Origin of the sequence: Nocardioides sp. OK12 (genome assembly GCF_024341885.1) — a bacterium.
In the GTDB taxonomy this organism is placed as follows: Bacteria; Actinomycetota; Actinomycetes; order Propionibacteriales; family Nocardioidaceae; genus Nocardioides; species Nocardioides marinisabuli.
In genome coordinates, this window is record NZ_BNET01000006.1 from 24,519 (window position 1) to 80,222 (window position 55,704).

52 protein-coding genes (1 of these 52 cut by a window edge) are annotated in these 55,704 nt (G+C 73.5%); 14 read left to right on the plus strand and 38 right to left on the minus strand.

Annotation, left to right across the window (positions count from 1 at the left end; translation table 11 throughout):
* Nucleotides 1-447 precede the first annotated feature (447 nt).
* Entirely contained in the window at nucleotides 448-1,218 is a 771-nt protein-coding gene (locus tag OCU29_RS15510) for an enoyl-CoA hydratase family protein (RefSeq protein ID WP_261820626.1), read from the minus strand.
* A 62-nt stretch (nucleotides 1,219-1,280) separates the two neighbouring features.
* Here OCU29_RS15510 and OCU29_RS15515 point away from each other — a divergent pair, with 62 nt between their 5' ends.
* From OCU29_RS15515 to OCU29_RS15550, 8 genes are all read left to right on the plus strand, one after another.
* Complete coding sequence (locus OCU29_RS15515; protein WP_261820627.1) at nucleotides 1,281-2,870, plus strand: molybdopterin-dependent oxidoreductase; 1,590 nt, start codon at nucleotides 1,281-1,283, stop codon at nucleotides 2,868-2,870.
* Between the two features lie 138 nt (nucleotides 2,871-3,008).
* The gene (locus OCU29_RS15520) at nucleotides 3,009-3,659 is read left to right on the plus strand and encodes a fasciclin domain-containing protein (protein ID WP_261820628.1); all 651 of its coding nucleotides are present in this window, start codon (nucleotides 3,009-3,011) and stop codon (nucleotides 3,657-3,659) included.
* A 26-nt stretch (nucleotides 3,660-3,685) separates the two neighbouring features.
* Nucleotides 3,686-4,294 (plus strand): ECF RNA polymerase sigma factor SigK, encoded by a 609-nt coding sequence (gene sigK / locus OCU29_RS15525; protein WP_261820629.1) that lies wholly within the window; start codon nucleotides 3,686-3,688, stop codon nucleotides 4,292-4,294.
* Nucleotides 4,291-5,028: an anti-sigma factor gene (locus tag OCU29_RS15530; RefSeq protein WP_261820630.1), complete on the plus strand. Its 738-nt coding sequence runs from the start codon at nucleotides 4,291-4,293 to the stop codon at nucleotides 5,026-5,028. The genes sigK and OCU29_RS15530 overlap by 4 nt, the downstream gene beginning before the upstream one ends.
* 1 nt (nucleotide 5,029) lies before the next feature.
* The gene (locus OCU29_RS15535; RefSeq protein WP_261820631.1) at nucleotides 5,030-7,075 is read left to right on the plus strand and encodes an FAD-dependent oxidoreductase; all 2,046 of its coding nucleotides are present in this window, start codon (nucleotides 5,030-5,032) and stop codon (nucleotides 7,073-7,075) included.
* Nucleotides 7,072-8,346 (plus strand): class I SAM-dependent methyltransferase, encoded by a 1,275-nt coding sequence (locus OCU29_RS15540; RefSeq protein WP_261820632.1) that lies wholly within the window; start codon nucleotides 7,072-7,074, stop codon nucleotides 8,344-8,346. The genes OCU29_RS15535 and OCU29_RS15540 overlap by 4 nt, the downstream gene beginning before the upstream one ends.
* A complete protein-coding gene (locus OCU29_RS15545) occupies nucleotides 8,343-9,665 on the plus strand; it encodes a cyclopropane-fatty-acyl-phospholipid synthase family protein (protein WP_179614704.1) in 1,323 nt (440 codons plus the stop codon). Before OCU29_RS15540 ends, OCU29_RS15545 begins: the two co-directional genes overlap by 4 nt.
* 1 nt (nucleotide 9,666) lies before the next feature.
* Entirely contained in the window at nucleotides 9,667-10,485 is an 819-nt protein-coding gene (locus tag OCU29_RS15550; protein WP_261820633.1) for a DUF1295 domain-containing protein, read from the plus strand.
* Nucleotides 10,486-10,503: 18 nt separating this feature from the next.
* Here the strand turns inward: OCU29_RS15550 and OCU29_RS15555 are convergent, their stop codons facing one another.
* Nucleotides 10,504-10,899, minus strand: a complete 396-nt coding sequence (locus tag OCU29_RS15555) for a hypothetical protein (protein WP_179614706.1) — start codon at nucleotides 10,897-10,899, stop codon at nucleotides 10,504-10,506.
* Nucleotides 10,900-11,038: 139 nt separating this feature from the next.
* Here OCU29_RS15555 and OCU29_RS15560 point away from each other — a divergent pair, with 139 nt between their 5' ends.
* Nucleotides 11,039-11,611 (plus strand): protein-L-isoaspartate O-methyltransferase, encoded by a 573-nt coding sequence (locus tag OCU29_RS15560; protein ID WP_261820634.1) that lies wholly within the window; start codon nucleotides 11,039-11,041, stop codon nucleotides 11,609-11,611.
* Between the two features lie 18 nt (nucleotides 11,612-11,629).
* On the opposite strand, the gene OCU29_RS15565 is transcribed toward OCU29_RS15560, so the two are convergent.
* On the minus strand, nucleotides 11,630-12,472 hold the full coding sequence (locus OCU29_RS15565; protein ID WP_261820635.1) for an SDR family NAD(P)-dependent oxidoreductase: 843 nt from the start codon (nucleotides 12,470-12,472) through the stop codon (nucleotides 11,630-11,632).
* 320 nt (nucleotides 12,473-12,792) lie between these two features.
* On the opposite strand from OCU29_RS15565, the gene OCU29_RS15570 reads away from it, so the two are divergent.
* A complete protein-coding gene (locus OCU29_RS15570) occupies nucleotides 12,793-13,563 on the plus strand; it encodes a tyrosine-protein phosphatase (protein WP_246305372.1) in 771 nt (256 codons plus the stop codon).
* Here the strand turns inward: OCU29_RS15570 and OCU29_RS15575 are convergent.
* The 12 genes from OCU29_RS15575 to OCU29_RS15630 form a co-directional block, all read right to left on the minus strand.
* Nucleotides 13,520-14,623 carry a YihY/virulence factor BrkB family protein gene (locus OCU29_RS15575; RefSeq protein ID WP_261820636.1) on the minus strand — a complete coding sequence of 368 codons (1,104 nt, stop codon included), beginning with the start codon at nucleotides 14,621-14,623 and terminating at the stop codon, nucleotides 13,520-13,522. The two genes, OCU29_RS15570 and OCU29_RS15575, sit on opposite strands and share 44 nt — an antisense overlap.
* A 22-nt stretch (nucleotides 14,624-14,645) precedes the next feature.
* Complete coding sequence (locus OCU29_RS15580; protein WP_261820637.1) at nucleotides 14,646-15,812, minus strand: acyl-CoA dehydrogenase family protein; 1,167 nt, start codon at nucleotides 15,810-15,812, stop codon at nucleotides 14,646-14,648.
* Nucleotides 15,809-17,746, minus strand: a complete 1,938-nt coding sequence (locus OCU29_RS15585; RefSeq protein ID WP_261820638.1) for a biotin carboxylase N-terminal domain-containing protein — start codon at nucleotides 17,744-17,746, stop codon at nucleotides 15,809-15,811. Before OCU29_RS15585 ends, OCU29_RS15580 begins: the two co-directional genes overlap by 4 nt.
* 8 nt (nucleotides 17,747-17,754) lie before the next feature.
* On the minus strand, nucleotides 17,755-19,302 hold the full coding sequence (locus OCU29_RS15590) for an acyl-CoA carboxylase subunit beta (RefSeq protein ID WP_261820866.1): 1,548 nt from the start codon (nucleotides 19,300-19,302) through the stop codon (nucleotides 17,755-17,757).
* A gap of 14 nt (nucleotides 19,303-19,316) precedes the next feature.
* The gene (locus OCU29_RS15595) at nucleotides 19,317-19,799 is read right to left on the minus strand and encodes an SRPBCC family protein (protein WP_218876243.1); all 483 of its coding nucleotides are present in this window, start codon (nucleotides 19,797-19,799) and stop codon (nucleotides 19,317-19,319) included.
* On the minus strand, nucleotides 19,796-20,941 hold the full coding sequence (locus OCU29_RS15600) for an acyl-CoA dehydrogenase family protein (RefSeq protein ID WP_179614712.1): 1,146 nt from the start codon (nucleotides 20,939-20,941) through the stop codon (nucleotides 19,796-19,798). The genes OCU29_RS15595 and OCU29_RS15600 overlap by 4 nt, the downstream gene beginning before the upstream one ends.
* Nucleotides 20,938-22,707, minus strand: coding sequence for an acyclic terpene utilization AtuA family protein (locus OCU29_RS15605; protein ID WP_261820639.1), 1,770 nt, complete (start codon nucleotides 22,705-22,707; stop codon nucleotides 20,938-20,940). Before OCU29_RS15605 ends, OCU29_RS15600 begins: the two co-directional genes overlap by 4 nt.
* Entirely contained in the window at nucleotides 22,704-23,504 is an 801-nt protein-coding gene (locus OCU29_RS15610; RefSeq protein WP_261820640.1) for a TIGR03084 family metal-binding protein, read from the minus strand. The genes OCU29_RS15605 and OCU29_RS15610 overlap by 4 nt, the downstream gene beginning before the upstream one ends.
* Entirely contained in the window at nucleotides 23,501-24,136 is a 636-nt protein-coding gene (locus tag OCU29_RS15615; protein WP_261820641.1) for a TetR/AcrR family transcriptional regulator, read from the minus strand. Before OCU29_RS15615 ends, OCU29_RS15610 begins: the two co-directional genes overlap by 4 nt.
* Before the next feature lie 137 nt (nucleotides 24,137-24,273).
* Entirely contained in the window at nucleotides 24,274-24,720 is a 447-nt protein-coding gene (locus OCU29_RS15620) for a YdeI/OmpD-associated family protein (RefSeq protein ID WP_179614716.1), read from the minus strand.
* A gap of 145 nt (nucleotides 24,721-24,865) precedes the next feature.
* On the minus strand, nucleotides 24,866-25,354 hold the full coding sequence (locus tag OCU29_RS15625) for an SRPBCC domain-containing protein (protein ID WP_179614717.1): 489 nt from the start codon (nucleotides 25,352-25,354) through the stop codon (nucleotides 24,866-24,868).
* A gap of 5 nt (nucleotides 25,355-25,359) precedes the next feature.
* Nucleotides 25,360-25,737: a helix-turn-helix transcriptional regulator gene (locus OCU29_RS15630; protein WP_179614718.1), complete on the minus strand. Its 378-nt coding sequence runs from the start codon at nucleotides 25,735-25,737 to the stop codon at nucleotides 25,360-25,362.
* 112 nt (nucleotides 25,738-25,849) lie between these two features.
* On the opposite strand from OCU29_RS15630, the gene OCU29_RS15635 reads away from it, so the two are divergent.
* Complete coding sequence (locus OCU29_RS15635; protein WP_179614719.1) at nucleotides 25,850-26,278, plus strand: hypothetical protein; 429 nt, start codon at nucleotides 25,850-25,852, stop codon at nucleotides 26,276-26,278.
* Nucleotides 26,279-26,337: 59 nt separating this feature from the next.
* On the opposite strand, the gene OCU29_RS15640 is transcribed toward OCU29_RS15635, so the two are convergent.
* From OCU29_RS15640 to OCU29_RS15660, 5 genes are all read right to left on the minus strand, one after another.
* Nucleotides 26,338-28,950 (minus strand): ABC transporter permease, encoded by a 2,613-nt coding sequence (locus tag OCU29_RS15640; protein WP_261820642.1) that lies wholly within the window; start codon nucleotides 28,948-28,950, stop codon nucleotides 26,338-26,340.
* On the minus strand, nucleotides 28,947-29,669 hold the full coding sequence (locus tag OCU29_RS15645; RefSeq protein WP_179614721.1) for an ABC transporter ATP-binding protein: 723 nt from the start codon (nucleotides 29,667-29,669) through the stop codon (nucleotides 28,947-28,949). Before OCU29_RS15645 ends, OCU29_RS15640 begins: the two co-directional genes overlap by 4 nt.
* Nucleotides 29,666-29,809 (minus strand): hypothetical protein, encoded by a 144-nt coding sequence (locus OCU29_RS15650; RefSeq protein WP_179614722.1) that lies wholly within the window; start codon nucleotides 29,807-29,809, stop codon nucleotides 29,666-29,668. The genes OCU29_RS15645 and OCU29_RS15650 overlap by 4 nt, the downstream gene beginning before the upstream one ends.
* Nucleotides 29,806-30,411, minus strand: a complete 606-nt coding sequence (locus OCU29_RS15655) for a PadR family transcriptional regulator (RefSeq protein WP_261820643.1) — start codon at nucleotides 30,409-30,411, stop codon at nucleotides 29,806-29,808. The genes OCU29_RS15650 and OCU29_RS15655 overlap by 4 nt, the downstream gene beginning before the upstream one ends.
* Before the next feature lie 170 nt (nucleotides 30,412-30,581).
* Nucleotides 30,582-33,614: a S8 family serine peptidase gene (locus OCU29_RS15660; protein WP_261820644.1), complete on the minus strand. Its 3,033-nt coding sequence runs from the start codon at nucleotides 33,612-33,614 to the stop codon at nucleotides 30,582-30,584.
* 210 nt (nucleotides 33,615-33,824) lie between these two features.
* Here OCU29_RS15660 and OCU29_RS15665 point away from each other — a divergent pair, with 210 nt between their 5' ends.
* Nucleotides 33,825-34,583, plus strand: a complete 759-nt coding sequence (locus OCU29_RS15665) for an SDR family oxidoreductase (RefSeq protein WP_179614725.1) — start codon at nucleotides 33,825-33,827, stop codon at nucleotides 34,581-34,583.
* Here the strand turns inward: OCU29_RS15665 and OCU29_RS15670 are convergent.
* The 8 genes from OCU29_RS15670 to OCU29_RS15705 all read right to left on the minus strand — a co-directional run bounded on the left by OCU29_RS15670 (nucleotide 34,567) and on the right by OCU29_RS15705 (nucleotide 43,855).
* Nucleotides 34,567-35,625: a VanZ family protein gene (locus OCU29_RS15670; RefSeq protein ID WP_261820645.1), complete on the minus strand. Its 1,059-nt coding sequence runs from the start codon at nucleotides 35,623-35,625 to the stop codon at nucleotides 34,567-34,569. The genes OCU29_RS15665 and OCU29_RS15670 overlap by 17 nt on opposite strands.
* Nucleotides 35,626-35,637: 12 nt before the next feature.
* The gene (locus OCU29_RS15675) at nucleotides 35,638-36,315 is read right to left on the minus strand and encodes a histidine phosphatase family protein (protein ID WP_261820646.1); all 678 of its coding nucleotides are present in this window, start codon (nucleotides 36,313-36,315) and stop codon (nucleotides 35,638-35,640) included.
* A 10-nt stretch (nucleotides 36,316-36,325) separates the two neighbouring features.
* The gene (locus OCU29_RS15680) at nucleotides 36,326-37,420 is read right to left on the minus strand and encodes a phosphotransferase family protein (RefSeq protein WP_261820647.1); all 1,095 of its coding nucleotides are present in this window, start codon (nucleotides 37,418-37,420) and stop codon (nucleotides 36,326-36,328) included.
* Nucleotides 37,421-37,438: 18 nt separating this feature from the next.
* Nucleotides 37,439-37,951, minus strand: a complete 513-nt coding sequence (locus OCU29_RS15685) for a thioesterase family protein (protein ID WP_261820648.1) — start codon at nucleotides 37,949-37,951, stop codon at nucleotides 37,439-37,441.
* A 98-nt stretch (nucleotides 37,952-38,049) separates the two neighbouring features.
* Nucleotides 38,050-39,564, minus strand: a complete 1,515-nt coding sequence (locus tag OCU29_RS15690; protein ID WP_261820649.1) for a hypothetical protein — start codon at nucleotides 39,562-39,564, stop codon at nucleotides 38,050-38,052.
* The gene (locus OCU29_RS15695) at nucleotides 39,539-40,249 is read right to left on the minus strand and encodes an ABC transporter ATP-binding protein (protein WP_261820650.1); all 711 of its coding nucleotides are present in this window, start codon (nucleotides 40,247-40,249) and stop codon (nucleotides 39,539-39,541) included. The genes OCU29_RS15690 and OCU29_RS15695 overlap by 26 nt, the downstream gene beginning before the upstream one ends.
* Nucleotides 40,250-40,369: 120 nt before the next feature.
* Nucleotides 40,370-42,577, minus strand: a complete 2,208-nt coding sequence (locus OCU29_RS15700; protein ID WP_261820651.1) for a 3-hydroxyacyl-CoA dehydrogenase NAD-binding domain-containing protein — start codon at nucleotides 42,575-42,577, stop codon at nucleotides 40,370-40,372.
* A gap of 66 nt (nucleotides 42,578-42,643) precedes the next feature.
* The gene (locus OCU29_RS15705) at nucleotides 42,644-43,855 is read right to left on the minus strand and encodes an acetyl-CoA C-acetyltransferase (protein ID WP_261820652.1); all 1,212 of its coding nucleotides are present in this window, start codon (nucleotides 43,853-43,855) and stop codon (nucleotides 42,644-42,646) included.
* A gap of 131 nt (nucleotides 43,856-43,986) precedes the next feature.
* On the opposite strand from OCU29_RS15705, the gene OCU29_RS15710 reads away from it, so the two are divergent.
* Together OCU29_RS15710 and OCU29_RS15715 are read left to right on the plus strand one after the other, a co-directional pair.
* Nucleotides 43,987-44,742 carry a MerR family transcriptional regulator gene (locus tag OCU29_RS15710; protein WP_261820653.1) on the plus strand — a complete coding sequence of 252 codons (756 nt, stop codon included), beginning with the start codon at nucleotides 43,987-43,989 and terminating at the stop codon, nucleotides 44,740-44,742.
* A 36-nt stretch (nucleotides 44,743-44,778) separates the two neighbouring features.
* Nucleotides 44,779-45,669, plus strand: a complete 891-nt coding sequence (locus OCU29_RS15715) for an NAD(P)H-binding protein (protein WP_261820654.1) — start codon at nucleotides 44,779-44,781, stop codon at nucleotides 45,667-45,669.
* A 37-nt stretch (nucleotides 45,670-45,706) separates the two neighbouring features.
* Here OCU29_RS15715 and OCU29_RS15720 read toward each other — a convergent pair whose 3' ends face one another.
* The 10 genes from OCU29_RS15720 to OCU29_RS15765 form a co-directional block, all read right to left on the minus strand.
* The gene (locus tag OCU29_RS15720; RefSeq protein WP_261820655.1) at nucleotides 45,707-46,732 is read right to left on the minus strand and encodes a cytochrome d ubiquinol oxidase subunit II; all 1,026 of its coding nucleotides are present in this window, start codon (nucleotides 46,730-46,732) and stop codon (nucleotides 45,707-45,709) included.
* Nucleotides 46,729-48,147 (minus strand): cytochrome ubiquinol oxidase subunit I, encoded by a 1,419-nt coding sequence (locus OCU29_RS15725; RefSeq protein ID WP_261820656.1) that lies wholly within the window; start codon nucleotides 48,145-48,147, stop codon nucleotides 46,729-46,731. The genes OCU29_RS15720 and OCU29_RS15725 overlap by 4 nt, the downstream gene beginning before the upstream one ends.
* Nucleotides 48,148-48,279: 132 nt before the next feature.
* Nucleotides 48,280-48,987, minus strand: a complete 708-nt coding sequence (locus OCU29_RS15730; RefSeq protein WP_179614737.1) for a CPBP family intramembrane glutamic endopeptidase — start codon at nucleotides 48,985-48,987, stop codon at nucleotides 48,280-48,282.
* A gap of 16 nt (nucleotides 48,988-49,003) precedes the next feature.
* On the minus strand, nucleotides 49,004-50,476 hold the full coding sequence (locus tag OCU29_RS15735) for a DEAD/DEAH box helicase (protein WP_179614738.1): 1,473 nt from the start codon (nucleotides 50,474-50,476) through the stop codon (nucleotides 49,004-49,006).
* A gap of 233 nt (nucleotides 50,477-50,709) precedes the next feature.
* Entirely contained in the window at nucleotides 50,710-50,904 is a 195-nt protein-coding gene (locus tag OCU29_RS15740) for a CsbD family protein (RefSeq protein ID WP_179614739.1), read from the minus strand.
* 87 nt (nucleotides 50,905-50,991) lie between these two features.
* Entirely contained in the window at nucleotides 50,992-52,464 is a 1,473-nt protein-coding gene (locus OCU29_RS15745; RefSeq protein WP_261820657.1) for an NAD(P)/FAD-dependent oxidoreductase, read from the minus strand.
* 65 nt (nucleotides 52,465-52,529) lie between these two features.
* Complete coding sequence (locus tag OCU29_RS15750; protein WP_261820658.1) at nucleotides 52,530-53,276, minus strand: glutamine amidotransferase; 747 nt, start codon at nucleotides 53,274-53,276, stop codon at nucleotides 52,530-52,532.
* Nucleotides 53,277-53,286: 10 nt separating this feature from the next.
* The gene (locus OCU29_RS15755; RefSeq protein WP_261820659.1) at nucleotides 53,287-54,447 is read right to left on the minus strand and encodes a CaiB/BaiF CoA-transferase family protein; all 1,161 of its coding nucleotides are present in this window, start codon (nucleotides 54,445-54,447) and stop codon (nucleotides 53,287-53,289) included.
* 142 nt (nucleotides 54,448-54,589) lie between these two features.
* The gene (locus tag OCU29_RS15760; protein WP_261820660.1) at nucleotides 54,590-55,405 is read right to left on the minus strand and encodes a glycerophosphodiester phosphodiesterase family protein; all 816 of its coding nucleotides are present in this window, start codon (nucleotides 55,403-55,405) and stop codon (nucleotides 54,590-54,592) included.
* Nucleotides 55,406-55,489: 84 nt separating this feature from the next.
* Nucleotides 55,490-55,704: the 3' end of an amino acid ABC transporter ATP-binding protein gene (locus OCU29_RS15765; protein ID WP_306799031.1), read on the minus strand. It continues 556 nt past the right edge of the window; the window shows 215 of its 771 coding nt (coding positions 557-771); its start codon lies off the right edge, out of view; it ends in the stop codon at nucleotides 55,490-55,492.

A 55,704-nucleotide genomic window follows, 5' to 3' on the forward strand; every position in this document is an offset into this window, starting at 1 on the left:
CGTACGGCGAGGTCCGCGCGGTCCTCACGGGGTCTCGGCGACGCGCGTCGCTGGCGCTCCTTGCTGCTCGACCAACGGAGCGGCGTACGGCCCCCGTGTTGAGCAGCGAGGGCCGGAGCCCCATGGCGTACGGCGAGGTCCGCGCGGTCCTCACGGGGTCTCGGCGACGCGCGTCGCTGGCGCTCCTTGCTGCTCGACCAACGGATCGTCGTACGGCACCGTGGGTCGAGCAGCGAGGGCCGGAGGCCCCACGGCGTACGGCGAGGTCTGCGCGGTCCTCACCGGGTCTCGGCGACGCGCGTCGCTGGCGCTCCTTGCTGCTCGACCAACGGATCGTCGTACGGCGAGGTCCGCGCGGTCCTTGCGGGGTCTCGGCGACGCGGGTCGCTGGCGCTCCTTGCTGCTCGACCAACGGGGCGGCGTACGGCGTGAGCTGGCGCCGGCGGGTCAGGCCTTGGGGCGGGAGAGGAAGGCGGTCATCGCGGACTTGGCCTCCTCGGAGCCGAAGAGGCGGGCGGAGAGGCGGGCCAGGTCGGGGCCGCGCTCGTCGATGCTGGCCAGGAGGTCGCGGTTGAGGAGGGCCTTGGTCTCGCGCAGGCCCTGGGGGGAGCCGGTGGCGAGGCTGGCGCACACCTCGGCGACGGCGTCGTCGAGGCCGTCGGCGGGGACCACGCGGGTGACCAGGCCCCACTCGAGCGCCTCGGCGGCGCCGAAGACCTCGCCGCCGAGCGCGGCGAGCGAGGCGGCGCGGCTGGTCATCCGGGGCAGCACGGTCAGCGAGATGGCGGCGGGGGCGAGGCCGAGCTTGACCTCGGTCAGCGCGAAGGTGGCGCCCTCGGCGCACACGACGACGTCGGAGGCGGCCACCAGGCCGGTGCCGCCGGCGCGGACCGGCCCCTGGAGCCGGGTCACGACGGGCTTGGGGTGGGCCACGACGGCGCGCTGGAGCGCCACGATGGTGCGCGCCCCCTCCTCCATCGACCCGGCGGCCGCCTCGGAGAGGTCGGCGCCGGAGCAGAAGACCTTCCCGGTGGCGGCCAGCACCACGACCCGGGCCGCGTCGTCGGCGCCCGCGCGGTCGAGGGCCTCCTGCAGCCCGGTGACCAGGCGCCGCGACAGCGCGTTGCGGTTGTGGGGGGAGTCGAGGGTGATCGTGGCGACGCCGTCGGCCACCTCGTAGCGGACCAGGGGCTCGGCGGACTCGTTCTCGTGCGACATGCGCCACATACTGCCGCGCCGCCCCAGGCATCCGTCGAGGGGCTCCGCTACGAACAACCGCCATGTCCACACTCACGCCCGACCCCTCGTCCGACAGCACCGCCGACCGCGGCTCCCGGTCCCACCGACTCGGTGTCACCGCGCTGTGGGCAGGCCTGGGCGTGGTCTCCACGCTCCTCGGCATGGCCGCGGCCCACCTGGTCGCCTCCCTGCTGACCCCGTCGTCGTCGCCCGTGCTGGCGGTCGGCTCGCAGGTCATCGACCTGACCCCCACCCCGATGAAGGAGTGGGCGATCCGCCAGTTCGGCACCGCCGACAAGGTGATCCTGGTCGGCTCGGTCATCGTCGTCGTGCTGATCCTGGCCGGCGTCGCGGGCGTGCTCGCGCGTCGCCGCCTGGCGTACGGCGCCGGCCTGCTGGTCCTGCTCGTCGCGCTCGCCGCGGCCGCTGCGCTGAACCAGGGCAGCGTCTCGGAGCTGCTGCCCAGCCTGGTCGCCGCCGTCGTCGGCGTCGCGTCGCTGTGGTGGCTGCACCGCAAGGCCTCGGCCACCAAGGCCGCCGACCCCGGGCAGCCCCGCGAGGCGGGCACCGGCGCGAGCCGTCGCGGCGTGCTCATCGCCGCCGGCGCCCTCGCCGCCGCGGCCGCCGTCCTGGGTGGCGCCGGTCGCTACATCACCAGCCTGCGCAGCGGCAACGTCGACATCGCGCTGCCCGAGCCGGCCTCGCCGGCCGGCGCCTTCCCCGAGGGCCTCGACGGCCAGGTCAAGGGCATCACCCCGCTGCGCGTGGCCAACGAGGACTTCTACCGCGTCGACACCCGCCTCGACACCCCCGTGATCGACCAGGACACCTGGACGCTGACCATCGACGGTGACGTCGAGCGCGAGATCACCCTGACCTTCGACGACCTGCTCGAGATGGACCTGATCGAGCGCGACATCACCCTGACCTGCGTCTCCAACAGCGTCGGCGGCGAGTTCGTCGGCGGCGCCCGCTGGCTCGGGGTGCGCCTGACCGACCTGCTCGACATGGCCGGCGTCGGTGACACGGCCGACCAGATCTACACCACCGACTTCGACGGGATGACGATCAGCACCCCGCTCGACCTGGCCACCGACGGCCGCGACTCCATGATCGCGATCGGCATGAACGGCGAGGCGCTGCCCCGCGCCCACGGCTTCCCGGCCCGGATGATCGTGCCCGGCCTCTACGGCTTCATCAGCGCGACCAAGTGGATCACCCGCATCACGCTGACGACGTACGCCGAGAAGTCGGCGTACTGGACCGACCGCGACTGGGCCACCGACGCCCCGATCAAGGTCTCGACGCGCATCGACACGCCCAACGCCCTCGAGCAGCTGCCCGTCGGCGAGAACATCATCGGCGGCGTCGCCTGGGCCCAGCAGAAGGGCGGCGTCGACAAGGTGCAGGTGCGCATCGACGGCGGCCCGTGGCAGGACGCCGAGATGGGCCCGAGCGTCAACAACGACTACTGGCGCCAGTGGTTCTACCGCTGGGACGCCACCGAGGGCGGCCACGCGGTCGCCGCCCGAGCCATCAGCGGCGACGGCACCACCCAGACGCCCGCGCGCGCCCTGCCCTTCCCGGAGGGCGCCAGCGGCATCCAGGAGCTGCGTGTCACTGCGGGCTGACCCCGCCGTGAGCCCGCAGTGACCCAGGCCACACGAAAAACCCGCAGTTCGTTCCATCCGGCCCAATCCGGGCCCCCCGCAGTACCGAACAACCAGTGTTCAGCCACCAAGTTCAGCCAACGAAAGGCACGATTCCCCATGAAGAACACCACCTTCAAGCGCACCGGCGCCCTGGCCGCCACGGCCCTCACCCTCTCGCTCGGCCTCGCGGCCTGCGGCGACGACGCGGACGAGACCAGCACCGCTTCCGAGGACACCAGCTCGGAGACCACGGACGCCCCCGAGGAGGAGACCGCCGAGGCCTCCGCCAGCGACCAGGTCTTCGGCCCGGCGTGCTCGGCCGTGCCGCAGGACGGCAAGGGCTCCTTCGACGGCATGGTCCAGGACCCGGTCGCCACCGCCGCCAGCAACAACCCGCTGCTCGGCACCCTGGTCACCGCCGTGGGCGAGGCCGGCCTCGTCGACACCCTGAACGACGCCGAGGCCCTGACGGTCTTCGCGCCCACCGACGACGCGTTCGGCGCCATCCCGGAGGAGGACCTCAACGCGGTCCTCGCCGACAAGGAGACCCTCACCGCGATCCTGACCCACCACGTCATCGGTGAGCAGCTCGACCCCGACGCCGTCGTGGGCGAGCAGGACACCCTGAACGGTGACACCCTCACCGTCAACGGTGACACCGACGGCATGACCGTCGAGAACGGTGACACCCCGGCCAACGTGCTGTGCGGCAACATCCCCACGGCCAACGCCACGGTGTACGTCGTCGACGCCGTGCTGATGCCCTGATCCTCTCCACCTGAGAAGATCAGCACGTGACTGAGCCAAGGCTGACCGTCGCCGGGGACCCCGAGGGGTCCCCGGCCGGCGGGGCCGCGCCCCCGGACCTGGCAGAACTCCTCCGCTCCTCCGCCAAGGGGGACCAGCAGGCGTTCGCCCGGCTCTACGACGCGGTCGCCTCCCGGGCCTACGGCCTGGTGCTCCGGGTCGTCCGCGACCCGGCCCAGAGCGAGGAGGTCCTCCAGGAGGCCATGCTCGACGTCTGGCGCCAGTCGGCACGGTTCGACGCCGACCGGGGCAGCCCGCTGTCCTGGATGCTCACGATCGTGCACCGCAAGGCCGTCGACCGGGTCCGCTCGGCCGAGGCGTCCACGCGGCGCGACACCACGTACCACCAGCACAACCAGCCGGTCGAGCACGACTCGACCGCCGAGGCGGCCCACGCCTCGATGGAGGCCCGCAGGGTCCGCGACGCGCTCACCACGCTCACGCAGGTGCAGCGCGAGGCCCTCGAGCTGGCCTACTTCGGCGGCTACACGCACACCGAGGTGGCCACCATGCTCGACCTACCGGTCGGCACAGCCAAGACACGAATACGCGACGGACTCATCCGCTTGCGAGACACGATGGGAGTAGGCCAGTGAACGACGTGCACGCGCTGTCAGGCGCCTACGCCGTCGACGCCCTCGACGAGTTCGAGCGGGTCCAGTTCGAGCGGCACCTCGCCGAGTGCGCCGAGTGCCGCTTCGAGGTCGACTCGCTGCGCGAGGCCTCCGGTGTGCTCACCGAGGTCGCCCCGATCGCTCCCCCGCCGGCCCTGCGCGAGCGGCTGCTCGCCGAGGTCGCCACGGTGCGTCCCCTGCCCCCGTTGGTGCAGGAGGTCTCCCGCCCCCGTGCCCGCCGATTTCCGGTTCTGGTCGCCGCCGCGGCTGCAGTGGTAGCCATGGTCGGTGTCGGTGGCGGCATCGCCGTCATCCAGCCCTGGGAGGACGACTCCTCGGTGCAGGAGGCCAGCCCCGTGGTGGTGACCCCCAAGGCGGTCACCGAGGTGCTGCAGGCCGAGGACGCCGAGACCGTCACCCGCACCTTCGAGGACGGCGCCAAGGCGACCGTCACCCGCTCGAAGTCGCTGGGCCAGGCCGTCATCATCACCGAGGGGATGGCCGACCCGGGCGAGGGCCTGGTCTACGAGCTCTGGCTGCAGCGCGACGGTCGGATGAAGGCCGCGGGCTTCATGCCCAAGGGCCCCGACAACGTCGTGCTGCTCTCCGGCGACGCCGCCACCGCCGAGGCGGTCGGCATCACCGTGGAGCCCGAGGGCGGGTCCAACACCCCGAACTTCGAGTCGGCCATCGTCATCGGCTTCGAGCAGGCCTGACGTGGTCGCACGCACCTCCGCTGCGCCTCGTCGGGTCGCGGTGGTCGGCTCCGGCGTCGCCGGACTGACCGCCGCGTACGTCGCCTCGCGCACCGCCCACGTCACCCTCTACGAGGCCGACGACCGGCTCGGCGGGCACGCCGACACCCACACGGTGGGCGAGAAGCGGCCCGACGGCAGCGAGCACGAGCTGCGCATCGACACCGGCTTCATCGTCCACAACCGCCGCACCTACCCGACCCTGCTGCGCCTGTTCGCCGAGCTCGGCGTGCCCACGCAGCAGTCGGAGATGTCGATGTCGATCCGCGACGACGACTCCGACCTCGAGTGGGCCGGCGCGCTGGGCCGCCGCGGCGTGGTCCCCTCGCGGGGCCACCTGACCCGGCCGGCGTACCTGCGGATGCTCACCGAGATCCCGCGCTTCCACCGCCAGGCCCGCGCCCTGCTGGCCACCGACAGCCCTCGTGGCACCGACGAGCGCACGTTGCGCGAGTTCCTCGCCGACGGCGGCTTCAGCGACTACTTCGTGCGCCACTTCATGGAGCCGATGGTGGCCGCGGTCTGGTCGTGCGACCCGGAGGTCTCGCTCGAGTACCCCGCGCGCTACCTCTTCAGCTTCCTGCAGCACCACGGCATGCTCAGCATCTTCGGCTCGCCGACCTGGCGCACCGTGAGCGGCGGCTCGCACACCTACGTGCAGCGCGTCGGCGCGGCCCTGCCCGACGTGCGCCTGGGCACCAAGGTCACCTCGGTCCTCGAGACGCCCGGTGGCGTCGAGGTCACCGACGGCAACGGCGAGACCGCGTCGTACGACGCCGTCGTGCTGGCCACGCACCCCTCGCAGACGCTGGCGATGCTGGCCGAGCCGACGCCGCTGCACCACGAGCTGCTCGGCGCGATGCCCTACTCGCCGAACACCGCGCTGCTGCACACCGACACCTCGCTGCTGCCGCGGCTGCGCAACACCTGGGCGTCGTGGAACTTCCTGCGCCCCTCCGCGGCCCAGGAGCGCCCCGACGGCGCCGAGGGCGTCGTGGTCACCTACGACCTGACCCGCCTGCAGCGCCTCGACACCGACACCCACTACCTGGTCACCCTCGGCGGCGAGCACCTCGTCGACCCGGCGAGCGTCATCGACCGGATGGAGTACGAGCACCCGCTCTACACCCCCGGGTCCGTGGCCGCCCAGGCCCGCCTCGGCGAGCTCGACACCGACCGGGTGGCGCTGGCCGGCGCCTACCACGGGTGGGGCTTCCACGAGGACGGCGCGCGCTCCGGCCTGCGCGCGGTCGAGCGGCTGGGGCTGACCTGGCCCGAGCGCCCGACCGCGGCCGACGTCGAGGCCGGCGTCGTCTACGACACCACCATCCGCCACCAGCGTCGTACGCCGTGGAAGCGCGCCTTCACGCACCGCTCGCACACCTGGCTCGTCGACCTCGACGACCTGCCCGACCACAAGTCGACGTCGTGGCTGCGCGGCTCCTTCGAGGCCCGCGACCACCTGGGCTCCCCGGAGCGCACGATCCGCGAGAACGTCGAGCACTTCCTCGGCCTCCAGGGCGTGCGGCTCGACCCCGACACCCGGGTGCTGATGGCCGCGCAGCCGCGTGCCTTCGGCTACTGCTTCAACCCGATCACCGTCTTCTGGGCGCTCGCGCCCGACGGCGGCGTCGAGGCGTGCGTCGTCGAGGTGCACAACACCTACGGCGACCGGCACGCCTACCTCGTCCGGCCCGACGAGCAGGGCCGAGCCCGTACCGACAAGGCCATGTACGTCTCCCCGTTCCACGGCACCGACGGCCACTACGAGCTGGCCGTCCCGGTGCCCGGGGAGCGGCTCGACATCGCCGTCACCCTGCACTCCGACGGCGACGCCCGCTTCAGCGCCTCGCTCTCGGGGGAGCGCAGCGGCACCAGTTCCCTGCGCGCCGCCCCGGCCGCCCTGCGAGGATCCGTGCTGATCCGTCTGCACGGCGTGTGGCTGTGGCTGCGCCGGCTCCCGATCCGACAGCGACCCGCGCACCACCAGGAAGGCGTCTCGCGATGACCATGACCCCGTCCCGACCCACCAGCCCGCCGCAGGCGGACCGCTGGCCCGGCCTCGACGTCGTCCCCGGCGGACCCCGCACGCAGGTCTCCGCGGCCGTGGCCCGCAGGCTCTTCGTCGCCGCGGTCAGCCGCCTCGACGTGACGGTGCACCTCGACCTGCCCGAGGGCCGGCGCACCATCGGTCGCGGCGGCCCCGAGATGACCGTGCACCGCCCCGACGAGCTGTGGGCCCGGGTGGGCCGCCACCAGCTCATCGGCTTCGGCGAGGCCTACCTGACCGGCGCCTGGGACGCCCCCGACCTGGGCGGCTTCCTGACCGTGCTGGCGGCCGAGATCCAGGACCTGGTGCCGCAGAACCTGCAGAAGGCCCGGGCCCTGATCGTCAAGCGCCCCCCGAGCTGGATGCACTCGAGCAAGTCGAACAGCCAGCGCAACATCGCGCACCACTACGACCTGTCCAACGACCTGTTCGAGCTGTTCCTGGACCCGACCATGAGCTACTCCTCGGCGCTCTTCGCGGGCAGCCCCGCCGCCGCGCGGGCCGAGGACCTCGAGGCGGCCCAGGCCAACAAGATCGAGCGCCTGCTCGACCGGGCCAAGGTCGGCGAGGGCTCACGGGTGCTCGAGATCGGCTCCGGCTGGGGCGAGCTGGCGATCCGCGCCGCGCGCCGCGGCGCCACGGTGCGCACCATCACGCTCTCGGTCGAGCAGCAGCACCTGGCGCAGGCCCGGGTCGAGGCGGCCGGCTTCAGCGACCGCGTCGACGTGGAGATCTGCGACTACCGCGACGTCACCGGCGAGTTCGACGCCGTGGTGTCGGTCGAGATGATCGAGGCCGTCGGCCACGACTACTGGGGCGAGTACTTCCGCACCATCGACTCGGTGCTGGCCCCCGGCGGCGTGGTGGCGATCCAGGCGATCACGATGCCCCACGACCGGATGCTGGCCACCCGCAACACCTACACGTGGATCCACAAGTACATCTTCCCCGGCGGGCTGCTGCCCTCGGTGTCGGTGATCGAGCAGATCACCCACGAGCAGACCTCGCTGCGGCTGGTCGAGCGCCAGGCCTTCGGCCAGCACTACGCCGCGACCCTGCGGCTGTGGGACGACGCCTTCCTCGGCGCGCCCGAGCAGGTCGCCGACCTGGGCTTCGACGAGACGTTCGTGCGGATGTGGCACTTCTACCTCGAGTACTCCCGCGCCGGCTTCGCCTCGGGCTACATCGACGTCAACCAGCTGGTGCTCACGCGCCCGGAGGACTCATGACCAGCGCCACCGTCCACTCCATCGGCCCCGCGGTCGACCAGCAGGGGGTCGCGCAGCGGCTGGCCCTCGCGCTGGAGCCGTTCCTGCGCGGGCCCCTGCCGGTGCGGCTGGTCGCCTGGGACGGCTCGGCCACCGGGCCGGCCGACGGCTCGGTCCCGACCGTCGAGCTGCGCACCCCCGACGCCGTACGACGCCTCCTGTGGCACCCGGGCGAGCTCGGCGCCGCGCAGGCCTACGTCACCGGTGAGCTCGACGTGCCCGAGGTCGACGGCTGGGACCTCGACTCGGCGCTGACCCACGCGTTCGCGGTGGCCCGCGAGCGGGGGCTCTCGGGCGTGCGCCCGACGCCGCGCGCGCTGGTCGAGGCGGTGCGCACCGCCGCCGGGCTGGGCCTGCTGGGCCGGCCGCCGGCCAACCCGGCCTCCCAGGCCAAGGTGCGCGGTCGCCTGCACTCCAAGGGCCGCGACCGCTCCGCGATCTCGTTCCACTACGACCTGTCCAACGAGTTCTACTCGATGGTCCTCGAGCCGCAGATGGCCTACTCGTGCGGCTACCACTCCTCCCCGGAGCAGTCCCTCGAGGACGCCCAGCGCGCCAAGCTCGACCTCGTGTGCACCAAGCTCGGCCTCGAGCCGGGCATGCGGATGCTCGACGTCGGCTGCGGCTGGGGCTCGCTGTCGCTGCACGCCGCCGAGCACTTCGGCGCCCAGGTGACCGGCGTGACGATCGCTGCGGAGCAGAAGAGGTTCATCGACGCCCGCATCGCCGAGCGCGGGCTGGGCGACCGGGTCGAGATCCGGTTGCAGGACTACCGCGACGCGGTGCCGGCCCCCGGCCGGGAGTACGACGCGGTCGGCTCGCTCGAGATGGGCGAGCACGTCGGCCAGGGCAACTACCCGACGTACGCCAGGGTGCTGCACGACTCGGTCCGCCCCGGTGGGCGGGTCCTGGTGCAGCAGATGTCGCGCGCGGGCAAGTGGCCCGGCGGCGGGCCCTTCATCGAGAGCTTCATCGCCCCCGACATGCACATGCGCCCGGTCGGCGAGACCGTCGGGCTGCTCGAGGCCGGTGGCCTCGAGGTGCGTGACGTGCACGCGCTGCGCGAGCACTACGTGCTGACCGTCGCGGGCTGGCTGGAGCGCTTCGAGGCGAACGTCGAGCGGCTCACCGAGCTCGTCGGCGAGGAGGTCGTGCGCGTGTGGCGGCTCTACCTCGTCGGGGGCGCGATGGCCTTCCGCGACGGCCGGATGGGCGTCGACCAGATCCTGATGATCCGGCCGAACGGCCCCCACACCCTGCCGGCTGTACGAGACTGGTGACATGGATGCCGCGCCTGCCCTGACCACCTCCCTGCTGGCGGCGCTGGCCTGCGTCGTGGTCGTGATGACCGCGACCGCGCTGCGGGCCCGCCAGCTCGGCGTCGTCGCGGTCGTCGACGTCGCCTGGGGCCTCGGCTTCGTCATCGTCGCCGCGGTGACGGCGCTGGTGGGCCTGGCCGCCGACGGGGCCGACTGGCACCGCTGGCTGGTGCTGGCGATGGTCGCCGCGTGGGGCGGGCGCCTGGCCTGGCACGTGCGCAGCCGCGCGGTGGGCCAGCACGGCGGCAAGGAGGACCCGCGCTACGAGGAGATGCTCGGCGGGTCCCTGCAGGAGGTCGGCCTGGGCACCGCGGTGCGTCGGGTCTTCGCGGTGCAGGGGACCGCGCAGTGGTTCGTCTCGGTGCCGGTCGCGGTGGGTGCGGTGCTGGCCCTCGAGCACACCTGGGTGCTGGTGCTGGGTGTGGTGGTGTGGGCGACCGGGCTCGTCTTCGAGGCCGTCGGCGACCGCCAGCTGGCCGCGTACATGTCACGCCCCCGCGACGAGCGCCCCCCGGTCATGGACCAGGGCCTGTGGGGCTGGACCCGTCACCCCAACTACTTCGGCGACGCCTGCGTGTGGTGGGGCCTGTGGCTCGCCGCAGCCGCCTCGACCGGCTGGGTCGCCGGCCTCGCCACGGTGCTGTGCCCGGTCGCGATGACGCTCTTCCTGCGCAACGTCACCGGCGCCAAGCTGCTGGAGAAGAGGATGAGCCAGCGCGACGGGTGGGCCGAGTACGCCGCTCGCGTGCCCATGTTCTTCCCCCGCCCGCCGCGCTCCTGAGGCTGCGGCCCTTTCCGCTCAGCGCATCGTGATGGTGCGCGACCTCTCCCCGCCGCCGATCTTCTTGACCCGCAGCTTGAAGGCGTCGGCGCCCTTCGTGTCGGGTCGGTCCTTGTCGATGTCGGCGACGTCGCCGTCGCCGTCGGCCCGGTGGACGCGGGAGTGGACCTTGCGGCCGTCGTGCTTGAGCACGACGCGCCACCTGCTGCCGGGCTCGGCGTCCTCGACCTCGACCTCGACCTCGAAGCGGCCGTCCTCCTTCTCGACGGAGAAGTCGACCTCGGCGCCCCCGACGCGGAAGTCACGGTCCTGCTCGGGCCCGTCGGCGTGGGCCGGCCCGCCCAGCAGGGCCAACGGGGTGGCCAGGAGTGCGGCGGCGCCGAGGGTGGCGGTGGCGGTGCGGATCTTCGACATGGTGTCGTTCCTTCCATCGGTGGTCTCCGGGTGCGAGCACCACGATGGCCGCGCTGGATGAGCCAGCCGTGAGGTCACGATGAGACCCCTCTCATCTCGCCGGGTCGACGCGGCGCGGGGTCGGGTGGACACTCGAGTGGTGGCACACGACGGGGCTGCGAGGGTGCGGTCGGCGATGCGGGCCGTGGCCCGCGCCGACTACCTGCCGCCCGAGGTCCGGGACCGCGCCGGGGACGACGCCCCGGTGCAGATCGGGCACGGCCAGACCAACAGCCAGCCCCGCACCGTCGCCGACATGCTGCGGCTGCTCGACCCCCGCCCCGGGCAGCGGGTGCTCGACGTGGGCTGCGGCTCCGGGTGGACCACCGCCCTGCTGTCGTGGCTGGTGGGCCCGGACGGGACGGTCCTCGGCGTCGAGCTCGAGCCGGCGCTGGTGCGGATGGCGCGCGCGCACCTCGCGGCGCAGCAGGTGGCGCGGGTGCGTGTCGAGCAGGCCGACCCCGAGCGGCTCGGCTGGCCCGCGGAGGCGCCGTACGACGCCGTCCTGGTCTCCGCGGAGGCGCGCGAGCTGCCGCAGGCGCTGCTCGACCAGCTGGGCGACCCCGGCCGGATGGTGGCGCCGGTCAACGGGGTGATGCTGCTGGTCGAGCGCGGCGACGGCGTGGACGCGGTGACCCGGCACGGGCACTACCGGTTCGTGCCGCTGCGGTGAGCGGCGCCGGGGAGGGCCTCAGGCGAGCCCGACCAGCTCCGCCGAGCGCTCCCACAGGCCGTCGATGAGCGCCTGGTCGTGGGCCTGGCGGTGCTCACGACCGTCGATCTTGAACCGGCTGAAGTAGCGCCCGTCGATCTCGGGGTCGGCTCCGCGGTGGGCCAGGGCGACCAGCGGCGCGGCGCCGTCGGGGACGCTGATGGTGCCGAAGCGCTTCAGCGGCGTGCGGTAGAGCAGCCCGATGAAGAACGAGTCGCGGCCGAAGGAGCTGCCGACCGGGCCGGGGTGCACGGCGACCGACCGGATGCCCTCGGCCGCCCAGCGCTGGGTGATGCCGCGCGTGAAGAGGATGTTCATCAGCTTGCCGGTCCCGTACGCCGGGAACTCCCGCGCGCGGCGGCGCTCGTAGTCGAGGTCGTCGAGCACCACGCGGCCCAGCAGGTTGGCGATGCTGGAGGTGTTGATGACCAGCGACCCGTCGGCCGCGGCCAGCTGCGGGTGCAGCAGCCGGGTCAGCAGGTAGGGCGCCAGGTGGTTGACCTGCAGGTTCGGCTCGTGCCCGTCGTGGGTGCGCTGCGAGGGCGAGAAGGTGCCGCCGGCGTTGTTGACCAGCAGGTCGAGGTGCTCGACCCGCTCGGCCACCTGCTTGGCCAGGTGCCGCACGTCGTCGAAGCGGGAGAAGTCGGCCACCAGCGGCTCGGTCCCGACCGCCTCGGCGATCGGGCGCAGCTTGTCGGCGCTGCGCCCGGTGACGTGCACCGTCGCCCCCTCGGCGGCCAGCACCTTCGCGGTCTCCGCCCCGATCCCGTCGCTCGCACCGGTCACCAGGACGGTGCGGCCCGCCATCGTCTGCTCAGTCATGCCGCGAGCCTAGGCGGCCGCTCCCCACCCGCATGCCTCCAGCGGCATCCGCGACCCGGCGCCACTTCCCCGCCGACCCGGCGCTACTTCCCCGCCGAGCCGGCGCCAGTTCCCGCGACCCGGCCCGTTCGAACCAGCCGGCTCGACGCCCACCCCGCCGTACGCCGCCCGCGCGAGGAAGAAGCGCCGACTCGCACAGGAACTCACGCCGACTCACGCCGACTCACGCCGGCTCGCGCCGGCTCACGCCGACTCGCGCCATCCTGCGCCATCGGCCTCGGGGTGAGCAGGCACCTGGCAGGATTCCGGTCGTGAGCGAGATGTCCCCCGGCGAGACCGGCGACCTGGGCCACGAGCTGGTGCGGCTGGCCTCCGCCGACAACTTCCGCGACCTGGCCGGCCCGGGCCACACGACGGCCGACGGCCACCCGCTGCGGCCGGGGGTGCTCTACCGCTCCAACGAGCTGCAGCTCAGCGACGCCGACGCGCACCGGTTGGCCGGGCTGGGCCTCGGCGAGATCTTCGACCTGCGCGAGCAGCACGAGGTCGACGCCCACCCCGACATCGAGGTCGCGGGCGCGACCTGGCACCACCTGCCGGTGCCGGGCATCCCGATGGACCAGGTCGTCGCGCTGGCCACCCGCGAGGAGGCCGACGAGGCGATGCGCGCGGTCTACCGCGGCTTCGTCGACGACGAGCTGGCGCGCGCGAGCCTGGCCGACCTGCTCACCCGGCTGGCCGCCGGCACCGGGCCCCAGATCTTCCACTGCACCGCGGGCAAGGACCGCACGGGCTGGGTCTCGGCGCTGCTGCTGCGCCTGGCCGGGGTCGACGAGGAGACGGTGCTGGCCGACTACCTGCGCACCAACGAGGTCAACGGCACCCGCGAGAAGTACCTCGCGATGGTCGCCGAGCACCTGGGCCCCGAGAAGGTCGCGGTCTACGAGAGCATCATGGTCGCCGAAGCCGGCTACCTCGCGGCCGCCGACGAGCGGGTGCGCGCCGAGCACGGCGACCACGCGACGTACGCCGTCGAGGGGCTGGGGGTCAGTCGCGAGACGGTGGCGGCGCTGGTGGCACGGCTGCGCTAGCGCCCCGGCCGTCGAGCGCCTCCAACGTGGTGGTCGGCGGCAGCCGGCGCAGCTCGTCGGGGTCGGGCGGCGGCTCGACGGTGTCGTCGTCCTCGTCGAAGCGCACGTCGATGATCTCGTTGACCTTGTGGCGCTGCGAGCGCACGTAGTAGGTGTAGGCGCGCTTGTCGGCCGGGGTCAGGTCGACCTTGTCGATGAAGAGCGTCAGCAGCGAGCGCGGGTAGAGGTGGCGGGCCAGCACGACGTTGACCTCCATGCCGATCACCCCCATCACCGCTGCGATGTAGATGACGCCGATCAGGCCGAGGACCAGCGCGAAGGTGCCGTTCATCCCGTCGGTCTCGTTGATCACCGCGGTGACGTAGAGGGTGCCGAGCCACTGCAGGAGCTGCCACAGCGCCGCCACCACGAAGGCCCCCGGGGCGGCCTGCGACCAGCGCAGCCGCCGCGCGGCCGCGAACCGGAACAGGCCCGTCAGGACCATTCCCACCAGCAGCACCGTGACCAGGCGGATCAGCCAGCGCCACGAGCCGTCGGCGGTGGGCGCGAACATGTCGGTCTCCGAGCCGAGCGCCGAGACGACCGAGACGCCCAGCACCGCCACGCCCGAGGTCACCAGCAGCACCAGGCTCTTGAGCCGCAGCACCACCGGGTTGGGCCGGCTGTTGCGCGGCACCGACCAGGCGATGTTCTGGGCGTTCTGCAGCGCCTGCCCCAGCCCCAGCGCGCCGTACAGCGCGGTCAGCGAGCCGACCACCACCGCGGTCGTCGACCCGGTCATCCCCTCGGGGCGCCCGAGCTCCTCGCCGATGATCGGGAACTGGCGCAGCGCCGAGCTGAGCACGGCCTCCTGCAGCCCGGGGTTGCCCTGCAGCAGGAAGCCGAGGATCGAGGTGGCCAGCAGCAGCAGCGGGAAGATCGCGATGAAGCCGTAGTAGGTGATGATCGCGGCCAGGTAGGGGCCCTGGTCGTCGACGTACTTGTAGAAGACGGCGATCGGCACCGAGAGGGGTGGGAAGCGCCGCTGCGCGCGGTCGGCACCGTCCAGGACTCTTCCCACCCACCCCACGCTAGTAGGTCGGTCAGTAGGACTTGGGCAGCCCCAGCGAATGCATCGACACGAAGTTGAGGATCATCTCCCGGCTGACCGGCGCGATCCGGCCCACCCGGGTGGCCACCAGCAGCCCCGCCATGCCGTACTCCTGGCTCGCGCCGTTGCCGCCGTGGGTCTGCACGGCGCGGTCCACGACGTCGCAGGCGGCCTCCGCGGCGGCGTACTTGGCCATGTTGGCGGCCTCGCCCGCGGCCATCTCCTCGCCGGCGTCGAGCAGGGCGGCGGCCTTCTGGTTCATCAGCCGCGCCATCTCGATCTCGATGTGGCTCTGGGCCAGCGGGTGCGCGATCGCCTGGTGCGCGCCGATCGGCTGGCCGAAGACCTCGCGCTCCTTCGCGTACGACGTCGCCTGGCGCAGCGCGTAGCGCGCCAGGCCCAGCGAGAAAGCGGCCGCCATGATCCGCTCGGGGTTGAGCCCGGCGAAGAGCTGCACCAGCCCGCCGTCCTCGTCACCCACCAGCGCGTCGGCCGGCAGCCGCACGTCGTCCATGAACACCTGGAACTGGTTCTCGGGGCTGACGATCTCCATCGGGATCGCGTTGGCCTCGAAGCCCTCGGCGTCGGTGGGCACCACGAACAGGCACGGCTTGAGCTTGCCGGTGCGCGCGTCCTCGGTGCGGGCCACGACCAGCACGTTGTCGGCCTCGTCGATGCCCGAGATCCAGATCTTGCGGCCGTTGAGCACCCAGCCGTCGCCGTCGCGGCGGGCGGTGGTGGTGATGTTGTGGGTGTTGGTGCCGGCGTCGGGCTCGGTGATGGCGAAGGCCATCGTGCCGGTGCCGTCGCACAGCCCGGGCAGCCACTTCTGCTTCTGCTCCTCGGCGCCGTAGCGGGTGATGATGGTGCCGCAGATCGCCGGGCTGACGACCATCAGCAGCAGCGGGCAGCCCTGCGCCGAGAGCTCCTCGCAGACCGCGGCGATGTCGCCGATGCCGCCGCCCCCGCCGCCGTACTCCTCGGGGATGTTGATGCCGAGGTAGCCGTTCTTGGCGATCGCCATCCACAGGTCCGTCGTCTTGCCGCCGGAGCGGGCCTTCTCGACGAAGTAGTCGCGCCCGTAGGTCGCGGCCAGCTTGGCGACCTGCTTGCGCAGCTCCTGGCGCTCCTCGGACTCGGTGAACGCGTGCGTGCTCATTGCTTCTCCTCCACTACTGCCAGGACCTCTCCGGCCGCGACCTGCGAGCCGGGTCGTACGTCGAGCGTGGCCACCACACCGTCGGTGGGGGCGCTGACCGTGTGCTGCATCTTCATCGCCTCGAGCACCAGCACCGGGTCACCGGCGGCGACCTCGTCGCCCTGGGCGACCAGGACCTTCACGACGCTGCCGGGCATCGGCGCCAGCAGGCTGCCGCTGGCCACCGCGTCGGCGGGGTCGGTGAAGCGCGGCACCCGCGCCAGGCGCACGTGGCGCCCGGGCGAGTCGACGTCGACGACCGCGCGGTGGGTCGGCCCGCTCACCGCCACGTCGTACGTCGTGCGCACGCCGTCGCGCTCGAGGCTCACGGCCGTGGCGCTCACCGAGACCACGCGGAAGCCCTCGACGGTGTAGCCGTCGCGCCCGCCCCACCACTCGACCGCGAGCGGCTCGTCGGCGCCGGGCGCCTCGAGCTCGGTGCGCTGCGGCGCGGACACGACGTTGCGCCAGGCCACCGGTGCACCGTGCTGGACGGTGCGCTCGGTGCGGGTGCGCTCGGCCAGCGCCAGGGCGGCGGCGACCGGCGCCCCGGGGTCGTCGTCGGCGCCCGCGAACAGGTCGGGGTGCTCGGCGAGAAAACCGGTGCTGACCCGACCCGCGACGAAGTCGGGCTCGCGCAGCGCCGCGACGAGCAGGTCGCGGTTGGTGACCAGCCCGTGGATCCGGGCCCGAGAGAGCACCCCGGCGAGGCGCCGGGCGGCGGCCTCGCGGGTGGGGGCGTGCACGACCACCTTGGCCAGCATCGCGTCGTAGTGCGTGGAGACGACCGACCCGCTGGCGAAGCCCGCGTCGACACGGACCCCCGGCTCCTCACCGTGCACGCCCGGGATCTCGAAGCGGGTGAGCGGCCCGCTCTGCGGCTGGTAGTCGGCCGCTGGGTCCTCGGCGTAGAGCCGCACCTCGATGGCGTGGCCCCGCGCCGGGGGCACCTCGGGCAGGCCGTGGCCCTCGGCGACCGCGAGCTGCTGCTCGACGAGGTCGAGGCCGTGCACCAGCTCGGTGACCGGGTGCTCGACCTGCAGGCGGGTGTTCATCTCGAGGAAGAAGAACCGCTCGGTGGCGGGGTCGTAGAGGAACTCCACGGTGCCCGCGCCCCGGTAGTCGATCGCGGTCGCGGCGGCCACCGCGGCCTCGTGCATGGCCGAGGCGACCTCGGGGCGCAGCCCCGGGGCCGGCGACTCCTCGACGACCTTCTGGTGGCGCCGCTGCAGCGAGCAGTCGCGCTCCCCGACGGCCACCGCGCCGCCGCGGCCGTCGCCGAGCACCTGCACCTCGACGTGGCGGCCGCGCTCGACGTACGTCTCGACGAAGACGGTGCCGTCGCCGAAGGCGGAGGCGGCCTCGGCCTGCGCGGCCGCGACCTCGCCGGGCAGGTCGGCCAGGGTGCGCACGATCCGCATGCCGCGCCCGCCGCCGCCGGCCGACGCCTTGACGATCAGCGGCAGGTCGGCCTCGGTGGCGGTCTCGACGGTGTGGTCGGTCAGCACCGGGACGCCGGCGGCCTCCATCAGCTTCTTCGACTCGATCTTCGAGCCCATCTGCTCGATCGAGGCGGGGGCCGGGCCCACCCAGGTCAGCCCGGCGGCCTCGACGGCGCGGGCGAAGTCGGCGTTCTCCGACAGGAAGCCGTAGCCGGGGTGGATCGCGTCGGCGCCCGCGGCCCGGGCGGCCTCGAGCACCAGGTCGGCGCGCAGGTAGGTCTCGCCCGGCGCGTTGCCGGGCAGGCGCACGGCGGCGTCGGCCTCGGCGACGTACGGGAGGTCGGCGTCGGCGTCGGAGTGCACGGCGACGGTCTCGACGCCCAGCGCCCGGCAGGTCCGGAAGACCCGCGAGGCGATCTCGGCGCGGTTGGCGACCAGCAGTCGGGTGATCATGGGGGCGCTCACATCCTGAAGACGCCGTAGCCGGCGGCGCCGGTCCAGGGCTGGTTCTCGATCACGGACAGGCAGATGCCCAGGACGGTGCGGGTGTCGCGGGGGTCGATGACCCCGTCGTCGTAGAGCATCCCGGAGAGGAAGTGCGGCAGCGACTGCTCCTCGACCGAGGCCTCCACCATCTGCTTCACGGCCGCGAAGCCCTCGGCGTCGAACACCTCGCCCTTCGACTCCGCCGACTGCTGGGCCACGATCTCGAGCACCCCGGCGAGCTGGGCCGGGCCCATCACCGCCGACTTCGACGAGGGCCAGGTGAAGAGGAAGCGCGGGTCGTAGGCGCGCCCGTTCATGCCGTAGTTGCCGGCGCCGTACGACGCGCCGAGCACCACGGTCAGGTGCGGCACCGAGGAGTTGCTGATCGCGTTGATCATCATCGCGCCGTGCTTGATGATGCCGCCCTGCTCGTACTCCTTGCCGACCATGTAGCCGGTGGTGTTGTGCAGGAACAGCAGCGGCGTGTCGGACTGGTTGGCCAGCTGCACGAACTGCGCCGCCTTCTGGGCCTCCTGGCTGAACAGCACGCCCTGGGCGTTGGCCAGGACGCCGATCGGGCGCCCGTGCAGGCGCGCCCAACCGGTGACCAGCGAGGTGCCGTAGAGCGGCTTGAACTCGTCGAAGACCACCGCGTTGCCCGGGCCCACGCCGTCGCAGAACCGCGCGATCACCTCGCGCGGGTCGAAGGGCTCCTTCAGGTCGGCCGGCACCAGGTCGAGCAGCTCCTCGGGGTCGGCGTCCGGCTCGGCGTACGCCGCCGGCGCGGGCCGGGGCCGGCGCCCCAGCCGGGCCACGATCCGCCGCCCGATCCGGATGGCGTCGCGCTCGTCCTCGGCGAGGTAGTCGGCCAGCCCGGAGGTGCGCGCGTGCATCTCGGCGCCGCCCAGCGACTCGTCGTCGGACTCCTCGCCGGTGGCCATCTTCACCAGCGGCGGGCCGCCGAGGAAGACCTTGGCCTGCTCCTTGACCATCACGGTGTAGTCGCTCATGCCGGGCACGTAGGCGCCGCCGGCGGTGGAGTTGCCGAAGACCAGCGCGATGGTGGGCTGCTTGCGCGCGCTCGCGCGGGTCAGGTCGCGGAAGAGCTTGCCGCCGGGGATGAAGATCTCCTTCTGCGTGGGCAGGTCGGCTCCTCCCGACTCCACGAGCGAGACCGTCGGCAGGCCGTTCTCCTCGGCGATCTGGGCTGCCCGGAAGATCTTCTTGACCGTCCACGGGTTGCTCGCGCCGCCCTTGACGGTGGGGTCGTTGGCGGTGATCACGCACTCGACGCCCTCGACGACGCCGATGCCGGTGACCACGGAGGCGCCGACGGTGAAGTCGGAGCCCCAGCCGGCCAGCGGCGAGAGCTCGAGGAAGGCCGAGCCCTCGTCGACGAGCAGCTCGATGCGCTCGCGCGGCAGCAGCTTGCCGCGGCCGTGGTGGCGGGCCACCGAGCGCTCGCCGCCGCCGGCGACGGCCTTGGCCTGGTCCTCGTGCAGCGCCGACAGCTTCTCGAGCATCGCCTCGCGGTTGCTCACGACTCCACCACCTGCTTCATCCGCTCCAACGTGGTCCGCATCCCTTTCTCGTTCGTCCTCCCGCGCAGCCGGCCCAGCAGCAGCCAGTACAGGCGGAAAGGCAGCGCCGCCTCGAGCCGGAAGTACTCGGTGACCCGGGAGCCCCCGGCCCCGTCGGGCTCGATCCGGTAGCCCCAGTTGTTGACCGTCACGTCGTCGGTGCCGACGCTGAACTCGAAGAGCCGCGGCTCCTCGCAGGCCGTCACCTGGCAGGGCGACCAGTACGTCGGCCCGACGCCGTTGCGCTTGACGTGGCCCTTGAAGCTCGCGCCGACCTCGGGGCCGGTGGAGCCGCGCGTCCAGCGCGCCTCGAAGGTCTCGGGCGAGAACTCCCCGATCCGCGTCACGTCGCTGACCAGCGCCCACACCTCCTCGGGCGGGGCGTCCATGGCCACCGTGACCTCACCGGTCATCGGGGGCACGAGTCGGTCCAGGATCATCGGCTCTCGCCTCTCGTGGGTGCGTAGCCCAGCAGCTTGGCCGCGAGGTCGGTGAGGACCTCGGTCGCGCCGCCGCCGATGGGCAGGATGCGGGCGTCGCGGTAGTGTCGCTCCACCTCGGTGCCGTGCATGTAGCCGGTGCCGCCGTGCAGCTGCACCGCCTGGTCGCAGACGTACGTCGCCGCGTCGCAGGCGGTCTGCTTGGCCAGGCAGGCCTCGGCGACGGTCGCGCCGCGCTCGACGACCGCGCGGGTGTAGGTGCGCGCCACCTCGACCTGGCGGTGCATCTCGACCAGCTTGTGGCGCACCACCTGGTTGGCCACCAGCGGCCTGCCGAAGGTGTCGCGCTCGTGGCAGTACGCGGCGGTCAGCTCGAGGCTGCGCGCGGCGATGCCGTAGGCGTGCACCGCGAGGGCGATCCGCTCGGAGACGAACTGCTCGGCGATCTGGTAGAAGCCCGACCCCTCGGCGCCGACGAGGTTGCCCACCGGCACCCGCACGTCGACGTACGACAGCTCGGCGGTGTCGGAGCAGTGCCAGCCCATCTTGCGCAGCGAGCGGTCGACGGTGAAGCCGGGCGTGCCGCGCTCGACGACGAGCAGGCTGACGCCGGCGTGGCCGGCCTCGCCGGTGCGCACCGCGGTGGTCACGAAGTCGGCGCGCACACCGGAGGTGATGAAGGTCTTGGCGCCGTTGACGACGTAGTGGTCGCCGTCGCGGACGGCGGTGGTGCGCAGGCCGGCGACGTCGGAGCCGCCGCCGGGCTCGGTGATCGCCAACGAGCCGATCGTCTCGCCGGCCAGGGTGGGCCGCACGAACCGGTCGACCAGCGCGTCGGCGCCGGCCTCGCCGCGACCGGCGGCCGCGACCATGTGCGGCAGCGCGATGCCGCTGGTCAGCAGCCCCGCGAGCAGGCCGCTGGAGGCACCGGCCGACAGCATGCCCTCCTGCAGGTCGACGGAGTCGAGCATCGAGCCGCCCTCGCCGCCGACGTCGGTGGGGAACGCGAGGCCGAGCAGGCCCTGCTTCGCGGCCGCGGCGTGCAGCTCGCGCGGGATGCTGCCGGCGTCCTCCCACTCCTGCAGGTGGTCGACGACCTCGCGGCGGGCGAACTCGGCGCCGAGCTCGCGGATCTCGCTCATGTCAGCAGCCCTTCCTGGATGTGCACCGACCGCGAGCGCGCCCACTCCCCCAGGCCCTTGGCCTGCGGGTCGAAGCGGGTCGAGGCGGCCACGCCGCGCCCGAGCAGGCCCTTGATGACGACGTTGACCGCGCCGAGGTTGGGCAGCACGTGCACCTCGATCGCGTCGTCAGGCAGCGCCGCGGTCTCGGGCAGCAGCTCGCGGACCTTGCGCGGGCTGATGATCTTGGCCAGCCACGTCACGCGGGCGGCGTACTTGTCGGGCGGGCCGTCGTGGGAGACCCACAGCCCGAGGTTGGCGTCGCCGCCCTTGTCGCCGGAGCGGGCGTGCACGAAGGTGCCCAGCGGGAGCCGGCGGTTGAGGGTGTCGGCGGGGGCGGGGTACGGCGAGGGGCGCAGGCCCAGCGTGTGGTCGGCCTCGGCGTACGCCGTCGGGTCGGGCACCACCTCGCGGGTGCCGTCGGGCAGCACCACGACGTGCTCGACGGCCGAGCGGTCGACGTAGGCCGCGCGGTAGACGCCGTACGGCGTGGGGGCGCCGGGCGGGCCGGTCATCGTGAAGCCGGGGTAGGACCCGAGCGCGAGCTCGACAGCCGGGCCCGTGAACGCCTTGGCGACCGGGCCCTGCTCGGGGTCGGTGACGGTGCAGCGCAGCAGCACCGACGCGCCCTCCTCGGTGTCGGCGTCGGCGGCGGGCGGGGTCGGCCGGGTCCAGGTCACCTCCTGGGCGGTCAGGCGCGGCGCGAGCTGCTCGCGCACCCAGTCGGCCTTGGCCTCGATGTCGAGGCCGGTGAGCACCAGCTCGATGCTGTTGCGCCAGCCGCCGAGCTCGTTGACGCAGACCTTGAGCCGCTCGGGCGGGGCCTCGCCGACCACGTCGCTGACGCGCACGCGGTCGGGGCCGACCTGTTCGAGGCGGACGGTGTCGAGGTGCGTGGTGACGTCGGGGCCCAGGTAGCGGGTGGACTGGATCTCGTAGACCAGCTGGGCGGTGACGGTGTCGACGGTGACCGCGCCGCCGGTGCCGGCCTGCTTGGTGATGGTGGAGGAGCCGTCGGCCTCGATCTCGGCGACCGGGAAGCCCAGCGGCACCGAGAGGTCGACGCCGGCGGCGGCCAGGCTGCGGAATCCGCTGAAGTTGCCGCCGGTGGCCTGGGTGCCGCACTCGAGGACGTGCCCGGCGACCACGGCGCCGGCGAGCTCGTCGTGCTGGTCGGCGCTCCAGCCGAAGTGGGCGACGGCGGGGCCGACGACCAGGGAGGCGTCGGTCACGCGGCCGGTGACCACCACGTCGGCGCCGGCGGTGAGCGCGCGGGCGATGCCGAAGCCGCCGAGGTAGGCGTTGGCGGTCAGCGCGCCGTCGAGGCCGAGGTCGGCGGCGCGGGCGCGCAGGTCGTCGCCCTCGACGTGGGCCACGGCGACGTCGAGGCCGAGGCCCTTCGCGACCTCGCGGACGCGCTCGGCGAGCCCGGCGGGGTTGAGCCCACCGGCGTTGGAGACGATCCGGGTGCCGCGCTCGAGCGCGAGACCCAGGCAGTCCTCGAGCTGGCGCAGGTGGGTGCGCGCGTAGCCCAGCGAGGCGTCGCGCATCGTGTCCTTGCCGAGGATCAGCATGGTGAGCTCGGCGAGGTAGTCGCCGGTGAGCACGTCGAGGGTGCGGCCGTCCTCGAGGGCCCCCTCGAGCATCTCGCGCATCGCCGACATGCGGTCGCCGTAGAAGCCCGAGCAGTTGCCGACCAGCAGCGTCGGCGCGTGGGTGCCGGTCATCGCTGCTCCCGCCCGGGGCCGGCGGGCCCGGCGAAGGCCTGGGCGATGGTGAGCCAGTGCGCGGCGGCCTCGCCGGTGGCGACCAGGTCGGTGTCGTCGCGGTGCACGCGCTGGGTGACCAGCAGGCAGAAGTCGTACGCCGACCCGGTCACCGTCTGGGCGGCGTCCTCCGGCCCCCAGGCCCAGGTCTCGCCCGAGGGGGAGACCAGCTGCACGCGGAACTGCTCGGCGGGCGGCTGCTGCTCGTGCACCGAGTAGGCGAAGTCGCGGGTGCGCACGCCCAGGTGGGCGACGTGGCGGACGCGGTCGGTGGGCTCGTGCCGCACGCCGAGGGCGTCGTACACGTCGAGCGCGTGCGCCCAGGTCTCCATGAAGCGGGCGGTGCCCATCGAGGTCGGCGACATCGGCGGGCCGAACCAGGGCATCTTCTGCCCGGCCGGCACCTCGCGCAGCGCGGTGGTCAGCTCGTCGCGGGCCTTGCCCCAGCGCGCGAGCAGCGCCTCGGGGGCCAGCCGGGCCACCTCGAGGGCGGCGGTGTCGACGAAGCCGGTGGGGTCGGCCATCGCGGCGAGGACGACCTCGTCCCAGGCGGCCTTGCCCTCGGGGGTGTGGCTGCGGGCGGCGAGCGCGGCGACCTCGTCGGTCCAGGCGAGGTGGGCGACCTGGGTGGCCACGCTCCAGCCGGGGGCGGGCGTGGGCGTGGCCCAGCCGTCGGCGTCGAGCCCGGCGACGGTCGACCAGAGCTGGTCGCCCTCCGCGCGCAGGTCGCCCAGCAGGGCCTCGAGCAGGTCACTCATCGCGTTCTCCTCGTGAGGGTGGTGTCGAGCGTGTCGGCCCAGCGGTCGAGAATCCGGTCGCGGCGGGCGGCGTCGTCGGTGACGGTGTTGGCCAGGCCGAGGCCGCGGGCCAGGTCGAGGGTGGCCTGCACCAGCTCGCGCACGCCCTCGACGGACTCGTCGGCGTCGAGCAGCTCGACGGTCAGGCGGTGGGTCTCGCGGCCGACCTTCTGCTCGAGCGGACCGACCGAGGCATGCAGCCCGGGGTCGGTGCGGGCAGCCACCCACAGCTCGAGGGCGGCGACGAAGACCGGCGAGGTGAAGTGGTCGGCGAGCACCTGCAGCACCCCGCGGGTACGCGGCACGTCGGGCGGCAGCGCCGCGGCGGCGGCGTCCAGCTCGGCGACGCGCGTCGCGGTGAGGTGCTCCACGGCGGCGACGACCAGGTCGTTCTTGGTCGGGAAGTGGTGCAGCTGGGCCCCGCGGCTGACCCCGGCCCGCTCGCTGACCAACGTCGTGGTGGTGCCCGCGAAGCCGCGCTCGACCAGCAGCTCGACGGTGGCGTCGAGGAGCCGCGCCCGCATCAGCCGGGTGCGCTCGCCCTGGGGCACTCGGGTGGTGGCGCTGGTCACGGGCACAGCCTGGCCGCTCATCAACAAACAGTCAAGACTGACTTTTGTTGCCACGCCGTCATCCTGGCGCCCCGCACGCGGGCGTCGGCGTGTCGCGTGCGGTTCGTCAGGACCACCGGATGGTCGATCCGTCGCCGTGCGGCGACGCCGCCGACTCCCTATCGACGCTTCCCGTCCAGGAAGAGGGACACAGCCTTGTCGATCCGCCTCTGGCGCGTGTCCGGGGATTTGGCAGCATTGATGTTGTCCACGTGGTAGCGCTGGAGGCTGTTGGACAGGTCGTCGAAGAACCCTCGTGCCGCGCCGTCCGCGTCCAGCGCGGCAGCGAAGTCGACAGGCACGTCGACGGTGCGCGGCGAGTCCGCCACCGTCAGAGCCACGCGGATCTGATCACCGCCAGCCAGTCCAGTGGCTGCGCGCACCGCGGCACTGAGGCTGATGAGGTACTGACCGCGCATCACGGCCACCGTGCTCCGGTACTCGTACCCGTTGACGTCCACCTCGACCGGCGGACGCCTCCCCGCGCCCAGCTGCGCGATGACTTCCTCAGGGACCACGATCCCCGTGTTGTTCCCGAACGCCGTCAGCGTGGTCTCGAAGCACACACGGCTGGGCTCGTCAGATCTCAACTCTCGTACCTCCGCCTCGGGGACATGGACCACACGCTAGGGCCTGGCACCACGTCGAGCGCCTCATCCGCGACACCCGTGGGGGCCGCGATTCGGCGCGGCTGCCCCGCGCGGCCGCGCCTCACTCGGCGACCAGCTCGTCGATCTGGTTGATGGCCGCGGAGGCTCCCTCGACGACACCCATGTCGAGGACGGCCTGCAGCGCCTCGGCGCTGGCGTAGGTGCTGACGTACGTCGCCCGGGTGCCGCCGTCGTGCTCGGCGAAGGAGAAGACGTTGGTGCTGACCGGCAGGTCGGGGTTCTTGGTGAACTGCTCGTCGAGCGCGAACCCGTCGTCGAAGCTGAAGCCGCTGGGCTCGTCGACGCTGCGGACCTCCCAGAAGCCGTAGTAGCGCTCCCCCTCGGGGCTGGTCATGTAGTAGTTCATCCGCCCGCCGGGGGCGAGGTCGTGGTCGACGAAGGTGGCCGGGTGGGTCGGCGGCCCCCAGACCCGCTCCAGCTGGCGCGGGTCGGCGTACACCTCCCAGATCCGCTTCGGCGGCGCCGGGAAGTCGGCGACGATGGTCAGGGTGCGGGCGTCGAGGTCGTGGGTGACGTCGGTGACGGGCATGGTGCTCAGTCCTTCTGCTCGGGTGGTGGGGGCGCCTGGTCGGCGCTGAGGTCGGGCTCGGGGTCGGGCTCGGCGATGAGCTCGTCGATCCGGGAGATGCGGCCACGCCAGAGGGACTCCAGCTCGGTGAGCATCGCGCCCACCGACCGCACCGCTGCGACGTCACCGCTGGCGAGGGCTTCGCGGCCCTGCCGACGCTTGGTCAGCAGGCCGGCCCTCTCCAGCACGGCGACGTGCTTCTGCACCGCGGCGAAGCTCATGTCGTACGACGCCGCGAGCGTCGAGACGGAGTGCTCACCGGCCAGCACCCGGCGCAGGATGTCGCGCCGCGTGCGGTCGGACAGCGCGTGGAACCAGGCGTCCACCCTGTCCTCTCCGTCCATGGGCCCAACATACAACCAACTGGTTGTACGTTGTCAAGGGTCCCGGCCGCCTTTCCTCCGCACGCCGCCCACACCGGCCACGGCCGGAGCCCGTGTGCGGCAGACTGCTGACGTGCCCGTCCTCCGCGACCGGTCCGACCTCCGAGGTCGGCCTGCGCTGGCCGCCCTGCTGGCGGCGGCGTCGCTGCTCACCGCGGCCTGCGGTGGCGAGGCCGAGACCGTCACCGCCGCGGGGGTGCGGGTGCTGGTGGGAGAGCGCACCAGCGAGGGCATGGCCGCCCTCCTGACGGGACGGCTGGCCGACGTGGGCGGCTGCCTCGGGATCGAGCCGGACGAGGTGGGCGACGCGATGGCCGTCGTCTGGCCGCACGGGACCGAGGTCGTGGACGACGCCCCCCTCACGATCGAGGTGCCCGACGAGGGCCGCTACGCCATCGGCGACACGGTCAGCCTCGCTGGGGGCACCGTCGCCGGCGACGAGGTGGGTGGCCTCCCGCTGCCCCCGGAGTGCTCCGGCGAGCAGACCTGGCTGAGCCACTAGCCGGTTCGCGCCGGGTCAGCGCGAGATCTGCGCCGGGTCAGCGCGAGATCTGCGCCGGGTCAGTCGAGGCGGGCGACCAGGGGCAGCCGCGAGCGGGCGGTGAGGCCGACGACGGCCGAGGTCAGCAGCGGCAGCCCGACCACGACGCCGACGACCATCAGCCACGGCACGTCGAGGTAGTGGCTGGGCACGTCCACGGCGTCCCCGAACCCGTACGGCGCGGTGAGCGGGTAGGTGATGGCCACACCGGGCACCGCCCCCACGAGGGCGCCGAGGACCGCGCCAACCAGCCCCACGACCAGCGCGTACGCCGCCGCCACGCCGCGGCGGGTGCGGGGCGCGGCCCCGACGGCCGAGAGGGTGGCCAGGTCGGGCCGGGCGTCGGAGAGCGCCAGGAACGTCGCGGTCAGGGTGCCGCCGAGCATCAGCACCGCCCCGAGGCCGGCCAGCACCAGCTGGACGATCACCGTCTCGTCGGGCGCCTGGTAGCCGCGCTCGGCGTAGACCGTGGCCTCGACGGCCGCGCCCTGCACGGTCTCGGAGATGTCGCGCTCCTGGGCGGCCCCGACCGGTCCGGGCAGGTAGAGCCCGACGTCGGTCACCGGCGCCCCCAGCCGCTCGGCGGCGGCCGGCGACAGCACCCCCTGCACCGGCGCGTAGCCCTGGTCGACCGTGACGTAGGTGGCGGGCAGGACGGCCTGCTCGCGGCGGCCGTCGCGGCCGTGCACCTTGAGCACCACCGTGGCCCGCTCGTCGGTGAGCGGCGCGTCGGAGTAGACCAGCGCCCCGCCCGCGTCGAGCGCCTCCTGGCCGGCCGCGCGGTCGTCGTCCGACAGCCCGGTCAGCGCGCCGGGCACCTCCTCGGCGACCAGCACGCTGCCCGCGAAGGCGCCGCCGTAGCTCGACAGCACCGTCTCGCCGCCCTCCCGCCGGAAGCGCACCTCGGTGTAGCGCCCGGTGGCCTGGTCGACGCCACGCAGCCGCTGCACCTCCAGGCCGGGAGCGACACCGCGCACCGCGGCGGCGTGCGCGTCGTAGTCGGCGTCTCGTCGGTAGTCGACGACGCTCATGGCGTCCATCGGCAGCGAGGCGCGGTAGCCCTCGCGGTTCTGCGCCTCGTCGCTGGTGATCGCGATCCCCAGGGCGACGACGCCGGCGACGGTGGCCGCGACGGCGGCCACGGCCGGCACGGTGCGGCTGCGGTGCCGGGCGGCGTCGCGGGCGGCGAAGCGCAGCGGCAGGGGCAGCCGCGCGGAGACCCGCGCGACGGCGACGACGACGACCGGCACCAGCAGCACCATGCCCAGCACGCTGAGCAGCGCGGAGGCGGCGATCAGGACCTCGCCGTCCCCCGACCCGGCCGTCGCGCCGTACGCCGCCGCGGCGACGCCGGCGCCGAGGAGGACCAGGCCGACCAGCGGGGAGCGGCGCGAGGCCCGGGCATCGCCGCGGCGCCCACCGAGCACCGCCACGACGTCCTGGCGCGAGGCCAGCCAGGCCGGCACCATCGCGGCCAGCAGCGCGCTGACCAGGCCGAAGGCGGCGACGGCGAGCAGGTGGCTCCAGACCACGTCGAAGGGCCCGAAGCGGGTGTCGGAGAAGCGCTGCACCAGCGGCAGCAGGGCCCGGGCTCCCAGGACCCCCAGCACCAGGCCGAGGACGGCGGCGACCCCGCCCAGCACCACCCCGGAGGCGAGGACCACGCGCCGCGACTGCGCCGGCGTGCCGCCGGCGGCCGCCATCAGCGCGAGGGTGCGGGCCGAGCGCCGCGCCCCGACCGCGAACGCCGGGCCGGCCAGCAGCACGACCTCGAGCAGCACCATCACCACGACCAGGACGATCGTGGTGATCACCGAGGCCTCCATCAGCGCCGAGCCCCACTGCACCTCCATCGGCAGCTCGTCGTCGGCGGGCGGGTCGGTCATGACGGCGCGCGAGAGCACGACCGCGCCCTGCTCGTTGAGCTCGAGGACCTGCTCCCAGCCCACCGGGGCGCCGCCGACCAGGTAGGAGGTCGAGCCGCGCTCGTCGAGCCCGAAGGCGCCCGGCAGCCCGAAGGCGCGCGGGTGGCCGGTGTAGCGGGTGCTCTCGGCGGTGCCGACGATGCTCAGCGCGGTGCCGTCGGCCAGCGTCAGCGCCGCGCCGGGGCCGCGCTCGAGCAGCTCGGGGCTGACCACCACCTCCGTCGCCGCGGTGGGCCAGCGACCGTCGAGGAGGTCTACCAGGCCCTCGGTGAGGGGGTCGCCGAGCCGGGTCTCGACGACGTCGGCGTCGCCGAGCCCGAGCTCGGTCTCGAACTGGACCCAGCCCTGCCGGAGCGTGCTGGTGGTCCGCTCGCCGCCCAGCACCTCCAGCACCCCGGCACGGGTCAGCGGCTCGCCGTCACCCCCGCCGTCGTAGGCCTGGCCCTGGTCGGGGTCGGGCTTCTGGAAGACGCGGCCGGCGCCGTCCTGGACCTCGACCAGCGCCGCTGCGGTGCCGAGCCGACGCTCGAGCACCTCCCCGCCCGACACCTCGGCGGTGCTGTAGACGGTGTCGGCGATCGCGACGGCCGCGACCGGCAGCGCGATCATCACCAGCACCAGCAGGCTGCGCGCACGGGCCCGGCGCGCGTCGCGCCAGGCGACCCGCAGCGGCAGCCGCCAGCCGCGCAGCCAGGTCAGCGGGTTCACCGGGCGTCGCTCGTCTCGAGCAGCGACTCGACCGGCTCGCAGCCCGACTCGTCGACGACCACGCCGTCACGCAGGAAGACGACCCGGTCGGCCCAGGCCGCGTGCCGCGCCTCGTGGGTGACCAGCACCCCCGCGGCGCCGGCGTCGCAGCGCGCGCGCAGCAGGCGCAGCACCTCCTCGCCGGTCTCGCTGTCGAGGGCGCCGGTGGGCTCGTCGGCCAGGATCAGCCGGCGCTCGCCGACGACGGCGCGCGCGATCGCCACCCGCTGCTGCTGGCCGCCGGACATGTCGTCGGGGAAGCGGTCGGCCAGCTCGGCGATGCCCACCTCCTCGAGCGCCCGCAGCGCGGCCCGGCGCGCGACCCGCGAGCGGGTGCCGTCGAGCTCGAGGGGCAGGGAGACGTTCTCGGCGGCGGTGAGCGCCGGGATCAGGTTGAAGCCCTGGAAGACGTAGCCGATCGACGTGCGCCGCATCCGCGAGCGCTCGGCCTGGGGCAGGGCCACCAGGTCGGTGCCCTCGACCTCGACCCGGCCCTCGGTGGGCTGGTCGAGCCCGCCGGCGATGGTCAGCAGGGTCGACTTGCCGGAGCCGCTGGGGCCCATCACCGCGACCAGCTCGCCCGCGTGGGCGGCGAAGGAGACCCCACGCAGCGCCTCCACCCGGGTGGCGCCCTCGCCGTGGACGCGGGTCACGCCGTGCAGGCGCAGCAGCGCGCTCACCGGTTCGTCCCGGTGGACGTCTCGCGACGGGCGCGCGAGCGGGCCACGGCCTCGCGCAGCCGGTCGGCCGACTGGGCCAGCCAGCGCTGCTCCTCGGCCCGCAGGCGGGCGGCCTGGGCGGCCTGCAGCTCGCCGCTCATCGACGGGCCTCCTGCTCCGCCCGGGCGGGCGCGGGGGCCGGCGCTGACTGGGCGGGCTGGGTGGCCTGGGTGGCATGGGTGGCCGCGCGGCGTACGCGGGCCTCGCAGTGGTCGAGCCAGCGGATCTCGGCCTCGGCGGCGAAGACCAGCGAGTCGAGCACCAGGCTCCAGGCCAGGTCGGCGCGGCCGGCGGCACCGTCGGCCTGCCGCTTGAGGCGGGTGTAGTCCTGCAGCGCGCCCATCGTCGCGCCGCGCTGGCGCTGGATCAGGGTGCCGACGTCGACGCCGGGCACCGTGACCGCGAGGGCGAGCTTGATGGCCAGCTCGTCGCGCGGCGGCTGGGTGCGCGCGACCGGGGTGGTGAACCAGGCGGCGACCTCGTCGTGACCGGCGGCGGTGAGTCGCCAGATCTCGTGGCCCTCGTCGTCGCTGCCGGCCGGCTCGACCAGGCCGTCGCGCTCGAGGCGGGTCAGGGTCGTGTAGACCTGCCCGACGTTGAGGGGCCACGCCGACCCGGTGCGGGCCTCGAACTCCGTGCGGAGCTGGTAGCCGTACATCGGCTCCTGCTCCAGCAGCGCCAGCAGCGCCTGCTTGACCGACATCTGGTGCCCCGTCTCTCCCGAACGACCGTTGCGTACCGGGTATGTATACCACGTATGCATACCCGGTATCCATGCTTGAGGTCCGTGGAAGACAGGACGGCCGCCCCGGTCTCCCGGGGCGGCCGCCTGGTGGTGCTGGGTGGTGCTGGGTGCTGCTGGCTAGCTGCGTGTCACTCGGTCGAGACCGAGAGCACCGTCGGGGCGAGCGCCCCGTCGTAGGTCAGCAGGCCGAGGTACTCCGCGCCCTCCTCCAGGCCGCTCCAGCTCACGTCGAACGTCGTGGGCTGCTGCGACTGGGTCGGGACCGGGTTGGGGTCCGCGGTGAGGTCACCGAGGTCCGCACCGGCGCCGACGAGGAAGGTGTCGAAGTCGTAGGCGATCGGGCTGCCCTCGGAGCCGGCGGCGTAGCCGTCGACCTCGAAGTAGTACGCCCCGGCCTCGGGAGCGGTGATGTCGACCCGCTCGTCGGCCGAGCCGGTCGCGGACTGGCCGGCGTAGGCGTAGATCGTCGACGGGTCGCACGAGGCGGCGGCGTACACGTACAGGTCGAGGTCGCTGCTGTCGTCGGTCGCGTCGAGGTCGAAGCGGGCGAAGTCGACGCCCTCGGGGATCTCGATGCACTCGGACAGCACGGCGCCACCCTCGTCGACGGAGCCGTCGGCCGAGATGCCCTTCGCGAGGCCGGCGGTGCCGATGGCCAGCTCACCGGTGGTCGACGGGGTGATCTCGACCGTGGTCGAGCCGTCGGTGCCGGTGCCCTCGACCGCGAGCGGTGCCTTGACCGAGACCGGTCGCAGCGCGACGGGCAGGCGCATCTTCGTGGGGCCCTTGAGGGTGACGACACCCTGCGCGAACTCGCCCAGGGGCGCGTCGGTGCGGGTGAACTCGATGGTCAGGTCCTCGATGTCGCCCTTGCGCTTGGCGGTGACCGTCGCGGGGACGGAGGCCTCGAAGCCGGGGACGCGGACCTTCACCTTCCAGGTGCCGGCCATGGTCGAGACCATGGTGCGGGTGAAGGAGGTGGTGCCGGCGACCTGGCCCTGCGCCATGGAGGGCAGGTTGACCTCGGTGGCCGGGATCGCCGGGACACCGGTGGGCAGGCCCTGGCCGGTCAGGAAGCCGCGCCACTCGCGGGCGTTCGAGCCGATGTGCCACCCGGGGTCGAAGAACTTCTTCGGGTTCACGATGCCGGCGCCCTGGGCGTGGGCGTCGTCGGAGCCCTTGCCCTCGGCGGTGCGGGTGCGGTTGGCGGTGGTCATCATCGCCGACTGCACGTCCTGGGGCGACCAGGTCGGGTAGGTGCCCATCAGGAAGGCGCCCAGGCCCGCGACGTGCGGGGCGGCCATGGAGGTGCCGGAGTACAGGTCGTAGTCACGACCGGCGTTGGTCGGCGGCGAGACCGCGGCGAGCACGCTCGAGCCCGGCGCGGCGATGTCGGGCTTGAGGATGTCGGACTCGTTGGCGACGGCGGGGCCGCGCGAGGAGAAGCCCGAGACCTGCGGCAGCGGGGTGACCTTGTCGGTCTTGTTGCCGAGCAGGAACGCCGCGGTGGCGTCCTCGCCGGCCTCGTCGAGGTAGTCGTAGACCTTGGGGCCGTCGACCTCGTCGAGGTGGATGGTCGGCACCGAGTGGAAGTCGGCGTCGAGGCTGTTCTCGGACGGGTTGACCATGATCATGCCGACGCCGCCGGCACGGGCGACCTCGGCGGACTTGTCGACGCGGGCGTAGGCGCCGCGGTCGCAGACCACGATCTTGCCCTCGGCCAGCGCCGGGTCGAGGGTCTCGGGGCCGCACAGGGCGGCGTCGGCCAGGTCGTCGGTGCCGGCGGCGGAGACCGAGTCGATCATCGGGGTCTGCGGCAGGCGGGTGCCCGAGATCGAGGCACCCACGAGCTTGGTGCCGTCACCGAGCTTGACGGTGTTCTCGAAGTTGACGTGGGTGGTCGAGGCCACGGTCGTCAGCCACGGGCTGTTGTGGGCCACGGTCGAGGCGTCGGGGCCGCTGTTGCCGGCGGAGGCCGCGACGAAGACGCCGGCCTCGGCCGCGCCCTCGAAGGCCACCTCGACGGAGTCGACCACGGTGTCGGTGGCGCCCGAGATCGAGAAGTTCAGCACGTCGACGCCGTCAGCGACGGCGTCGTCGATCGCGCCCAGGATGGCGTCGGTGTAGCAGCCGCCCGTGTTGGGGTCGGTGTCCTCCCAGCAGACCTTGTAGACCGCGATCTTGGCGGCCGGGGCCATGCCGGAGAGCTTGCCGAACTCGCGGCCCTCCACCTCGACGCCGCGCACGATGTTGCCGGCGGTCGTGGAGGCGGTGTGCGAGCCGTGGCCGCCACCGTCACGCGCGGAGAGGAACTCGTCCTCGGCCATCTCGATGGCGCCCGAGGCGATCTGGGCCTCGAAGGAGTCGGAGTAGTAGCGCGCGCCGATCACCTTGTCGTTGCACAGGGTGACCTCGAACTCCTCGCCGGCCTCGCAGGCGCCGGTGAAGACGCCGCCGTCGAGCTTCTCCATGCGGGTGTTGCCCTCGGCGTCCATCGAGATGTCCCACTTGGTGCGGGGCTCCTCGCCGATGGCGTTGCCCGAGAACGACGCCGACTCGGGCCAGTAGCCCGAGTCGATGACGCCGGCCACGACGCCGTCGCCGGCCTTGCCGCGGGGGCCCTCCTGCTTCCAGGCGCCCTTCTTGCCCGTCATGCCCAGGGCGTCGCCGGTGTTCCAGGTGTCGAGCTCGCGCGCGACGTTCTTCTCCACCAGCAGCACGCGGCGGTCACCGGCCAGCTCGAGCGCCTGCTCGGCGCTGAGGTCGGCCACGAAGGAGTTGCTCGCGATCGTGTTGCTCAGGACCGGCTCGACGCCGGCCTCCTCGGCGAGCGCCTCCTGCTCCCTCTCGAGGTGCGCGGTGTATGCGCGGACCTTGGCGGAGTCGGCGCGGAACTGGCCGCCCTCCGCGGCGCGGGTCGCGGCGAAGCGGCGGTCGCCGCCGGCGTACGCCGCGGCCGCGGGCTCGCGCAGCACGACGACGTAGCGCCCGGCGTCGTGCGACGTCAGGGCGTCGGCGCCGCTGGGCGCCTGGGGGGTGGCGGTCTCGTCGGCGGCGGAGGCCGCCGGCACCGAGGCCGCGACTCCGGCCGCGAGGAGCCCCGCGGAGATGAGGCCGATGCTGCGCTGGCGCGCGGAACGGCTCGCTGCAGTGGTGTGCACGAGTGTGATGTCTCCCTGTAGCTGCCCGAGAACCCCACGTGCGCCGACACCGAGACGGTCGGTCGTGAACACGAGGGTGGTACAGACCACAATTCATCACCCCCCTCTAGGTCAAGGGTTTGCCCCCCGGGGCATGGCAACGGTTTCGTAACGGTGGCCGTTCCGTGACCTCGGGGGTGACCCGCGCGGGCCGGTCGGGAGACTGTCCCCATGACCACCACCCTGATCACCGGCGCGTCCTCCGGGCTCGGCGCCGAGATGGCCCGCCAGCTCGCCGCCCGCGGCGAGGACCTCGCCCTGTGCGCGCGGCGCACCGACCGGCTCGAGGAGCTGCGCTCCGAGATCCTCGCGGCCCACCCCGGGCGCCGGGTCGCGCTGCGCACCCTCGACGTGACCGACCCCGAGCAGGTGCCGGTGGTCTTCGAGGAGCTGCGCGCCGAGCTCGGCGGCCTCGACCGCGTCGTCGTCAACGCCGGCCTGGGCAAGGGCGCCCCGCTCGGCACCGGCCAGGCCGCGGCCAACCGCGAGACCGCCACCACCAACTTCCTCGGCGCGCTGGCCCAGACCGAGGCCGCGATGGAGGTCTTCCGGGCGCAGCGCTCGGGCCACCTGGTGATGGTCTCGTCGATGTCGGCGATGCGCGGCATGCCGAAGTCGATGACGACGTACGCCGCCACCAAGATCGGCGCGGCGTTCCTCGCCGAGGGGCTGCGCACCGAGCTGCACGGCACCGAGCTGGGCCGCAGCGTCGACGTGACGGTGCTCTACCCCGGCTACATCGCCTCGGAGATGAACGAGCAGGTCGCGCAGCAGACCCCGCTGATGGTCTCGACCGAGAAGGGCGTGCGGGCGATGGTCGCGGCCATCGAGAAGCGGGCCGACTCCGCGTGCGTGCCAGCGCTGCCGTGGGCGCCGCTGTCGGTGGTGATGAAGCACGCCCCGCTGGGCGTGCTCAAGCGTCTGCTCTGACGCCGACCCTGAGCCCCACCCCGAGCTCCAGGCCCGCGAGCACGTGGCTCAGTCCGCGGTGCTCGCGGGTCGGCCAGGTCGCGGCCAGCGTCAGCGCCAGGTACGCCGCCAGCGCCGCCCCGCCCCAGGGCAGGTCGGCCAGCCCCAGCACGAAGACCGGGCCCAGCCCGGTCGCGAGCTTGACCACCCGCTGCGGCCCCACCAGCCAGCGGTGCCGCGAGGAGGTGCGCAGCGAGACCGCCCACTCGCCCACCGTGCGCCCGGCGCCGAGCACCAGCACCGCCTCCAGCGCGAACGGCACGCTCCACTGCAGCAGCACCTGCAGGTCGCGCCACGGACCCACGTCGAGCACGTAGACGTTGACGAACCGCACGCCGATGGCGACCGCGGCGCCCACCGCCACCACGAAGACCGCGTCGCAGACCATCCCGACGACGCGCCGGCCCCAGGTGACGTGCTCGGGCAGCGCCCGCGCCTGCGGGCCGCTGCGCCGCACCACCGCCCACGAGGCCAGCGAGCCCAGCACCGCGCCGGTGGCGTTGAGCAGCAGGTCGTCGACGTCGAGGAGCCGGTAGGCGCAGTCGTAGAGCCCCCAGATGCCGGTGCCCTGGGTGGTCTCGATCAGCGCGGAGGCCGCCAGCCCGAGCAGGCCGGCGACCACGACGCCGCGCCGCAGCACGCGGCGTACGAAGAACCCGAACGGCACGAAGAGCAGCACGTTGAGGGCGACCTGCAGGAACGCCGGCTGGCGCAGCAGCGCGCGCACTCCCCCGTCGCCGGGCAGCGAGACCCGCCCGACCGACGTCAGCGGGTCGAGCTGGGTGGGCCGGCAGGTGAAGGCGCCCGGGTCGGGCAGCGGCAGCAGCGTGTAGGTCCACAGCGCGATCCCGTAGACGGCCGCGGCGAGCAGCACCAGCAGCTCTCCGGGCGGCAGCCGGCCCGCGCGGCGGTAGCGGACCGCCGCGGTGGGCACCAGCAGCAGCACCGCGACCAGGGAGCCGAGCCCGACGGCGATGAGCGCGTTCGTCGCCTGGGTCGACATCGCCGGCCCCGGCTAGCGGTAGGTCAGCTGGTCGGGCGCGAGGTGCTCGTGCTCGTTGAAGGTCAGCAGCCGCGGCCCGCCGCGCCCGACCACCACCCGGGTGACCGAGGTGTTGGCGCACACGGTGTTGAGGCGCTGCCAGGTGGCGGCGTACGTCGCCGGGTCGGCGTCGTCGCCGAGCAGCAGCGCCGCGCCCAGCGCGGCGACGACCCCGCCGGAGGTGACCACCACGACGCTGCGGCCGCTGCCGGCCTGCTCGACCACGGCACCCAGGGCGGCGCGGGTGCGCCCGCGGAACCCGGTGTAGGTCTCGGCGTAGTCGCCGTCGTGCTCGCCGGTGCTCCAGCGGTGCGTGGCCAGCTCGAAGACCCGCTGGAAGGCCGGCCGGTCGAGCTCGCCCTCGGGCAGGTCGGGGTAGGCGCCGACCACCGCGAGGTGGTCGAACTCGTCCCAGCGGCCGTCCTCGTCGTGCGCTGCGGGCTCGCTCCAGCCGGCGCCCTCGACGAGCGCCTCCAGGGTCTCGCGGTGGCGGCGCATCGAGCCGCGCACCACCCCGGTCGGGGCGACGCCGCGCTCGCGCAGCCAGCGGCCCAGCGTGCGGCCCTGCTCCCACCCGGTGGGCGAGAGCACGTCGTAGTCGTCCGCGCCGAAGGAGGCCTGGCCGTGCCGGACCAGCAGCACCACACCCATCGCCTGCTCCTCAGCGCCCGGCCAGCAGGCGCCGGCAGCGCTGCTCGAGGTAGGCCACGACCTGGCCCAGCGGGGCGTAGGCCTCGTTGGTGGTCTGGCCGTGCACGTAGCGGTACCAGATCTGCTGGGCGATGACCGCGAGCCGGAACAGCCCGAAGACCTCGTAGAAGGCGAGGTCGTCGGCCGAGGGGGTGCGCCCGGTGCGCTCGCAGTAGCGCTGCACGAGCTCCTCGCGGGTCCACATCCCCTGCGCGTTGGTGGGCTGGCGGCGGAAGAGCTGGAACATCTCGTCGTCGTCGGCCTGCACCCAGTAGGCCAGCGTCGAGCCGAGGTCCATCAGCGGGTCGCCGACGGTGGCCAGCTCCCAGTCGAGGACCGCGACGACCCGCGGGTCGTCGGGCCCGCCGTCGAGGACCAGGTTGTCGAAGCGGTAGTCGTTGTGGATCAGCACCTGCGCCACGTCGGCCGGCTGGTGCTCGGCGACCCAGCCCAGCACGTCGGACCAGTCGCCGGTGTCGTCGGTGCGCGAGCCCTCCAGGCGCGAGGTCCAGCCGCGCACCTGCCGCTCGACGTACCCCTCACCACGCCCGAGGGCGGCCAGCGCGGGCACCTGCGCCACGTCGACGGAGTGCAGCTCGACCAGCACGTCGAGGGCGCGCTCGCAGAGCAGCCCGACCGAGGCGGGGTCGACCTCGCCCCACGACGCGGGCAGGTCCTGGCGCAGGATCGTGCCCGGCACCTGCTCCATCACGTAGAACTCCGAGCCCAGGACCGACTCGTCGCCCTCGTGGCCCACCATCCGCGCGACGTGGTCGAAGACCGGCGCCAGCGCCGCCTGGATGTCGTGCTCACGACCCATGTCGTGGGCACCGGCGGCCTTGCGACCGCTCGGCGGGCGCCGCAGCACCAGGTCGTACGTCGACCCGTCGGGGCGCGGCTGTCGCACCAGGTAGGTCAGGTTGGAGGCGCCGCCGCGGAACTGGCGGACCTCGGAGACCTCGGCGATCCCGGTGCGCGGCGCGAGCCACGCCGCGAGCGCGTCGACGTCGAAGGCGTCCTCGTCGCGGACCCGGCCGGCGGGGTTCTCCTGCTGGTCCTGGCTCATCGCTGGCTCATCGCTGGCTCAGCGCAGGGCCATGGAGCCGGAGACGTCGGCGGCGAAGGGCAGCTCGGCGTGCTCGGCGATGCGGCGGTCGAGGTTGGCAGCGACGTCCTCGGGCCACGGCGCGGTCTTGCGGGTCTCCATGTCGATGTGGAGGAAGATCTCCTCCATCACGTAGCTGACCCGCTCGTGGGTGTCGTCGAGCAGGTAGACCAGCGCGTGGGCGGCGCGCTCGGAGCGACCGAGCAGGCGCACGCGCGCCGACATCTGGTCGCCGGTGCGCAGCTCGGCCAGGTAGGTCAGGTGGTGCTCGGCGGAGAAGATGGCGTGCCCCTCGGCGGGCCACATCTGCGGGATGCCGAGCTCGACCAGCGAGTAGTCGAGGCCCTCGCTGGCGATGCCGGTGTAGTGGCGCACGTTGAGGTGGCCGTTGGCGTCCTCGAAGGCGACCGGGACCGGCTGCTCGGCCCAGGCGGGCAGGGCGACGAGCTCGGCGTAGGTCGGGTGCGCGTTCTTGGTGTCTGGAGTGCTCACAGGCCCAGACCTTACTGATCCCCTCCCCCGCCCCCGCCGACCCGGCCCATATCTCACGCCCACCCGGCGCAGATCTCCCGCCCACCCGGCGCAGAACGTCACGCGCTGACGGCCACCGTGACCCGCGCCCGCCCGACCGGGTCGACCCAGCGGCGCGAGGCCCGCACCAGCCGCAGGCCCGACCAGCAGGCCGGCGGCACGGCCAGCAGCAGGACCAGCGCGGGGTCGTTGAGGCGCGCCAGCGCCGAGAAGACCAGGCCGGTCAGGGTGGTGGTGAGGGCCAGCCGGGCCGAGTAGCCCACCATCCGCACCGGCGGGGCCGGCGTCGCGCGCGCCGAGCGCAGGTCGACGGCGTACGGGTGCTGCAGCGACCAGCGCATCGCCGCCCCCACCACCTGCAGGGTGACCACCACCAGCGCGCCCAGGAGCGCGGCCGCCTCGGCGGGCGAGGGCACCCCGGAGCGCAGCCCGCCCAGCACCACGGTCGCGACCGAGGCGGCGAGCAGGAACTCGGCCAGCACCAGCACCCGGGCCCAGAACACCCGGGCCGGGTCGACCGGCAGGCTCTCGCGCCACAGCGAGCCGCGGCCGTCGAGGCACCACGCGTTGACCCCGAAGAGCAGCGCGCCGCCCGAGGCCACCAGGCCGGGCAGCACCAGCAGCTGGGCCCAGTCGAGCGCGCCGAGCAGCGCGACCAGCCCCGGCCCGACCGCCAGCACCCCCAGCCCGCGGCGCATCGGCACCGCGCGCCACACCGAGGCCCGGTCGGTGCGCACCAGCACCCCCAGGACGCTGCGCGGCCAGCGCCGGGCGGGGTGCACCTGCGACTCCAGGCGCAGCTCGTCGCGGGGCGGGCGGCGCGCGGCGAGGTGGGCCGGGACCGCGCCCAGGGCGACCGTGGCCACCACCAGCAGCGCGAGCACGGCCACGGTCAGCGCCCAGCCCGGGTCGGCACCGCCGACCAGCACCACGACCAGGCGCACCGTGGGCACCCGGTCGAGCACGTCGACGAGCCGCCCGGTCACCTGGAGGCCCAGCGCGACGGCCACCACGAGCGCCGTCGCCGCGCGGACCGCGGCCACCCCGCGGGACAGCCGGCGCACCCCCTCGACGCACCACGCCACCACCTGGGCCGCCGCGGTGGCCAGGGCCACCCACAGCACCATGCCCACCTGGGCGGGGAGCAGCCGCTCCGGCCCGACGGCGTACGCCGTCACGGCGAGCAGGCCCCAGGCCTGCAGGAGCCACGCGATGTTGAGCGGTGCCAGCACCAGCGCGCCGAGGTGGTCGGTGGTGGGGCTGATCGGGTGGACCGCCGCGGCCTCGCGGGCGACCAGCTCGCGCCCGCCCCCCGAGGCGACCGCCGAGACGACGGCGACCAGCAGCAGCGCGACCAGGGTCGTGGGCAGCAGCAGGAGCACGTCGAAGGCACGCTCGGAGTCGCCGGCGCCGGGCACCGTCGCCGGCAGCACCGCCGCCGCGAGGCTCACCAGCACGAAGCCGCCCAGCGCCCAGCGCAGCCGCCGCGTCGAGGAGGCGGCCCGGAAGGCCAGCAGCGCGCGGGTGTCGGCGACCGCGCGGCGTGCCTCAGTCCAGCAGCGCGCGGTAGGCACGCGCCCCCTCCTCGCCGCTCATCTGCGCCGCGCTGAGCTCGGCGACCCGGGCGCCGCCGCGCAGCACCAGCACCGTCGAGCAGGCCTCGATCGCCAGCTCGCGCAGGTGGGTGGAGACCAGCACCGCCGCGCCGCGGGCGCGGGCGTCGGCGACCACCTCGAGGGTGGCCTCGACGCCGACCGGGTCGACCCCGTCGAAGGGCTCGTCGAGCAGCAGCACCGGCGGCTCGTGCAGCGCCGCCAGCACCACCGAGAGCCGTCGGCCCATGCCGTGGGAGAAGCCGGCGGTGACCCGGTGGGCGACGTCGCCGAGCTCGAAGCGCTCGAGCAGGTCGCGGGCCCGGGGCTCCCAGCCGCGCGGCAGGTCGCGCAGGCGCGCCGCCAGCTGCAGGTGCTCCCAGGGGGTCGCCCGCGGCACCAGCCCGCCCACGTCGGGGCAGTAGCCCACCGCCCGCTTGGCGGCCAGGGGCTGGCGTCGTACGTCGTGGCCGGCGACCAGCACGCGGCCGGCGCTGGGCGGCACCACCCCGGCCAGCACCCGCATCGTGGTCGACTTGCCGGCGCCGTTGCGGCCCAGCAGCCCGGTCGCCCGGCCGGCCGCGGCGACCAGGTCGACGCCCGCGACCGCCTCGACCTCGCCGAAGCGCACGTGCAGGTCGCGCACCTCGACCAGGGGCTGCTCCACGCGTGACTCCTCCCGACGACACCGACCCGGCCCATCCTGCCGCGTGCGCGGTCAGGACGGGCCGGGTCGGTGCGACATCTGCGCCGGGTCGGCGCGACATCTGCGCCGGGTCGGCGTGGGTCAGGCGGGGAAGGACTCGCCCTTCTCGGCCATCTCGCGCAGGCGGTCCGTGGGCCGGAACCGGTCGCCGTACACCTCGGCGAGCTCGTCGGCGCGGCGCACGAAGGCCGCGAGGCCCACCTCGCCGTCGACGTGGGTGTAGCCCTGCATGAACTGGGCGGCGCCACCGGTCATCGGCGGGAAGCCGATGCCCATGATCGAGCCGATGTTCGCGGCCGCCGCGGAGGTGATGACGCCCTCCTCGAAGCACTTGGCGGTCTCGAGCGCCTCGGCGAAGAGCATCCGGTCGCGGCAGTCGGCGATCGGGGGCTGCTGCTCGGCCACCGGGAACAGGTCGGAGAGACCGGCCCAGATGGACTGGCGCTTGCCCTGCTCGTCGTAGTCGTAGAAGCCCGCGCCGCGCAGGCGGCCCGCGCGGCCGGCCTCGAGCATCTGGTCGACCACGGCGGTGCCGGGGTGCTCCGCGACCTCGACGCCGTCGCGCTCGTTCGCCTCGCGGGTGGCCTTGGCGATCTTGCCCATCAGCTCGAGGTTGAGCTCGTCGGAGAGCTGCAGCACCGGGGCCGGGTAGCCGGCCTGGGTGGTGGCCCGCTCGATGGTCCAGGGCGCCACGCCCTCGGCCAGCATCGCCATGCCCTCGTTGACCATGAAGCCGATGACGCGCGAGGTGTAGAAGCCGCGCGAGTCGTTGACCACGATCGGGGTCTTGCGGATCTGCTGCACGACGTCGTACGCCTTGGCCAGCGCCTCGTCGGAGGTCTGCTCGCCCTTGATGATCTCGACCAGCGGCATCTTGTCGACGGGGCTGAAGAAGTGCAGGCCGATGAAGTCGGCGGGGCGGTCGACGCCCTCGGCGAGCTCGGAGATCGGCAGCGTCGAGGTGTTGGAGCACAGCAGCGCGTCGGGGTTGACGTGCGGGGCCACCTCGGCGAAGACCTTGGCCTTGAGCGCCGGGTCCTCGAAGACGGCCTCGATCACCAGGTCGCAGCCGGCCAGGTCGGCCGGGTCGGCGGTGGCGTGGATGCGCCCGAGGAGCTCGTCGGACTTCTCCTGGGTGAGCTTGCCGCGCTCGACGGCCTTGGCGTTGAGCTTCTCGGAGTAGGCCTTGCCCTTGGCGGCGTTCTCGGCCGAGACGTCCTTGAGCACGACCTGCATGCCGGCGCGGGCGCAGGAGTAGGCGATGCCGGCGCCCATCATGCCGGCGCCCAGGACGCCGACCTTGGTGGCCTGGAAGCGCTCGACGCCCTGCGGACGCAGCTTGCCGGCGCCGATCGCCTGCAGGTCGAAGAAGAACGCCTGGATCATGTTCTTCGAGCCCTGGTTGACGATCAGGTTGGTCAGGTAGCGCGACTCGATGCGCGAGGCGGTGTCGAAGTCGCGGCTGGCCCCCTCGACCGCGGCCGAGAGGATCGCGCGGGTGGCCGGGTAGACGGCACCCTTGGTCTGCTTGCGCAGCAGCGCCGGGAAGGCGGGCAGGAACGCCGCGAGGCCGGGCGAGCGGGGCGTGCCGCCGGGCATCTTGTAGCCCGGGGCGTCCCAGGGATTGGCGTGCGCGTCGGGGTTGGCCTTGATCCAGGCCTTGGCGGCCGGCACCAGCTCGTCGCGGGTGGCGACCAGCTCGTCGACCAGGCCGGCCTCCTTGGCCTGGGCCGGCTTGAACTGCTTGCCCTCGAGCAGCACGCCCATCAGCGCGTCCTGCAGGCCCAGCATCCGCACGGTACGGGTCACGCCGCCGCCGCCGGGCAGCAGGCCGAGGGTGACCTCGGGCAGGCCCAGCGCGACCTTGGGGTCGTCGACGACGATGCGGTGGTTGCAGGCCAGGGTGATCTCGAGGCCGCCGCCGAGCGCGGCGCCGTTGATGGCGGCCACGACCGGGCGAGGCAGCTTCTCGAGGCGGCGCAGAGCGGCCTTCATGCCCTCGGCCATCTCGAAGACGGCTGCGGCGTCCTCGGGGCCGGTCTTGACCATGCCCTTGAGGTCGCCGCCGGCGAAGAAGGTCTTCTTGGCGCTGGCCACCACGACGCCGGTGACCGACGACCCGTCGGCGGCCAGCTCGTCGTACAGGCGGTCGATCGCTGCGTCCATGGACGAGCGGTAGAGGTCGTTCATGGTGTTCGCGGACTGGTTCGGGTCGTCGAGGGTCAGGGTGACGATGCCGTCGGCGTCCTTGTCGTAGCGGACTGCCGTCTGGGTCTCGGTGCTGCTCATGTCTGTGTTCGTGTCCTGTTCGGTCTCAGGGAAGTCTTGTCTGTACGGCGCCGCGGCGGCCGTGCGTCACACGAGCTCGACGATGGTGGCGATGCCCATCCCGCCGCCGACGCAGAGCGTGGCGAGGCCGCGCTTCTGGTCGCGGCGGGCCAGCTCGTCGATGAGGGTGCCGAGGATCATCGCGCCGGTGGCGCCGAGGGGGTGGCCCATCGCGATCGCGCCGCCGTTGACGTTGGTGATCTCGTGGCTGATGCCCATGTCGCGCATGAAGCGCATCGCCACCGCGGCGAAGGCCTCGTTGATCTCGAACAGGTCGATGTCGTCGACCTCGAGGCCGGCCTTGGCCAGGGCCTTGCGGGCGGCCGGGGCGGGGCCGGTCAGCATGATCGTGGGGTCGGCGCCCGAGACGGCCATCGACACGATGCGCGCCCGCGGGGTCAGGCCGAGGTCGGTACCGACCTGCTCGCTGCCGATCGCCACCAGGGCGGCGCCGTCGACGATGCCCGAGGAGTTGCCGGCGTGGTGGACGTGGTCGATCTTCTCGATCCAGTGGTACTTCTCCAGCGCCACGTCGTCGAAGCCGGCGTCGCGCCCGGTCTGGGCGAAGGAGGGCTTGAGGCCGGCCAGGCCCTCGGGGCTGGTGTCGGGGCGGATCGTCTCGTCGTGGTCGAGGATCGTGAGCCCGTTGATGTCGCGCACGGGGACCACGGCGTCGGCGAAGTAGCCGTTGGCCCAGGCCTTCGCGGCGCGGTGGTGGGACTCGGCGGCGTAGGCGTCGACGTCGTCGCGGTTCCAGCCCTCGATGGTGGCGATCAGGTCGGCGCCGATGCCCTGGGGCACGAAGCCGGTGGTGAGCGCGGTGGCCGGGTCCATCGCCCAGGCGCCGCCGTCGGAGCCCATCGGCACGTTGGACATCGACTCGACGCCGCCGGCGACGATGAGGTCCTCCATGCCGCCGCGGATGCGGGCGGCGGCCTGGTTGACGGCCTCGAGGCCGGAGGCGCAGAAGCGGTTGAGCTGCACGCCGGCGACGGTCTCGGGGTAGCCGGCGGCCAGCGCCGCGGTCTTGGCGATGTCGCCGCCCTGCTCGCCCATCGGGGTCACGACACCCAGCACGACGTCGTCGACGCGGTGCGGGTCGAGCCCGGGGTTGCGGGTCCGCAGCTCGTCGAGCAGCCCGACGGCGAGGTCGATCGCCTTCACCTCGTGCAGCGAGCCCGCCGCCTTGCCCTTGCCGCGCGGCGTGCGGATGTGGTCGTACACGAATGCTTCTGCCATGACCGTCCTCGGTTCTCGAAGGTGCGCCGCACCCGCCGGGAGGCGTGGGCGCGTGTGCTGACTCGATTGTGACACTATTACTGTCAGTGTCGTCAAGGAACGTTGTCGACCATTCGGTCGGAGGGAGTGTGATGGGCACCACGTCGGAGTCCGGGACCGGTGACCTGCTCACGCTCGAGGACCTCACCGCCCGGGTCGGGATGAGCGTGCGCAACGTGCGCTTCTACACCACCAAGGGGCTGCTGCCGCCCCCGATCCGCCACGGCCGGTCGGGCTACTACAGCGACGACCACGTGGCGCGGCTCGAGCTCGTGCGCGAGCTGCAGGGCCACGGGTTCACGCTCTCGGCGATCGAGCGCTACCTCGCCGCGGTGCCCGCCGACGCGACGCCCGAACAGATCGCCCTGCACCGCACCATGCTCGCGCCCTGGCAGGCCGAGGCCGCCGAGGTGATGAGCCACGACGACCTCGAGACCCGCGCCGGGCGCAGCCTGGCCGACGACGACGTGGCGCTGCTGGCCGCGCTGGGCATCGTGCGCCGCCGCGACGACGAGCGGCTCGAGGTGACGCCCACCCAGCTGACCGTGGGCCTCGGGCTCCTCGACCTCGGCTTCCCCACCGCCGCCGCGACCGCCGCGGCCGAGGTGTACGCCCGGCACGGGCGCCAGGTCGCCGAGGAGCTCAACGAGCTGTTCCGCACCGTGGTGTGGCCGGCCTACAAGGAGGCGGGCGCCTCGGCCGAGACGGTGCGCGAGGTGGTCGAGCGGATCAAGCCGCTGTCGATCTCGAGCCTGGTGGCGGCGTACGAGGCCGCGATGGACCAGACCCGCCGCGAGCAGATCCAGGCCCGGGCCGAGCGGGCGGGGCCGGGACCCACCGCTGGGTGACCCCCGTGGCGGGGCGCAGTCCCTAGGGTGGGGGCCATGAGCCCCACCGTCCTGGTCACCGGCGCCACCGGCTTCGTCGGTCGTCGCCTCGTCCCCGCCCTCCTCGAGGCCGGTCACGAGGTCAAGGCGATGACACGGCACCCCGACACCTACCGGGGCGAGGGCGAGGCCGTCTTCGGCGACGTCGACGACCCGGGCTCGCTGGCCGAGCCCCTCGCCGGCGTCGACGTGGCGATCTACCTGGTGCACTCCCTCGACGACAACGACTTCGAGCGCAAGGACGCCGAGGCCGCGAAGGCCTTCGCCCTGGCCGCCGCCGCGAACGGGGTGCGCCAGATCGTCTACCTCGGCGGGCTGGGCAAGGAGGGCACGCAGCTCTCCCCGCACCTGCGCTCGCGCCGCGAGGTCGAGTCCCTGCTGGCCGGCTCCGACGTACCGGTCACGGTGCTGCGCGCCGCGATCGTGGTGGGCGCCGGCGGCATCTCGTGGGAGATGACCCGCAAGCTCGTCAAGAACCTGCCGGCCATGGTGGTGCCCAAGTGGGCGGCCACCCTCACCCAGCCGATCGCGCTGCACGACGTGATCCGCTACATCGTCGGCGTCACCGGCCTCGAGGAGGCCTACGGCCGGGTGCTCGAGATCGGCGGGGCCGACCAGCTCTCCTACGTCGGGATGATGCAGGAGGCGGGCGAGGTGATGCTCGGGCGCCGGGTGCCGGTGCTCCAGCTGCCCGTCGGCACCCCGCTGCTCTCCTCGTGGTGGATCAAGCTGATCACCGGCGTCAACGCCACCACCGCCGGCAACCTCATCGACTCGATGGGCACCGAGGTGCTGCAGACCGACTACGCGATCCGCGACCTGGTGCCCGGCGAGCCGCTCACCTACGCCGAGGCCGTGCGCCGCGCCCTGGAGGAGGGCGAGCGCTGACGACCGGCCGAGCGGTCACTTGTGAACCCTCGAGAGGTCACTTGTGCACCTCGCGCGCTCCCGGCGCTCCGCTCCAGGCCTCGGTCTGGGTCAGCCAGAGCAGGTAGCCCAGCGCGGGCAGCACCAGCACCGCCGCGAGACCGACCACGACCAGCAGCCCCTGCAGGGTCGCGGGTGCGCCTGCGGCCTGCGCGAGGGTGACCTCGTCGACCAGCAACCAGGGGTACTGCGCCACGCCCCAGCCGCTGACCACCGACGCCACGGCCAGCACAGCGCTCCACCGGGCGGGGCCGAAGCGGCGTACGGCGACGAGGACCACGGTGGTGAGGCCGGCGACGAACGAGAGCAGCACCAGGGGCAGCGCACGCCCCGTGAGCCCGGCCCACAGCGTGGGGGCGTCGTCGTGGAGCGGCACCAGGGCCGCCAGCACCACCGCTCCGGTGAGCAGGCCCACGACAAGCACCCGCCGGCGCAGCGCAGCCGTGAGCCCGGCCTTCCCGGCCCGGGCCGCGTCGGTGACCAGGAAGACCCCGGCGAGGAAGGCGCAGGTGCCGACCGCCACGACCCCGCCGACCAGTGACGTCGTGCCCGTCCAGGACGCCCACGGGTCGCCCTCGCCGGCCGTCGGCACCCGACCCGAGGCGATCGCCCCGGCGACGGTGCCGAGGAAGAACGGCGTGACCACGGACGAGACGGCGAAGACCACGCCGAAGAACCGGGCCTGGGCCACCGTGGCGGCGTACTTGCGGAAGGCGAACGCCGAGCCGCGCAGCACGATGCCGACCAGGGCCAGGACCAACGGGACCGCCAGCGTGGTCGCCACCGCGGCGAAGGTCGAGGGGAAGCCGGTCCACCACACGACGAGCACGAAGATCAGCCAGACGTGGTTGGCCTCCCAGACCGGGCCGATGCTGTGGTCGACCTGGCGGCGCAGCTCGGCGCCTCGCCGGGTCCCGCCCGCCGTGAGGTCGTAGAAGCCGGAGCCGAAGTCGGCCCCGCCCAGCACGGAGTAGGCGACCACCCCGGTGAACAGGGCCGCGGCGACCGCGATCTCGAGGCTCATCGGCGCAGCTCCTCCGCAGGCTCCAGCTCGGGACCGTAGGGGCTCGGCAGGCTCTCGTCGCCCTCGCGCCAGCGGCGGGCCATCGAGCGCAGCACCAGCACCGCGCCGATCGTCATCGCGGCGTACAGGACCGCGGAGGCGCCCAGCACCCACCACAGCGCGGTGGAGGCGTTGCCCGCGGCCTCGGTCGTGCGCATCACCCCGTAGACCACCCACGGCTGGCGGCCCACCTCGGTGGCGATCCACCCGGCCTCGAGCGCCACCACGGCCAACGGCCCGGCCGCCACCGCGGCCCGCAGGAGCCAGGTGCCGCCACGCGTCTCCGAGCACAGGAGGTCGTGCCCGCGCCAACGCGCGACCCAGTAGACCAGCGCGAGCAGCGCCAGCGCGGTGCCGATGCCGACCATCGACTGGAAGGCCAGGTGCGTGATGTTGACCGGGGGCTGCTCGTCGAGCGGGATGGTGTCGAGACCCTGGACCGGGGCCGTCAGCGAGTTCCGCGCGATCAGGGAGCCCAGGTAGGGGATGTCGATCGACCAGCGTGCCTCCCCGTCGACCAGCAACCCGCCGAGCCGCAACGGCGAGGGGCTCTCGGTCTCCGTGGCGAGCTCGAAGGCGGCCAGCTTGGCGGGCTGCGTGTCGGCCAGGCGCGAGCCGAGCAGGTGCCCGATGGCCGGCTGCAGGAGCGCCGCCACCGAGGCGAAGGCGAAGGGCACCGTGAAACCGAGCCGGTGGTGCCGGTCGCGCCGGCCCCGCAGCATGCCAGCGGCGTACACCGCGGCGACCGAGAAGCCGGCGACCATGAACGCAGCCACCCACATGTGCAGGAACTGCCACAGCACGCCGCTGTTGAACATCGCGGCCCACGGGTCGACGTCGGTGACCTCGCCGTCGACGATGCGGAAGCCTGTCGGGTTGTTCATCCACCCGTTCACCGCCAGCACGCTGAAGGTGCCGGCGATGCCGGTCAGGGCCATCGGCACCAGCATCAGCAGGTGCCGGCGCGGGGGGATCCGTCCCCAGCCGTAGAGGTAGATGCCCAGGAAGATCGCCTCGAGGAAGAAGGCGACCCCCTCGAAGGCGAACGGCAGCCCCAGCACGTCTCCGAAGCGGCCCATCAGTCCGGGCCACAGCAGGCCCATCTCGAAGCTCAGGACGGTGCCGGAGACCGCACCGATCGCGAAGAGCACCGCGGAGACCTTGGCCCAGCGCCGGGCGAGCACGAGCGCGAGCGGGTCGTCGCGGTAGACCCCGCGCCAGTGCATCACCAGGATCATGGTGGGGAACGCGACGCCGAAGCAGGCCAGCACGATGTGCCAGCCCAACGAGAGGGCCATCTGCTGGCGCGCGGGCAGGAGACCAGCCGGGTCGGGGACGTCGGCCGCGAGGGTGGTCAGTCCGGTGAGGAGGTCCACGTCACCGACCGTACGACGAAGCGACCGCCGCACCCAGACTTTGTGAAGCGATTCACGAAGTCCTGACGCCCACCGGTGCAGAGGTGACTGCTCGGTGGTTCACAAGTGACCGCTCGGCAGGGTCGGCCGGGGTCAGGACAGGAAGATCAGCGGCAGCAGGAAGAGCATCGACAGCGACCAGGTCAGGTGCGTCAGGATCGGCGCCAGGATGCCGCCCGAGGCGCGGCGCTGCAGGCCGACCACGACCCCCAGCAGCACCGCGGCGAAGCCGAGCATCACGTTGCCGGTGGCCAGGGTCGCCACCGTGTAGGCCACCGAGGTCACGCTGACCGGGTGGCGCGTGACGGCGGCGTACGCCGCGCCGCGGAAGAACAGCTCCTCGGCGATGCCGTTGAGCGCGGTGACGACCACCAGGAGCGCGATCGGCGTCTCCTGGGTGTAGCGCAGCACCGAGCGGATCTGGCTCACCAGCGGGTCGGCGAACGGGATCTCGCGGATCACCAGGGCCCCCACGACGAAGACGCCGACGAGGATGGCGCCGAGCAGGATCGGCGAGAGCACCGGTCGCCGCAGCCCCTCGCCGCGCGCGATCCGGCCCAGGTGCAGCGGGCCGGAGGCGAAGGCGCCGACGGTCCACACCGCCGCGAGCACCAGGGTCAGCAGGTAGAAGGCCTGGCTGCCCGGGTCGGTGCGCAGCGTGAAGCCGAGGACGACCGCCCCGACGAGGACGAACCCGATGGTCACGAGCTGGCGGCGGCGCAGCGCTGCAGGGGTCTGGCGCTGGTCGCGCGGCACCATCTCCCACAGGCTGCGGCGTACGAACTCGCGCACCGGGCTCATCCTCTCGTCAGGTGGTTCAGCGCACCCCTGCGCTGAAGCTGGCTGCGTTGTGCGAGCCGGCCCCGGAGGGTCGGCCCTGACCGCCGCGACGGGCGCCGGGCTTGGCACCCTGCTTGGCGGCGGGCTTGGAGCCGGGCTTGCCGCCCTGGCGCTGGCCGCCGCCCTGCGGGCCACGGCCGCCACCCTGGCCGCCGCCCTGGCCGCCGCCCGAGCGACGACGGTTGCGGTTGCGGCCGCCACCCCCGCCGGTCGAGCCGCCGCCACCGGTGGAGCCGGTGGCCGGGCGCGGGGCCTCGACGACGATGCCGCCCGGCACCAGCACCCGCTCGCCGGGGGCGAGCTGGGAGAGGACCGGGTGGCCGAGGGCGTCGACGCGGGTGATGGTCGGCTTGATGCCGGCGGCCCGGGTCAGGTCGCGCACGTCGCGCTCCTGCTCGGGGGTCATCAGGGTGATGACGGTGCCGGCGGCACCGGCGCGGGCGGTGCGGCCCGAGCGGTGCAGGTAGGCCTTGTGCTCGGCCGGCGGGTCGGCGTGCACGACGAGCGAGACGTCGTCGACGTGGATGCCGCGCGCGGCGATGTCGGTGGCGACCAGGGTGGTGGCCTTGCCCGAGTGGAAGGCGTCCATGTTGCGGGTACGCGCGTTCTGGCTCAGGTTGCCGTGCAGCTCGACCGACGGCACACCGCTCTTGTTGAGCTGGCGCGCCAGCGCCTTGGCGCCGTGCTTGGTGCGGGTGAAGACGACCGTGCGGCCGGGGGCGCTGGTCAGGTCGACCAGCACCGGCACCCGGTGCTCGCGCGGCAGGCGCAGCACGTGGTGGTCCATCTTGACGACCGGCGACTGCGCCGAGTCGGCCTGGTGGGTCACCGGCTGGCTCAGGTAGCGCTTGACCAGCACGTCGATCGCGTTGTCGAGGGTGGCCGAGAAGAGCAGGCGCTGGCCCTCGCGCGGCGTGGCGTCGAGCAGGCGGCGCACGGCGGGCAGGAAGCCGAGGTCGGCCATGTGGTCGGCCTCGTCCAGGATCGTGACCTCGATGTCGTCGAGGCGGCAGTGGCCCTGCTTGATGAGGTCCTCGAGGCGACCGGGGCAGGCCAGCACGATGTCGGCGCCGCGCTTGAGGCCGGCGACCTGCGGGCCCTGGCCCACACCGCCGAAGACGGTCTGCATGGTGAAGCCGTGCACCTTGGCCAGCGGGGCCAGGGACTCCTGGATCTGGGCGACCAACTCGCGGGTCGGGGCCAGCACGAGCGAGCGCGGGCGGCCGGCACGGGCGGTGCGGCCGGAGGCGGCCAGGCGGGCCACGAGCGGCAGCAGGAAGGCGTAGGTCTTGCCCGAGCCGGTACGGCCCCGGCCCAGGACGTCGCGTCCGGCCAGGGAGTCGGGCAGCGTGGCTGCCTGGATCGGGGTGGGGCTGGTGATCCCCGCGGCGTCGAGCACGCGGGTCAGGTCGGTGGGGACGCCGAGATCGGCGAAGGAGGGTGAAGACACGTTGGCACTACTCACTGTTGGCGTGTCTCGCCAGAACGTGCTGCGCTCGATGAGACTCACAGCAGCCTCTCGCAGGAGAGGGACGCAGCGCCGAGGCGCGCGGGGGGCCCGAGGCAAGACTGGACGGGCTGCTCCCCAGCATAGGGGAGCAGCCCGGGACGACCTACTCGTCGCGCCGTGTTCCGCGCCACTACCGCTGCGCGGCGGCGCGGACGCGGCGACCGGGCCGCCGGCTACTTGGTGAAGCCGTCCTTGATGTCCTTGCCGGCGTCCTTGAGCTTCTCGACGCCGTCCTTGACCGAGGCCGAGGCCTGGTCGCCCTTGCCCTCGCCCTCGAGCTCGTGGTCGTTGGTCGCCTTGCCGACGCCCTCCTTGCCCTGACCCTTGAGGTCCTCGGCCTTGTTCGACGCCTTGTCAGCGATACCCATGGTGTTACCTCCTGGTAGCAGTGGACGTGCCACCAATGAACCAGGCGCCGGGGGCCGCCTGCTCACCCCCGCGGTTGCGGCGGTGCCTCACCGGAACTGCAGCACCCCGTCGTCGATCCTGTCGTGGCGGATGGTGCGCAGGTCGGTGAGGTAGTTCTGCTTGAGCATCCACGGCGCGCGGTCGCCCTGGCGGGGCAGCTGGTCGAGGGCGCGCACGACGTACCCCGACTGGAAGTCCATGAAGGGCCGCTCGGCGACGGTGGGGTCGCGGTCGACGACGAACATGGAGTGCCCGTGCTCGCGCATCTCCTCGAGCACCCGCACCGCGAAGTCGGCGACCAGGTCGGCCTTGAGGGTCCAGGAGGCGTTGGTGTAGCCGATCGTGTAGACGAAGTTCGGGATGCCCGAGAGCATCAGCGACTTGTAGGCCATGGTCTCGTGCATCTTGACCTCGGCGCCGTCGACGGTGAAGCGGATGCCGCCGAAGGCCTTGAGCTTGAGCCCCGTCGCGGTGACCACCACGTCGGCCTCGAGCTCGGCGCCCGAGGAGAGGCGGATGCCGGTCTCGGTGAAGGTCTCGATGGTGTCGGTGACCACCGAGGCCTGGCCCTTGCGGATCGACCGGAACAGGTCGCCGTCGGGCACGAAGCACAACCGCTGGTCCCACGGGTTGTACGCCGGGCGGAAGTGCGTGTCGACGTCGAAGCCGTCGGGCAGCTGCTTGACCGTCTGGTCGCGGATCAGCTTCTTGCCCCACTCGGGCTTGCGCTGGAAGAGCTGGTAGGACACGACGGCCTCGAGGATGTTCTTCCACCGCACGACGGGCTGCTTGACCGAGGCCGGCAGCCGCGACAGCTTCTGGGCCACCGGGTCGGTGCCCGGGCGGGTCAGCACGTACGACGGCGAGCGCTGCAGCATCGTGACGTGCTCGGCGGTGCCGGCCATCGCGGGCACCAGGGTGATGGCGGTGGCGCCGGAGCCGATGACCACGACCTTCTTGCCCGAGTAGTCCATGTCCTCGGGCCAGAACTGCGGGTGCACGACCTCGCCGCCGAAGGCCTCGACGCCGGGGAACTCGGGCGCGTGGCCCTCGTCGTAGTCGTAGTAGCCCGAGGCGCCCCACAGCAGCGAGCAGGTGATCTGCTGCTCGCGCCCGTCGTGCTCGTAGGTGACCGTCCAGCGGCGCTCGTCGCTGCTCCACGAGGCCGCGCTGACCCAGTGGTCGTAGCGGATGCGCGGCTCGACGTCGTACTCCTGCGCCACGGTGCGCAGGTAGTCGAGGATCAGCCCGCCGTCGGCCAGCGCGGTGTCGCTGGGCCAGGGGCGCCAGTGGTAGCCGAAGGTGAACATGTCGGAGTCGGAGCGGATGCCGGGGTAGCGGAACAGGTCCCAGGTGCCGCCGCTGGCGCTGCGGCCCTCGAGCACCGCGACGCTGGTGCCGGGGACGCGGGAGAGGACCTGCGCGGCCGCACCGATGCCGGACAGGCCGGCCCCGACGACGAGGACGTCGACGTGCTCGACCTGGGTCTCGGGGGCAGGGGTGGGCTCGGGAGTGCTCATGGAGGAGCACGGTAGTCGAGATCGAGCCTTATTGACAGATGTTCAGCAAGAGGACGTGCGCGCGGTCAGCGGGCGTACAGCTCGACGAAGCGGGCCAGCAGGCGCGGCGGCTCGCTGACCTTCGCCGCCCGGGCCGCGGCCAGCGCGTCGTCGAGCCCGCCGGGCGCGGTGTAGCCGTGGTCGCGGTAGATCGTCAGGCGGTGCACCAGGCCCTCGACGTCGAGCTCGGGGTGGAACTGGGTGGCGTAGACGTGCCGCCCGATCCGGAAGGCCTGCACCGGGCAGGTCGCCGACCCGGCCAGCCGCACCGCCCCCTCGGGCAGCCGGGTGACGGCCTCCTTGTGCCCCACGAACGCGTCGAAGCGCTGCGGCAGCACCCCGAGCAGCGGGTCGGCCACCCCCGCCTCGCTCAGGTGCACGTCGACCGCGCCCACCGCCTCGCCGTACGTGCGGTCGACCAGCCCGCCGCGCAGCGAGCCGAGGGTGCCGATGCCGTAGCAGGCCCCCAGGAACGGCGAGTCGGCGCCGATCACGCGCAGCGCGAGCGAGCGCAGCTCGGCCTCGACCCGGTGCTGGGTCGCGCTCTTGGCCTCGGCCGGGTCGGAGAGGTTGAACGGGCTGCCGCCCAGGACGATGCCCGACCAGTCGGCCGGGTCGACGGGGCCGCCCAGCGCCTCGTCGAGCGGGGCCCGCTCGAGCCGCACCCGGCGCAGGTCGCGCTCGTCGAGACCGGCGCAGCGCAGCAGGGCGTCGTACTCGCCGTCGGCGGCGTCGTCCTCCGCGCGCGTGCCGAGGAAGAGGAAGGGCCGCACGCCCCGCAGACTAGTCGGCCTGCACCGCCACCCCGCGCTCGAGCAGCCCCTCGACGTCGGCGACGCCCCAGGCGGCCAGTGCCTCGCGGGTGTGCGCGCCGGCCCGCGGCGCCGGGGGCAGGTCGAGGGTCGCGGGGGTGCGCGAGAAGCGGGGCGCCGGCTGCGGCTGGACGATGCCGTCCTTGGTCACGAACGTCTCGCGGGCGCTGAGGTGGGGGTGGTCGACGGCGCGGCTGAGCGGCACGATGCCGGCCACGCAGGCGTCGGTGCCCTCGAAGAGCTCGACCCACTCGGCATGGGTGCGCTGGGCGAAGGTCTCGGCGAGCAGGGCCCGCATCTCGGGGTAGCGCTCCATCTCGAGCTGGCCCGGGCACCGGTCCTCCACGCCCAGCAGGCGCACCAGCTCGGCGAAGAACTGCGGCTCCAGCGCCCCGACGCTCATGTGCTCGCCGTCGGAGGTCTCGTAGACGTCGTAGAACGGGGCGCCGCCGTCGAGCAGGTTGGCGGCGCGCTCCTCCGTGAACGTGCCGGAGGCCAGGAAGGCCGCGCCCATCGCGTTGAGGTGGGCGGTGCCGTCGACGATGGCGGCGTCCACGACCTGGCCGCGGCCCGAGACCCTGGCCTCGAGCAGCGCGGCGAGGATGCCGATGACCAGGTACGTCGACCCGCCGCCGAAGTCGCCGACGAGGTTGCCGGGGAAGTGCGGGCGGGCCTTGTCCTGGCCCAGCCCGTGGAGCGCGCCGGTGATGGCGATGTAGTTCATGTCGTGGCCGGCCGCGGTGGCCAGCGGTCCGCTCTGGCCCCAGCCGGTCATCCGGCCGTACACCAGCGCGGGGTTGCGCTCGTGGCACTGCTCCGGGCCGAGGCCGAGCCGCTCGAGCACGCCGGGTCGCATCCCCTCGACGAGCACGTCGGCGCCCTCGACGAGGTCGAGCACCGTGGCCACGGCCTCGGGCTGCTTGAGGTCGAGCGCGACGCTGGGCCGACCGCGGTTGAGCAGGTCGTGGCTGCCGCCGGTGAGCATCTGCCCGCCGGGGCGCTCGACCCGGATCACGTCGGCGCCGAGGTCGGCCAGGATCATGCAGGCGTGCGGACCCGGCCCGATCCCCGCGATCTCGACGACCTTGATGCCCGCCAGCGGACCTGTTCCCTTGCCCAGCTCGATGCTCATGGCAGGCATCCTGACAGCATCGCTGTCACGGTGCCAGGGGGAGTTTCATCGGGTACCCGATGAACCTGGTGCCGGGACGATGAACCTTCATGGTCCCGGCGAGAGCTCCATCGGGTGCCCGATGAAACTCCCGCGGGCCGGCTCAGCGCCGGCGGGCCCAGGCCAGGTAGCCGGGGACGTCGTCGGTCATCACGCCGTCGACGCCGTAGCGGCGCAGCCGCGCCCAGTCGCGGCGCGACTCGGTGTGGCGACCGAGCACCAGCAGCCCGGCCTCGCGCAGCGCCTGCACCCGGTGGCGGGTCAGCTGACGGGTCCACACGTTGACGCCGTCGACCCACTCGGTCGGGTCGCGGCGCGCCTGCAGCACCTGCGTCTTCCAGGACGTGACCACCCACTGGGTCTCGACCTCCGGCACCGTCTGCTCGGCCAGCTCGAGGGTCGGGGCGTGGAAGCACAGCAGCAGGGTGCGCTCGAGCATCCCGGCCCGGGCGACGGCGTCGCGGACCCGGGTCAGGGACTCGGCGCTCCACTCCGCGTCGGGGTACCGCTTGATCTCCAGGACCAGCTTGATGTCGGTGCCCGCGAGGTAGCGCAGGGCCGCGGCCAGCGACGGCAGCCGCTCCCCGCCCCGCCCGCCCCGGCAGTGCGAGCGCAGCCACGCCAGCGGTCGGGCGACGACCGGCCCGCGGCAGGTGGTGGTGCGGTCGAGGGTGGCGTCGTGCATGAGGAGGAAGCGCTCGTCGGCGGTCAGCGAGACGTCGAGCTCCACCGCGTCGGCGCCGGTGCGCACCGCCCGACGCAGCGCCGGGACGGTGTTCTCGGTGACCGAGCTGGTCGGCGCGCCCCGGTGCGCGACCGCCGCGTAGTCGCCCGGCTCGGCCGCGACCGCCCCGCCCGGGACGCCCGGGACACCCGCCAGGACCGCTCCCGCGCCCAGCGCCACGAGGGCGCGCACCATCCGTCGCCCCATGTCCCCCGCACGCCCTTCGTCACGGCGCCCGAGAGGGCGCCGTCCGATCCCACCAGCCCCGAGGGCGCGGCGTCAGCCGATCGCCGTACCCGGACCCTTTGTCCCAGGATCGAGGACTCGGCGCAGGAAAGCGCGCGTGCGTTCCTCGCGGGGCGCCGCGAAGACCTGCTGCGGGGGGCCCAGCTCGAGGATGCGCCCGCCGTCGAGGAAGGCGACCTTGGTGGCGACGTCGCGCGCGAAGGCCATCTCGTGGGTGGCCAGCACCATGGTGGTGCCGGCGGCCGCGA

What these genes read in the sequence shown, in the direction of transcription:
- OCU29_RS15510 (WP_261820626.1), bottom strand. Translation starts at nt 1,218, where the DNA reads ATGTCGCACGAGAACGAGTCCGCCGAGCCCCTGGTCCGCTACGAGGTG.
- OCU29_RS15515 (WP_261820627.1), top strand. Translation starts at nt 1,281, where the DNA reads ATGTCCACACTCACGCCCGACCCCTCGTCCGACAGCACCGCCGACCGC.
- OCU29_RS15520 (WP_261820628.1), top strand. Translation starts at nt 3,009, where the DNA reads ATGAAGAACACCACCTTCAAGCGCACCGGCGCCCTGGCCGCCACGGCC.
- OCU29_RS15540 (WP_261820632.1), top strand. Translation starts at nt 7,072, where the DNA reads ATGACCATGACCCCGTCCCGACCCACCAGCCCGCCGCAGGCGGACCGC.
- OCU29_RS15545 (WP_179614704.1), top strand. Translation starts at nt 8,343, where the DNA reads ATGACCAGCGCCACCGTCCACTCCATCGGCCCCGCGGTCGACCAGCAG.
- OCU29_RS15550 (WP_261820633.1), top strand. Translation starts at nt 9,667, where the DNA reads ATGGATGCCGCGCCTGCCCTGACCACCTCCCTGCTGGCGGCGCTGGCC.
- OCU29_RS15555 (WP_179614706.1), bottom strand. Translation starts at nt 10,899, where the DNA reads ATGTCGAAGATCCGCACCGCCACCGCCACCCTCGGCGCCGCCGCACTC.
- OCU29_RS15565 (WP_261820635.1), bottom strand. Translation starts at nt 12,472, where the DNA reads ATGACTGAGCAGACGATGGCGGGCCGCACCGTCCTGGTGACCGGTGCG.
- OCU29_RS15570 (WP_246305372.1), top strand. Translation starts at nt 12,793, where the DNA reads ATGTCCCCCGGCGAGACCGGCGACCTGGGCCACGAGCTGGTGCGGCTG.
- OCU29_RS15580 (WP_261820637.1), bottom strand. Translation starts at nt 15,812, where the DNA reads ATGAGCACGCACGCGTTCACCGAGTCCGAGGAGCGCCAGGAGCTGCGC.
- OCU29_RS15585 (WP_261820638.1), bottom strand. Translation starts at nt 17,746, where the DNA reads ATGATCACCCGACTGCTGGTCGCCAACCGCGCCGAGATCGCCTCGCGG.
- OCU29_RS15590 (WP_261820866.1), bottom strand. Translation starts at nt 19,302, where the DNA reads ATGCTCGAGAAGCTGTCGGCGCTGCACGAGGACCAGGCCAAGGCCGTC.
- OCU29_RS15595 (WP_218876243.1), bottom strand. Translation starts at nt 19,799, where the DNA reads ATGATCCTGGACCGACTCGTGCCCCCGATGACCGGTGAGGTCACGGTG.
- OCU29_RS15600 (WP_179614712.1), bottom strand. Translation starts at nt 20,941, where the DNA reads ATGAGCGAGATCCGCGAGCTCGGCGCCGAGTTCGCCCGCCGCGAGGTC.
- OCU29_RS15605 (WP_261820639.1), bottom strand. Translation starts at nt 22,707, where the DNA reads ATGACCGGCACCCACGCGCCGACGCTGCTGGTCGGCAACTGCTCGGGC.
- OCU29_RS15610 (WP_261820640.1), bottom strand. Translation starts at nt 23,504, where the DNA reads ATGAGTGACCTGCTCGAGGCCCTGCTGGGCGACCTGCGCGCGGAGGGC.
- OCU29_RS15615 (WP_261820641.1), bottom strand. Translation starts at nt 24,136, where the DNA reads ATGAGCGGCCAGGCTGTGCCCGTGACCAGCGCCACCACCCGAGTGCCC.
- OCU29_RS15625 (WP_179614717.1), bottom strand. Translation starts at nt 25,354, where the DNA reads ATGCCCGTCACCGACGTCACCCACGACCTCGACGCCCGCACCCTGACC.
- OCU29_RS15630 (WP_179614718.1), bottom strand. Translation starts at nt 25,737, where the DNA reads ATGGACGGAGAGGACAGGGTGGACGCCTGGTTCCACGCGCTGTCCGAC.
- OCU29_RS15650 (WP_179614722.1), bottom strand. Translation starts at nt 29,809, where the DNA reads ATGAGCGGCGAGCTGCAGGCCGCCCAGGCCGCCCGCCTGCGGGCCGAG.
- OCU29_RS15655 (WP_261820643.1), bottom strand. Translation starts at nt 30,411, where the DNA reads ATGTCGGTCAAGCAGGCGCTGCTGGCGCTGCTGGAGCAGGAGCCGATG.
- OCU29_RS15665 (WP_179614725.1), top strand. Translation starts at nt 33,825, where the DNA reads ATGACCACCACCCTGATCACCGGCGCGTCCTCCGGGCTCGGCGCCGAG.
- OCU29_RS15670 (WP_261820645.1), bottom strand. Translation starts at nt 35,625, where the DNA reads ATGTCGACCCAGGCGACGAACGCGCTCATCGCCGTCGGGCTCGGCTCC.
- OCU29_RS15675 (WP_261820646.1), bottom strand. Translation starts at nt 36,315, where the DNA reads ATGGGTGTGGTGCTGCTGGTCCGGCACGGCCAGGCCTCCTTCGGCGCG.
- OCU29_RS15680 (WP_261820647.1), bottom strand. Translation starts at nt 37,420, where the DNA reads ATGAGCCAGGACCAGCAGGAGAACCCCGCCGGCCGGGTCCGCGACGAG.
- OCU29_RS15700 (WP_261820651.1), bottom strand. Translation starts at nt 42,577, where the DNA reads ATGAGCAGCACCGAGACCCAGACGGCAGTCCGCTACGACAAGGACGCC.
- OCU29_RS15705 (WP_261820652.1), bottom strand. Translation starts at nt 43,855, where the DNA reads ATGGCAGAAGCATTCGTGTACGACCACATCCGCACGCCGCGCGGCAAG.
- OCU29_RS15710 (WP_261820653.1), top strand. Translation starts at nt 43,987, where the DNA reads ATGGGCACCACGTCGGAGTCCGGGACCGGTGACCTGCTCACGCTCGAG.
- OCU29_RS15715 (WP_261820654.1), top strand. Translation starts at nt 44,779, where the DNA reads ATGAGCCCCACCGTCCTGGTCACCGGCGCCACCGGCTTCGTCGGTCGT.
- OCU29_RS15720 (WP_261820655.1), bottom strand. Translation starts at nt 46,732, where the DNA reads ATGAGCCTCGAGATCGCGGTCGCCGCGGCCCTGTTCACCGGGGTGGTC.
- OCU29_RS15730 (WP_179614737.1), bottom strand. Translation starts at nt 48,987, where the DNA reads ATGAGCCCGGTGCGCGAGTTCGTACGCCGCAGCCTGTGGGAGATGGTG.
- OCU29_RS15740 (WP_179614739.1), bottom strand. Translation starts at nt 50,904, where the DNA reads ATGGGTATCGCTGACAAGGCGTCGAACAAGGCCGAGGACCTCAAGGGT.
- OCU29_RS15745 (WP_261820657.1), bottom strand. Translation starts at nt 52,464, where the DNA reads ATGAGCACTCCCGAGCCCACCCCTGCCCCCGAGACCCAGGTCGAGCAC.
- OCU29_RS15755 (WP_261820659.1), bottom strand. Translation starts at nt 54,447, where the DNA reads ATGAGCATCGAGCTGGGCAAGGGAACAGGTCCGCTGGCGGGCATCAAG.
- OCU29_RS15760 (WP_261820660.1), bottom strand. Translation starts at nt 55,405, where the DNA reads ATGGTGCGCGCCCTCGTGGCGCTGGGCGCGGGAGCGGTCCTGGCGGGT.